Below are 55,404 nucleotides of genomic sequence, written 5' to 3' on the forward strand. Positions count from 1 at the left end.
GTTCCTGATGCTCCTCGTGATGACCGTCATCGGCCGTCGCGCGACGAAGGGTGACGAGGGATGACCGCCGAACCGCTCACGACGAGGTCGCTCGTCACCGGGGTCCACGAGGACTTCGTGCCGAAGCCTGCCGGACGTCGCCGGAACCGTCGATGGATCGGACGGCTCGTCCTCAACCTGGCCCTCACGCTCGGCGCGCTCACCATGGTGGTGCCGTTCATCTGGATGATCGCGACGTCGTTGAAGTCCCCGGCCGAACTCGCCGAGTTCCCGCCGACGTTCCTCCCCAAGGTCTGGGAGTGGAGCAACTATCCCGAGGCCCTCCAGGCGGCTCCGTTCGCCACCTACTTCCGGAACAGCTTCATCATCTCGGCGTCGCACACGATCATCACGCTGATCTTCGCCGCGATGGCCGGCTACTCGCTGGCCCGCATCCGGTTCCGCGGTCGCGAACTCGTCTTCCTCGGCTTCGTCGCGATGCTCATGATCCCGACCTACACGAAGATCGTGCCGCAGTTCCTGCTCGTGAAGTTCATGCCCCTCTTCGGTGGGAACGACATCCTCGGCCAGGGCGGGTCCGGGTGGCTCAACACCTGGTGGGCGCTCATCATCCCCGGAGGCCTGAGCGCGACCGCGATCTTCCTGTTCCGCCAGTTCTACCTCTCCCTCCCGACGGAGCTCGCGGAGGCCGCGCGGATCGACGGACTCAGCGAGTTCCGCATCTTCTCCCGGATCTACACGCCGCTCATCAAGCCGGCGATCGCGACGGTCGCGCTCCTGACCTTCCAGGAGAGCTGGAACAACTTCCTCTGGCCGCTCCTCGTCACGACGAGGGACGACCTCAGGGTGATCCAGGTCGGGCTCGCCGTGTTCCAGCAGCTCGACGGGACGCAGTGGCAATACCTGATGGCCGGCACCACGATGGCGACCGTCCCGATGGTCCTCCTCTTCCTGTTCTGCCAGAAGTACTTCATCCAGGGGTTCACGAACGCCGGCATCAAGTAGTCGGCGACCCCGCCCACCGCTCACCCCGAGCGGACCGAACACCAGCAAAGGAATCACCATGCAGATCGACCTCACCGGCCGCCGCGCCCTCGTCACCGGCGGAGGCGCCGGCATCGGAGCCGCGATCGCCCGGGCCCTCGGAGCCAGCGGAGCGGACGTCGCCGTGCACTACGCGTCGAGCGCCGACGGTGCCGCCGCGATCGTGGACGAGCTCACCGCCGCCGGTCGGACGGCCGTCGCGATCCAGGGCGACCTGACCGACTCGGCCCAGGCGGACGCGGTGGTGCGGCAGGCGACCGAGGCGCTCGGCGGCCTCGACATCCTCGTCAACAACGCCGGTCACCTCGTCGGGCGGTCCACGATCGCCGAGATGACCGACGAGCACTGGCACCAGGTGCTCGATGTGAACCTCACCAGCAGCTTCGCCGTCACCCGCGCCGCACTCCCCGCGCTCACCGCCTCCGGTGCCGGCCGCGTGATCCTCATGTCGTCCCTCGCCAGCGAGAACGGCGGCGGAGCGGGCTCGGTGCCGTACGCGGCGGCGAAGGCCGGCGTCATCGGGTTCACCCGGGCGCTCGCCAAGGAGATCGCACCCGCCGGCGTGACGGTGAACGCGGTCGCCCCCGGGTTCATCGGCGACACGGCGTTCCACAACACCTTCACCCCCACCAAGGCGCAGGAGGGGATCGTCGCCGGCATCCCGCTCGGACGCGCCGGTACCGTCGACGACGTCGCCGGGGTCGCCCTGTTCCTCGCCTCCGAGCTGTCGTCCTTCGTGACCGGTCAGGTCGTCGACATCAACGGAGGGGCCAACTTCCGATGACCACCGTCACCCGGGCGCGAGGCGGGTGGTGGCACGACTTCGTCTGCCCCACCCACGGCACCGAGCTGCTCGAAGCGCGCGGCGACGCCTTCGTCTGCACCTACGGCTGCGAACTGCGCGGCGAGCCGTACGCCTCGGCCTGGTTGGTGCTCGAACATCAGGCGGCGGCTCGACTCGCGCGCACGGCGGCGCGCCGCTTCCGACGACACGGCGACCCCGCCGACCAGGCACAGGCGCTCGCCGTCGTGCGCGAGTTCGCCGACTACTGCGCCGAGATCACGGCCGAGTGGAACCGCGACAGTGAGAGCTGGATGCTCCAGGGCAAGCTCTTCAAGCAGGCGCTGACGGAGGCGATCTGGGCGACGCAGATCGCCGACGCGGTCGTCGTGCTCGCCGACGAGCCGGCGGCCAGGGAGACGATGGGTGCCCCCGTCGCGACGATGCTCGGCGCGCTCCTCGACACCATCGTCGAGTCCCGCCGGGTGCTCGTCGACGACCGCGACGACCTCACGAGCAATTACGTCGCCTGGCTCGACGCCGCCGGTGCCCTGATCACCCGCGCGCTCGCCGCCCTGGCCGCGCCCACCCCGCACGGCGATCAGGAGCGATGGATCGCGCAGGCCGTCGAACACTCGGCCGTCGCCCTCGGCCAGGACGGCTGGGAGTGGGAGGGGTCCACCTACTACCACCTGTTCGTGCTCCGCGCCTATCTCCTCACCTTCGCTGGAGCGGACCAGGCGGCGCTCGACCCCGCCCTTGTCCGGCGGCTGCGCCGGATGGTCGATGTGCTCGTCGGCTTCGCCGGACCGGACGGTCGGCTGCCGATGCTGCACGACGGCCCCTACGACCGACTCGGCGTCCACCTCGAGGTGCTGGAGATCTGCGTCCTCGCCGGGCAGCTCTGGGACCGGACCGGTCTCGACACCGTCGAGGCCTGGGCCCGGCGGCGGATCGGCGAGCGCCACGACGGGCTCGAGGACCTCCTCGACGGGTGGTTCTCCGGAACACCGCTCCCTGCCCCGAGCGACGCCCTCGACCGTGGCTCGGTGCTCTTCGCCGACGTCGGGTACGCGGTCGTGCGCTCCGAGGCGAGCTCCCTGCAGGCGGTGCTCGACGCCGGACCGCACGGCGGCTCGCACGGGCACCTCGACACGCTCGCCCTGTACCTCTACGGCGACGGCGTCGCGTGGCAGCCCGCTCCCGGCGTCCCGCCCTACGGCAGTGCGCTGCGGCGCGGCCACTACGCGAGGACGTCCGCGCACCCCACCGTCCGCGCGGACGACGCGGACCAGCTCGAGAGCTCCGCCCGCGTGGAGCGCTGGGAGGTCGACCCCGCCACCGACACGACGCTCGTCCAGGCGTCCTCCGACACGGCGATCGACGGCGTCCTCCTCGAACGGCGGGTCGAGTCCATCGGGGGGATCCTCGTGGACGTCGTCCGCGCGACGACCGAGGACGGCTCCGCCCGCAGCTTCACCGCCGCCTTCCGGCCAGCCGTGCCGTTCGAGGTCGTCCAGGACGGCGACGGTTGGCGCACCGGCTGGTCCGGCCCGTCAGGGCGCCGACTGCACGGGCACCATGTCGCGGACGTCGCCTCCGTGCTCGTCGACGCCCCTGGCAGAGGGCCGTCGGACGACCCGACCGTGCCCCTCGCCGTCGGTGACTGGACGGCGACGGCCCCGCGCGTCACCTTCGTGTCGGTCTTCGCCGAGGGCGAGGTCTCGCCGATCGCGTCCGTCGGGCTCGATGCCGGGCGTCTGGTCATCGCCCTTTCCGACGGGCGGACGCTCGAGCGGGAGCTGCTGCCGTGATCCCGGCACTGCTCCTCGATGGCCGGGAGGACCGCCTCCGCGCCGAGCTGACGGGCGTGCGGCGTCGCGAGTTCCGTCGCCTGCTCGACGAGTGCGAACGGCTGCGTGGGATCGAGCTCCCCTCGGAGCACCCGCTGGCCTCGATCACCTTCTTCGGTCCGGCCGCCGCGAACCTCGCGCTCGCCCACCGGCTGACCGGGCAGCCGCAGTACCTCGAGGAGCTGCGGCGCTGGCTCGCGCCGCCACTGGCCTTCGCGCACTGGGGTCGCGCCCACCTGCCGGACCACGACCTCGATGCCGGCTGGCTGCTCCACGGCCTGTCGCTGGCCCTCGCCTGGGCGGGCGATGCGCTCGACGAGGGGGAGCGGACCCGACTCCGGGACCGTCTGATCCTGCAGGGGACCCGCCTGTTCGACTTCGCTGTGGAGACCGAGGGCGACTGGTGGTCGTCCTCGTACTGGCAGAACCACAATTGGATCTGCTTCACCGGGCTCGCCACCGCCGGGTATGTCCTGGCTGACGAGCATCCCGGCGCGTTGGCGTGGACCGAGCGCGCGAAGGCGAACTTCGACGAGGTCCTCGACCTCCTGCCGACCGACGGCTCGAACCACGAGGGCGTCGTGTACTGGCGCTACGGCGAGCCGTGGCTGGCGAGCTATCTCGACGTGCTGCGCGCCGCCGAGGGGATCGACTGGTTCCCGCGCAGCGAGCACCTCCGGGAGACCTTCTGGTTCCGCCTCCACCAGGCCGCTCCGGACCTCGAACGCATCGTCGACCACGGCGACTGCCACGACCACCGCAGTGGACACTCGGTCGCGCTGTATCGGAAGCTGGCCGCCGAGTATCGGATCCCGCAGGCCCAGTGGTTGGCCGATCGTGTGTCGACCGACCTCCTCTGGCGCGAGGCGTCGCAGAGCGGTGTGCGTCCGGGCGTGCTGCCTGAGGCCTATCAGGAGCTGCTCTGGTTCGACCCCACGGTCGAGTCGGTCGGCCTGGAGGAGCTGCCCACGTCGAGGTACTTCCCCGATCTCGGCCTCGTGGCCGGCCGGACGTCGTGGGAGGCGGACGCGACGCTCGTCTCGGTCAAGGCGTCGCCCGGCGGTGGCTGGCGGGCGTGGCGGGAGTCGCATCGACTGCGGCGCGAACGGGGCTGGACGACGCTGAACACCGGTCATCACCACCCCGACGCTGGCGCGTTCGTCCTCCTCGGTGGCGGCGAATACCTCGCGATCGACGAGGGGTACTCCTCCCGGAAGCGGACCGAGCACCACAACGGCGTGCTCGTCGACGGGGCCGGGTACGGCCGGGAAGGGCACTACGACGTCCACGCCGGCCTCGCGGAGGACCGCGTCGGCGAGATGCTCGAGGTCACGCTCGCCGGAGGCTGGGTGCACACGGTCAGCGAGATCGGCGCCCTGTACGCGCCGGAACTCGGGGTCCGCAGGCTCCGGCGTCACCTCGTCCGGACACCGAACGGTGCGCTCGTCCTCATCGACGACCTGGAGGCGGACACCGAGCGGACGTGGACCTGGTTGCTGCAGACGACGCACCCGGCGGCGCTGCTCGACGACGGCCGACGGCTCGCACCCGCCGGCGGCGCTGGGCTCCTCGTGACGGTGCTCGACGACGTCGATTCGGTTGATGTCGTGCATCCGACGGCGGTCCAGGCGAACCCGACCTCGTCGACACCGGGGCTCGAGATCGAGCGGGTGCAGCACACCCTGCGCCGGACCTCGTCCCCCTCGAGCTCCTTGCGGTTCGTCTCCGTCCTGCAACCCGTCCCCTTCGGCGCGCCGGTGCCGCGCGCCGCGACGACGGCCGAGGACGACGGGGCGCTCGTGGTGACGGTGCCTGGACTCGTGGACGTGGAACAGGTGGTCGTGCGACTCGACGGCTCGCGACCACGGCTTCCCCGGATGGACGCGGTCGGCAACGGCTTCGCGGGACGGAGGCTGGAAGGATGAGCGGCATGGCAGTGAAGCGCAGCGGCTGGGAAGGTCGGCTGCTGGGCGCGCTCGTCCACCCGATGAACCTCGCCGCCGCGGGTCTGGCCGCAGCCGTCCTGTCGCTCGGCGTCGTGACCGCCGTGCCCGCCGTCATCGCCGCCGGTCGTTCGATGCGACGGTGGCTCGCGGGGGAGGACCAGGCGGTCTTCACCGGCGTCTTCCGGGAGTTCGCGGCGAGCTGGCGGCGGTCGCTCCCACTCGGTGTCGGGGCCGTCGCCGTGGTGGCGATGCTCGTCGTCGACGTCGCCTTCCTGACCGCCCAGCTCGACGAGGGCTCGGCGCTCGCGATCGCCCTGCTCGCCGCCACCGTACCCGTGGCGCTCGCCCTCGGGCTGCTGCTGCTCGCGCTCCCCGCGTCGGCGGCCCTGCAACCCGACGCCTCGGCCCGGGCGTGGCTCGTCGGGGCCGGCGCCCTCGTTGCGCGTCGGCCGTTCACGGCCCTGCTGCTCCTCCTCGGCGTGGCGACGTTCGCCCTGCTCTGCTACCTGTTCCCGACGCTCCTGCCGTTCTTCGGTCTCTCCCTCCCGGCGTACCTTGCCCTCCTCGTCTGGGGGCGGTCCGGTCTGCCCCGCTGACCCTGGCCGGTGCGGCAGAGGCGCTCACGACTGGCACCTCTTGTTCGCCAACCGTCAATCGGTCCCTCTCTGACCACGACCGGGCCCCTGAGCAACCCCGATCGGTCCCTGAGCTTGTCGAAGGGCGTGGTCCGTGCACCCTTCGACAACCTCAGGGACCGGGGGTGCGCCCCGCCTCTAGGGTCAGCGCAGGACGGAACTCAGCAGGAGGCTCGTCTCGCTGTTGACGACGCCCTCGATGCGGCGGATCCCGCCGAGCACGCGGTCGAAGTCGGTCAGCGTCTCGGTGCGGAGTTCCGCGACGAGGTCCCAGCCGCCGTTGGTCGTGTGGAGCGCGCTGATCTCGGGGAAGCCGCGCAACTGCCGGATGACGTGATCGGTGGTGCGGCCCTCCACCTCGATGAACGCGATCGCGCGGATGGTGCCCGGGTCGAGTTCGTCGCGCACCCGGACGGAGAACCCGACGACGGTGCCCGAGGAGACGAGTCGCTCCAGGCGGCTGTTCACGGTCGCCCTGGCGACGTCGAGCGATCTGGCCAGACTCGCGACCGATGCGCGGCCGTCGGCTCGGAGCGCGGCCAACAGCCGTCGGTCCAGATCGTCGAGTGCCGCCATGCACACAATGTACAACGACGTTACTCACATTGTGCATAACCTGTGCACAAATCGCGCAGAGGTGGCGTAGAGAGTGCAGATCGACGAAACCTAGGCTCGAAGCAGTCGGGAGCACTCCGCTCCGGCCGGCTCCGAGTCCGACTCCGTCTGGAAGGGAACGTCATGACGCGTTTCGTCGATGTCCGCAACATGGTCCGCTGGACCGCCGACCGAGGCCCCGAGCGCATCATCGCCGGCATGATCGGCTACCTCGAGGCCGACTTCCGTCGCTGGCCCTCGTTCGACAAGAGCCCTCGCGTCGCGAGCCACACGCCGTTCGGCGTCATCGAGCTCATGCCGACGAGCGACCACGAGACCTACGCGTTCAAGTACGTGAACGGCCACCCCTCGAACCCGGCGCGTGGCTACCAGACAGTGACCGCGTTCGGCGTCCTCGCGGACGTGCACAACGGCTACCCCACCTTCCTCGCTGAGATGACGCTCCTCACGGCCCTCCGCACCGCCGCGACGTCCGGCATGGTCGCGAAGCACCTCGCCCGGCCGGACTCCACCGTCCACGCGCTCATCGGCGCCGGCAGCCAGGCCGAGTTCCAGGCCCTCGGCATGCGGGCCGCGCTGGGCATCAGCACCGTGCGCATCTGGGACGTCGACCCGCTCGCGATGGACAAGTTCGCGCGCAACCTGGAGCCGCTCGGCTTCGAGGTCGTCATCGGGACGAGCGCCGCCGACGCCGTGGCCGGGGCGGACATCATCACGACCTGCACGGCCGACAAGGCCCTCGCGACGGTGCTCACGGACGACCTCGTCGAGCCCGGCGTGCACCTCAACGCCATCGGCGGAGACTGCCCCGGCAAGACGGAGCTCGAGGCGTCGATTCTCGACCGCGCTGACGTGTTCGTCGAGTTCCCGCCGCAGACCCGCATCGAGGGCGAGATCCAGCAGATGGCGCCCGACTTCCCGGTGATCGAGTTCTGGCAGGTGCTCACGGGCGCCGTCCCCGGCCGCACTTCGCGGGAGCAGATCACCCTGTTCGACTCCGTCGGCTTCGCGATCGAGGACTTCACGGCGCTGCGGTTCCTGAACGACGCCGTCGACGGCAGCGAGTACTTCGAGGAGATCGACCTCGTCGCAGCCCCCGACGACCCGAAGGACCTGTTCGGCCTCGTCGGCGCGCTCTCACCGGTCGGCTGAGTCCGACATGTCCGTGCAGGCGCCGTCGGCGGTCGTCCTCATCAGGCCGCATCGCTTCACGCCGAACCCGCTGACCGCGGCCGACAACGTGTTCCAGGTCGCGGAGGGCGTCCCCTCGGCTGCGGCCGTCGGGGTGGCGCACGCCGCGTTCGACGAGGTCACCCGGGTCGCGCATGCGCTCGACGCCGCGGGTGTGCGGGTGCACCTCTTCGACGACGACGACCCCGACCGACCCGACAGCGTGTTCCCCAACAACTGGCTGTCGACGCACGCCGGCGGGCACCTCGCCGTCTACCCGATGTACGCGGTCAATCGTCGTCGTGAGCGTCGCTGGGACATCGTCGAGATGTTGAAGCGCGAGTACCGGGTGCAGGACGTCATCGACTACTCGGGCCTCGAACTCGACGAGGTGTTCCTGGAGGGCACCGGTGCGATGGTGCTCGACCACGCTGCGCGGGTGGCGTTCGTCGCCCGCTCGCACCGGGCCGATCCGATCGCGCTCGAGCGCTTCTGCACCAACTTCGGCTACGAACCGCTCGTCTTCGACGCCGTCGACCCGCACGGGGTCCCGATCTACCACACCAACGTCATGATGGGCGTGGCGACCGAGTTCGCGCTCGTGGGACTCGACCTGATCGCCTCACCGGCGCGGCGCGATCAGGTCGTCGAACGCTTGACCGCCCACGGGCGCACGATCGTCGACCTCGACTACGGGCAGGTCTGCGATTTCGCGGGTAATGCGATCGAGTTGCGGTCGGCGTCGGGGGAGCGGCTCCTGGCGATCTCGAGCCGGGCCGTCCAGAGCCTCCGCGCGGACCAGCTGGCGGTCATCGAGCGCAGCTGCCGGATCCTCCCGCTGGACGTCCCGACGATCGAACTCGCAGGCGGTTCCGTCCGCTGCATGATCGCCGGGGTCCATCTGGACCGGCGACCAGCAGCGACGGTGTCCGAACCGGCGTCGGGCTCGCAGCTCGCCCGATCGTGACCGCTGCCGGTCAGTACTTGTAGGACTGACCGCCGTCGATAGGGACCACCGTGGCGTTGACGTAGCTCGCGTCGTCGCTCAGCAGGAAGGCCACGACCGAGGCGATCTCGGGGGCTTCGCCGTACCGCTTGGTGGGGTTCGTCTGGATGAACTCCTCGGCAGCGCCGCGCGGGTCGTCGGCGTTGAGCTGCTTCATCGAGTTCTCGACCATCGGCGTCCAGATCGCGCCGGGGGCGATGGCGTTGATGCGGATGCCGTACTGGCCGTACTCGATCGCGGAGTTGCGCGTGAGACCGACGACGCCGTGCTTCGCAGCCGCATAGCCGGACTGGTTGCCGATGCCGCGGATGCCGCCGACGCTCGCCGTGTTGACGACCATGCCGGAACCCTGCTCGCGCATGACCTTCAACACTTTCTCGAGTCCGAGGAAGACGCCGCGCAGGTTGATGGACACGACCTTGTCGAACTCGGCAGCGGTGAAGTCCTCGGTGAGGTTCTGCTTGCCCTCGATGCCGGCGTTGTTGAAGAAGCCGTCGATGCGGCCGAAGCGCGACGTCGTCTCGGTGACGTAGCGGTCGACGTCCTCCTCCTTCGAGACGTCGGCGATCGTCGTGATGACCTCGGCGTCGGGGGTCGCCTGGGTGACGGCCTCGACGGTCGCGGCGAGGCCGGCCTCGGAGATGTCAACGAGGGAGAGCTTGGCGCCTTCTGCTGCGAGTCGGACGGCTGCTGCACGTCCGAGGCCGGAGCCACCGCCGGTGATGAGGACGACGCGGTCGGAGAAGCGATTCATGGTGTGACCTTTCCAGGAGCCTGTCGCTCCGGCGGACACCGTGCCCGTCGCATCAGCGACAGTCCTTCAAACGTACATCTGTTGGATAGATGCACCCGCCGCAGGGCCCCGACGTTCGCGGAGGGCGATCAGTCCTCGCCGAGGAGCATCGGCCGTGCCGCCTCCAGACCGGTGACCGTCGCGGTCCAATCGGGGCGCACGAACTCCTCGCGGGTCACCCGGAGGCCCTGCGACTCGACGAGCTCGCCCGGACGCCCGACGAAGCGGAGCACACCGTTGTCGCGGTAGCCGAGTCGACGCGAGACGCCGAGCGAGGCACCGTTCCAGACGGCCGCGTCGGACACTGCGACGTGCGCGTCGAGGTGGTCGAACGCGAACTGGAGCATGCCCGCCCGCATCTCGACGCCGAGTCCCTTGCCCTGTTGCGACTGCGTGAGCCAGGAACCACTGCCGACTGAGCGGGTGACGGCGAAGTCGCGGGCACCGACGTCCTGCAGGCCGATCGGCACGCCGTCGAGGAGGATCGCGAGGTTGAGCGTCCAGGACGCCGGGGTCACGCCGGCCCGCTGCGTCCAGAGGTGCTTGGCGGTCTCACGCATGAGCTGCTCGCGCGGCTGGTCGGTCCAGGGCGTGGAGAACGGCATGACGTCCGGGTCGTGGATGCCGTCTAGGGCGGCGTCCACGAGGCCGGGGAGGTCCTCGTCGCGGACCTGGCGCAGCACGAGGCGGGGCGTGCGGATCTCGAGGCCGAACAGCGGCCAGACGTCGGTGAGGCTGAGCATCCGCCCACGCTACCCGTCGGATGCCGGATAGCGCTGTAGCCGGTCCGGGTCGGGCTGTCGAGCCGGTGTACGGCGGCCGGCGTCGGTGCGACACTCGTCGCGGCGCCGGTCAGCGGCCCCGTTCGACGATGAGAAGGGCTCACCCATGAAGTACACGCACCTCGGACGCACGGGGACGTCGGTCTCCCGGATCGTGCTCGGCACCATGAACTTCGGTGACCGCACGAGCGAGGAGGACTCGTTCGCGATCATGGACCGGGCGCTCGAGCTCGGCGTCAACTTCTTCGACACCGCCAACGCCTACGGCGGCAGCGCGGGCCGTGGGGCGACGGAGGAGATCATCGGCCGATGGTTCGCGGCCCGGCCGGGCGTGCGCGACGACATCGTCCTCGCCACGAAGGTCCACTCGCCGATGGTCGCCCCGAACGACGACGGCTCGGACGTCGTGAACGCCCGCGGTGCGTCGGCGTGGCAGGTGCGCCGGGAGGCCATCGGTTCCCTCGAGCGCCTGCAGACCGACCGGATCGACCTCTACCAGTTCCACCACATCGACCGGCACATCTCGTGGCAGGAGCTGTGGCAGGCGATGGAGGTGCTCGTCGCGCGCGGCGAGGTCGTCTACACGGGCAGCTCGAACTTCGCCGCGTGGAACATCGCGCAGGCGAACGAGGTCGCGCAGCAGCGGCACTTCCTCGGTCTCGTCAGCGAGCAGTCGCTCTACAACCTCGCGCAGCGCTCCATTGAACTCGAGGTCATCCCCGCGGCGCAGCACTACGGCCTCGGCATCCTGCCCTGGTCGCCGCTGTCCGGTGGTCTGCTGAGCGGTGGCTCGTCCGACAAGGGTGCACGATCCGGCGAGGCCCGCATCACGGAGGCTCGCGCCAAGCAGCAGGACCAGCTCGAACAGTACGACCGGTTCGCCGCCGAGCGTGGGTGGTCCTCGGCGTCGCTCGGGCTCGCGTGGCTCCTGCACCAGCCCGGGGTGACCGGCCCGATCATCGGACCGCGCACGGTCGAGCAGCTGGAGTCCGCGGTCGCCGCGGTCGACATCGAGCTCAGCGCGGACGACCTCACCGCCCTCGACGAGCTGTTCCCCGGCCCGGGCGGCCAGGCGCCGGAGGCCTACGCCTGGTAGGAGCGTGCGATGCGGCCGACCGCCTCGGTGACGGCGGTCGGCCCTTCGTTCAGTTCGAGGATCCGTCGGCTGATGGTCGGCTCGAGGACGAGCGCTTCGAGGACGGCCGCCACGTCGTCGCGGGTGATCTCGTCGTGGAGTTCGGCCGGCCCCAGGGCGACCGTCCCTCGACCCGGGTCGTCGGTCAGCAGGGATGGTCGCAGGATGATCCAGTCGATCGGTTCGCGGGTGAGCGCCACCTCGGCGCGCTTCTTGACCGCGAAATAGTGCTCCTCCTCGTCGCTCAGTGATCGCTCGCGCCACGCTTCGGGCAGGACGGAGAGCAGGATCAGGCGCGTCTGCGTGCCGCTGAGCGCCTCCGACACGCGGGCGAGGGCGGCGTCGTCGATGTCGTCTGTCACGTCCGGGTGCCCGGCGTTCGAGCCGGCGGCGAAGACGACGACGTCGAAGCCCGAGACCATCGCCGCGATCTCCTCCGTGCCGACGTGAGCGAGTTCGCCCGAGACCGTCGTCACGCCGTCGGCATGGAGGGCTTCGGCCTGCTGCGTCGACCTCGTGAGGCCCGAGACAGTCATCCCTCGCGTGCGGAGGCGGCTCGCGAGGAGCCGACCGACCCGGCCCGAGATCCCGAAGATGAAGACCCGCGGCAGCGGTTCTTCGCTCGCGGCGGTGGCTGGGGTGGTCGGTGACGTCATGGGTGGTCCTTCCGTTGTCGATCAACCTACCACTAGTAAGTTACCGTAGGTAGGTAGTATCGAGGGATGGAATCCACCTCGAACGATGGCGCGTCGACCACGAGGCGTCGTCTCTCCTGGGACGACCGTCATGCCCAGTTGCTCGACGCCTTCCGCGATCTCGTCCGCACGCATGACATGGACGACGTCACACTGGCGCGGGTGGCCGCGCGTGCGGGGGTGACGAAGCCGGTGGCCTACGACCACTTCGGCGACCGCTCGGGTCTGCTGTCGGAGGCCTACCGTTCGTTCGAGGCCCACCAGCGGGACGCCCTGCTGGAGGCGCTCGCCCAGGCGCCGCGCGATCTCGCCGCGGTGTCGGCCCTGGTCGCAGAGGCCTACATCGGCTGCTGCATCGCCGAGGGGATCGAGCTCGCGGCCGTGGTGTCGGCACTCAGCGGCTCGGCGACGTTGAATGCGCTCCGGTCGGAGGCGGAGCTGGCATACCTCGAGATCTGTCGTGAGGCGCTGGAGCCCTTCACCGGCCCGCTCGACCCGGCGCCGTTGAGCGCCATCGTCGGCGCGGGCGATGCCCTCGCCCGGAACGCCATGTCCGGATCGATGACGACGGCTCGTGCCTGCGAGACCCTCGCCGTGGTGATCCGAGCCATCGCCCTGGCCTCGGCCGTTCCGGGCGCTCGGCCGGGCCGCGCGACCTGAGCGACCGCTCCGACCATGCTGCCGGGTGCGTCGGAGCGCATCGGCGCCTAGCGTTGGGTCATGGCTTCGGACACCTTCGGCATCTTCCTGAACGGTTCGTGCTCCGGTCAGCGGCATATGGTGTGACTAGTCATGAGCCACTTCTCCACTGTTCCCGCGTCGTATGTCTTCCTGCGCCGCGATCGATCAGTCCTGCTGCAGCGACGGCAGAACACCGGGTACATGGACGATTGTTGGTCAGCGGGTGCCGCCGGTCATGTCGAGCTCGGTGAAACTGCGGCGTCTGCCGCAATCCGTGAGGCGAGGGAAGAGCTCGGCGTCGAGGTGGCACTCGAGGCGCTCTCGGCCGTGGCTGTCATGCAGCGCACCGATGGTACGGAGAACCCGCTGGAACAGCGCGTCGACTGGTTCTTCGTCTGCGACGTCTGGGGTGGCGAACCACTGATCCGAGAACCGATCAAGTGCGCAGAACTGGCGTGGTTCCGCCTCGACGATCTGCCGGTCGACCTGCCCGCTCACGAGCGGCTTGCATTGGACGCCCTGCGCGAGGGGCACAGGTCAGCGCTCCTCACGTTCGGGTTCTGACCAGCTGCCCTCATCGATCGCTGACATAGACGCCCGCCGACCACCCGGGCAGACTGTCTTCGATGAGGCTGCAACCCACATCCGAGGACGATTTCGACGCACTGCGTCATCTGTTCGATGATCCTTCCTTCCATGGTTGGGGAGGACCGGGACGGCTGTCCGACGAGCTCATCCGCGCCAAGTACCTTGGCGCACGACTTCCCGATGTCGAGTGCTTCCTCGTCCTGGTCGACGACGACGCGGTCGGACTCGTCCAGCTCCACACCGACGGAGCGGAGGGTGCCGGGATCGACCTCATCCCGCCGCTTTCCGCTCGAGGTCAGGACGCGGGTGCCGCAGCGATCGGCTGCTGCAGTTCGGTGACCCAGTCGGACTGATCCTCCGACACCGCCCGCACGTAGAGCTCGCGGCACGGCCCCGCCGGCACGAAGCCCCGGGCGAGGATCTCAGCGTGGATGGACTGCCAGCTCTCGGCGATGCGGTCCATCGACCCGAGGTGGATGCCACAGATCGCCAGGCTCTCGGCCGGCAACGTGATGATCTCGAAGCCCTCGCGGGGCGCGCCGTTGTAGGCGTAGCCGACGACGACCTCGGTGCCGTCCTCGCTCGCGTGGTACTGCGCGATCGGCGTGGTCAGCGAACCGCTCTCGTCGCCGATGATGGACGCGACCGCGTCGAACGAGGGACCGACGAAGTCCGCGATGTCCGGCTGTGAGGGGACGACGCCACGACGGGCGGCCAGGCGAACGGCGGGCAGGGGCTTCTCGATGATCTCGATCTCCGACATGTGATGCTTTCTTTCGATGAGGTGGAGCCGCCGTTCCACATCGATGAGTCGTGCGGCCGCGATGCGGTGCTCGCGTTCGACCTCGGCTCGACGCACCTGCAACAACCGGGCGATGCGCGCGGCATCCACCCCTTGGTCGAGGATCAGGGCGATGTCTTCGAGACCGAAGCCGAGATGGCGAAGCGCCACGATCCGGTGCAGTCGTTCCAACTGCGAAGGATCGTACGAGCGGTAGCCGCTGGACTCATCCACATGGGCAGGCACGAGCAGGCCAGCGGTGTCCCAATGCCGGAGCATCCGATGGGTCACCTGGCCGATCTGCGCGAACGCTCCGATGGACAACATGTCTCAGTTCTCCCTCCTCACACGGTGTCAGAGTCAAGCGTTCAGTTCTGAGCGCGTCGCGCGTGGGTGCGCGCCTTCATCCGGTTGCCGCAGACCGCCATCGAGCACCACTTCGCGGTGCCGGGGCGACTGTGGTCGACGAGGAACAGGCTGCATTCGTCGTTCGCGCACGGGCGAAGGCGCCCGGGGAACTCCGCGACGACGCTCGACCACGCCAACACGACGCCCGCCACGAGGCGGTCGTCTTCGGGGACCTGCAGCTCCCAGACCACGCCGCCGGGCGTGACGCGCGGCGTCCGAACCGCATCCCCGAGGATGCCTGCGAGCTCTCGGGTCGCCCCGCCGTCCTCGCCGCGGACGACGGCCTGGAGCGCCTGCCTCGCACGCCGAAGGCGGGCCACCTCGTCCGCGGACCCGGTGCCACCCCAGCTGCGCGCGAGGTCTCGCCCGGCTGCACCCTCGAGACGGTCCGTCGGGGCACCCTCGATGACCGGCGCGCTGTTCAGCACGTTCAGCAGCAGCTCCTCGTCGCGAAGCATCGTTCTCCGTTCTCGCGCCGTGTGGCGCCATGAATCCATGCTACCGTCTGGCTAACCAGTAAAACAATCTAAAGGGGTTAGCAATGGTCACCGTCCACCACCGCACCGTCTCCGTCGATGGGCTCGACGTCTTCTACCGGGAAGCCGGTCCGGCCGATGCTCCGGTGCTCCTGCTCCTGCACGGGTACCCGAGCAGCTCCCACATGTTCCGCCACCTCATCCCCGCCCTGGCCGACCGCTACCGCGTCATCGCTCCGGACCACATCGGCTTCGGTCGCTCCGCCGCCCCCTCGGTCGACGAGTTCGAGTACACCTTCGCGGCCCTCGCCGGCGTGACCGGCCGGTTCCTCTCGACCATCGGCGTGACGCAGTACACGATCTACGTGCAGGACTACGGCGCGCCGGTCGGCTGGCGCCTGGCGCTCGCCGACCCCGCTGCCGTCGTCGGCGTCATCTCCCAGAACGGCAACGCCTACGAAGAGGGCTTCGTGCCCGGGTTCTGGGACCCGATCTGGGCCGACGCCGCCGAACGCACCACCGAGACGCGCGACGCACTCCGTCCCGCCCTCGGCCGGGAAGCCGTCGAATGGCAGTACACCCACGGTGTGCCGGATCCGACGACCGTCGACCCCGACGCCTGGGAGCACGACCTCGCGCTCCTCGCCCGACCGGGCCAGGACGACGTGCAGCTGGCGCTGTTCCGCGACTACACGACCAACCGCGAGCTGTACCCGGCGGTGCACGAGTGGCTCCGCACCTCGCAGGTGCCGGTGCTCGCGATCTGGGGACGGAACGACGAGATCTTCGCCGCCGGCGGCGCCACGGCGTTCACGCGCGACGCCCCGCACGCTCGCGTCGAACTCGTCGACGGCGGACACTTCCTCCTCGAATCCGACCTCGACCTCGTCGCCGACGCCATCACGAGCTGGCTCGCGACGAACGACCGCAGCGCCTAGCCCGACGGATCGATCGATCCGTCTCCGGCCACCCCGGCGTGACCGGGCGGCCGTCCGCACGAGCGGTCGGCCGCCTGGCCGTCGGCTCGGGAGGCTGAGCGACGCAGCCCCTTCACGCCTCGATACCCGAGCCACAAGCCGAACGGGACGAGGAGCGCCAACCCGATGAGCTCCGAGCTCTGAGCCCGGGACGGTGTGTGTTCTGCCACCTGATGACTCCTTCGTGGAGCGGGCGCATCGATACACTCACTGCATGGGAGTGGTCGGCATCGGCGGGTTGTTCTTCCGCAGTCGTGATCCATCAGCGCGCGCGGCGTGGTACCGAGAGCATCTCGGCATCGAAGCCGGCGCCGAGGGCGAAGGTGCCGTCTGGATGCAGGAGGCCGGCGCGACCGTCTTTGCTCCGTTCTCGACAACGAGCGAGTACTTCGATGACGACCAGCCGTTCATGCTCAACCTCCGCGTCACAGGCTTGGACGCTCTGATTGCGCAGCTGGAAGGCGCCGGGATCGACGTCGAGCGTCGGACCGAATGGGAGTCGGACTACGGCCGGTTCGTCCGTCTACACGACCCGGAGGGGCTCCCCATCGAACTCTGGGAGCTCGGCGAGTAGCACGCGTCGCGGCGTTCATTGCCCCGAGCCGGGCCGCTTTCCGTCATGATGCCCGATAGCGGTTCGCTCCTCAGCCCGCGAGGACCCGCTGCAGCGCGTCGTAGGCGGGCGTCGGCTCGCCGTCGTCGAACAGGAGGTCGTGGCCCTGCTGCAGAGCGCCGTCGTCGTCGATGAACCAGTCGTAGGCGTCGTCCACGCCCCAGCTCGTGTACGACACGCAGGCGTCCGAGCCGAGGCACGCCGCGAGGACGGTGGCGTACTGCTCCGCCTGGACGTCCTCACCCTCGTCGTCCGGGACGTCGTTCTCCGAGATGCGGACGGTCAGTCCCGCAGCCGCGAAGGTGTCGAACGTCGTCGCGAGGTCCTCCGCTGAGAGCGCGTCGGTGGCGAGGTCGTAGACGTGGGCTTGCAGGCCGACGCCGTCGATATGGCCACCCTGCGCGTTCGTGCGGAGGGCGAGCTGCAGCAGAGCGTCCTGGCGGGGACCCGGCACATCGGCGCCGTTCTCGTTGATGAACTGCTCGACGTCCGGGTCCGCGTCGTAGACCGCGGTCGAGACCACCACCGGATACGACGGACCGAAGACGCGGTACCAGACGTTCTCCTGCAAGCTCGTGCCCTGATCGACGTCGAACGGTTCGTTCACGACGTCGAGCGAATCGAGCCGGCCGCGGAAGTGCGAGACCACGGTGTGCACGTAGTCGAGCAGGACCGCGGCGCTCGCCTGACGCTGCGACTCGGAGTCGGCGGGCAGGTCGCGCATCCAGCCGGGCATCGCCTCGGTGAACGCGATGGTGTGGCCGTGCACTGCGATTCCCTTGCTCGCAGCGAGGTCGAGGAGCGCGTCCGCCTCCTCGAAGTGGTACTCACCCTGCCTGGGGGAGAGTGCTTGCGGCTTCATCGCGTTCTCCGGGGTGATGAGGCCGACGTTCCCCGCGAGGTTCTCCGCGTACGCCGCGTCCGAGACGAGCGGACCGAGCGCCGCCGCCGCGCCGATCAGGAAGCCCGGTCGAGCGCGGGAGGCGAGCGCCTGCAAACCTTCAGGAGATCGTTCCGCCTCGCCCGCGACAGGACCTGCGGTGGCCAGTGAGGCACCGGCCGGCGCCGTGGCGGTCAGCGAACCGACCGTGAAGGACCCCTCCTCGCTCGAGAACCCCAACCAGAGTCCGCCGGAGTCGAAGACACCGCCGAGCGGGAACGAGGACAGCGTCTCCCCGTCGCTCGCGATCTCGAGTCGGTCGCCGGAACGATGCACGGAGAGTTCCGCCTCGGGATCGGCGAGCGTCACCTCCTCGTCCTCCACCGGCGCAGGGTCGGTCACGTCCTCCGGTGCGGAGCCGTCGAAGACCGCGATCCGGAGATCGTCGCCGCTGAGCGTGAGCGTGAGCCCCGCGGGCTGGATCAGGAATTCGTCGGCGATGACGGGTGGGCGGGCGAGGACGGCCAGGGTGGCGTCCGCGGTCACGTCCGTGAACGACGTCCTGAGGGTGAAGTCGTCCGGGGCATCGAGGTGCACGCCCGCGAGATTGACCGGCGGGTTCGGTTGGCCTCCACCGCCGTCCTGTTCGACGATGGTCCGTCCCGTCGCGGTCACCCGCAGCTCATCGCCGTCTGCGACGATGCCGGGCACGTGCTGCCAATCGTGCTCCAGGAGGTCGATGACCGTCTCCCGCTCAAAGGGGGAGCCGGTCGGCGTGCAGGCGACCAGGGCGAGGACGAGGGCGACCGCCGTTCCGCTCGCGAGGCTCCGTCTGCTGGCGATCGACATGTGAGGAGCGTAAGCGACGGCGGGGCGCGTGCCGGCTACCGGCCGCTTGCGAGGCTGACGGCTTGGAGGCCCACGACCACGGCGTTGACCGGCACAGCGATGACGAGCACGGAGATCGCGCCGATGGCGGCGATGATCGAGTACCGAGGCGTCCGCTTGTGGACCTTCGCCTGGAGGACGAGCGTGACGACGGGCGGAGCGATCGCGATCACCGCGCCGAGGATGAACCCGCCGAGCATCCCGCCACCGCTCAGTCGGTCCTCGGACGGCCCGAACTCGCCCTGCAGGGCGAACGACAGTTGGACGAACCAGCTCACCACCAGCAGCGCGAACAGGAGCAGGGTGATGCCGATGCCGGCCGCCCGGCCGGTGACCGGTCCCTCCTGCTCGGTGAGCCAGGAAGCATCATCCGGCTTGGCAGGCGTCTCGCCGGAGCTCGACCCCGACGGCGGTTGAACGGTCGGCCGCACGTCGTCGCCCGCGTGCTGGTCGTCGCTCACGGCTCACCCCTCGTCAGTCGGTCGGACGCCGGCGTCCCGGCATCCTCGTCAGCCTATGCCGCCTCACCCCGCGAGCGCCTTCCGCACCTGCGCGGAGAGCAGCGGCACCGTCTCCTCCTGGAACCAGGGGTTCTTCGTACGCCAGCCGCGTGCGAGCGGCGACGGGTGCACGATCGGGAAGAACGGGAGGTGCGACTCCGCCGCCCGGACGTTCTCCGTGAGGGTGCGCCCGGCCCGCGGACCGAGGTAGGCGCGCTGCGCGTAGGCGCCGATGAGGATTGTGAGGCGCACCTCGGTCAGCTGCTCGAGGATGCGCGGATGCCAGCGAGCGGCGAAGTCGCGGCGCGGCGGCAGGTCGCCACTCGTCCCCTTGCCCGGGAAGTAGAAGTCCATCGGCACGATCGCCACGTTCGCCGGGTCGTAGAACTCCTCGGGCGTCACACCCATCCATGAGCGGAGCAGGACACCGCTCGGGTCGTTCCAGGGGATGCCGGACTCCTGCGCCAGCCGTCCCGGCGCCTGACTGATGATGAGCACCCGCGCCTCGGGGGAGGCGACGACGAGCGGCTCCCACCCGAGTTCGCGCGCCCAGGCGTTCGACTCGTGGGCGGCGACCTCGGCACGGAGACGATCGATCGGATGCATCCCTGCAGTCTTCCACCGAGTGCGCAATAGGGTGAGAAGATGGACGACGACCAGCGGCGACGGCGCCTCATCCCCGAGCCCGTGGACCGGTTCGCGACCGGCGAGGAGTACCCGGAGTACCGGGTCGACCTCGAACGGATCCGCTTCTCCCCGTACTTCGCCCGGCTGTCGGCCGTCACGCAGGTCGTGTCGCCGTCCGGCGTCGGCCAGGTGGTGCACAACCGGCTCACGCACTCGATCAAGGTCACCGCCGTCGCCCGGGCCATCGCGATGCAACTGACGACGACGGACCCGGCGCAGGCCGCGATCGTCGAGCGCCTCGGCGGCTGCGACCCCGTCGTCGTGCAGGCAGCCGCCAGCGCCCACGACCTCGGCCACCCGCCGTTCGGCCACCTCGGCGAGCAGGTCCTCGACCGCCTCGCACGGGAGCGCCTCGGGCTCGCCGAGGGCTTCGAGGGCAACGCGCAGTCGTTCCGCATCCTCTCCGCACTCGACGTGTGCGAGACGGTGAAGGAGGGCCTCAACCTCACCGCCGCCTCCCGCGCCGCCGTGCTCAAGTACCCGTGGGGCCGCACCGTCCACCGCCCCGACCTCGACCCGGCGGACCCCACGCGCATGCCGCGCGGCTCGACCGCGAGTCGCTGGGAGACGGCGCCACCGAAGTTCTCCGCGTACACACTCGACCTCGACGACATGCTCGACGCCCGCGGCGCGTTCACGGCTATCGCGCCCTGGCAGCAGACCGTCGAGTGCTCCGTGATGGACGTCGCCGACGACATCGCCTACTCCCTGCACGACCTCGACGACTTCTACCGGGCCGGCGTGCTCCAGCAGGCGGCCGTCGCCGTCGAGTTCCGCACCTTCCTCCGGGATCAGCGCGCCCTCGCAGCACTCGACGCCGACGAGCTGTGGAACCGGGCACCCGGCCACTCGCTCGAACTGTTGCGACGGCGGATCGTCTCCCGCGATCCGTGGATCGCGAGCGACGAGCACTTCCGCGCCTCCGTGCAGCGGGTCGCGACCGAACTCGTCGAGGGGCTCCTCGCCGTCCCCTTCGACGGTTCGAGCCGCACCGAGCGCGCCATCGAGTCGTTCGTCTCCTCCTGGATCGGCCGCCTGCAACGGTCCGTCCTCGTCGTCGAGGAGCCCAACGTGCGCTCCGGTCACGTGGCGCTCCTGCCCGAGGCCTGGCACGACGTCACCGTGCTCAAGTTCGTCCACACGCGCTTCGTCATCGACCGACCCGACTTCGCCACCTATCAGCGAGGACAGTCGCGCGTCCTCGACGTCCTCGTCAGTGAACTCGACCGCTGGCTCGACGATCCCCGCGACGGCCCGCGTGCCCCGCAGAAGCTCCTCGACTTCGTCGAACTGGCCACCGACGGCTACTTCCGCCTGCGAGCCGACAACCCGGACTGGCTGCCCGACGACCCGGAGACCGGACGCCCACTGGCCGACCCGAGCGCCCTCGGACGCCTCGGCCGGGCCCGCGGCATCCTCGACTACGTCGCCTCACTCACCGATGAACAGGCGACGGCGCTCGCCGCCAGACTGCGCGGAGACCGCGAGGCCTGGGCCTTCGGCAGCTAGGTGTCGGCTGAGCGGCGGACGGCTATCCGAATGCCCCTGGCGCAATTCGGATAGTTCCGAGCGCGGGATTACTAGAACATCTAGCGTTATCCCCGGCACCGGGAATCACCTCGGTCCCGAAACAGAAGGGATGGCGCGCTCATGGGAAACCTCCTCTACGGAACCCCTCCGACTCCGCACGAGATCGAAGACCGGCTCCTCGCGCACCTGCAGACGGTGATCTTCACGAAGTTCCGCCGCAACGAGAGCTTCGCCTTCCACCTCGAAGCCGTCCCCGGTCGTGGGACGGGTCGTCAGTCGCTGTGGCTGAACCCGATGATCCCCCTCCAGTTCTCCTTCTACGGCAGCCGTGCACCGGAGCTCAACCGGGAATGGCTCGCCGCGCTCCTCGAGCAGGCCAACAGCGCGAAGGGCATGCGCGTCGTCCCCGAGCCGGCCGCCGGCGCCACCAAGCGCGTCGAGTCCGCAGCCTAGGCACGCGGCTCCGCGACCGCGGATCGAACACCGCCACGACGAGCTCCGGCCGTCGGGCGTCCATGACACACCAGTTGGGGGTGGGACCATGCCGATCTCGATCCCTGGCGCGCCCGACTTCTTTGAGTTGGACGATGCGCGCACCGTCGGGCGACTGCTCGACCGCACCGACGTCGTCTTCGAGACCTCCCACTCCGGCGCCGACGTCGCGGGTGGTCTGTCCCTCAGCCGGTCCGCCATCGCACTCGATGTCGGCGGCGACACCGTCCGCGTCCTGACGAGATACATCGTCGCCTGGTCACTCCGCGCCGAGGGTGGGTTGACGGTGCTGACGATCTGGTCGGAGCGCCCGACCGCCGTGCACGAGACGACGATGCTGCCACGCTTCGCGCCGATGGCGTCGTCCGCGCTGACCGGTGTCCTCGGGGCCGAACACGGCTTCCTGCAAGGGACCGCCTGACAAGCTGTGGACTGCTCTGCCCCCGAACGTTCCGTTGAAGGTGACAGTTCGAGATCGGCGTGAGATTCTATGAACGATGAGCGAACACGGTGGGCCCGCTGAGCGGTCCGAGGTCGCAGGTCGAGATGTCGATGAGGCTCGAGACCTGTTCTCCGACGCGTACAACGCCGGCGAGATGGTCATCGAACCCACGGCATCCGCCTTCACCTTCCGGTACACGGCGATCGGCGATGACGAGCTGACGCTGCGCGCCACCCAGTTCGCCGGTCGCGTCACCGGGACGGTGCTCACCCAGGGCGAGTACATCGTGTCGTGGCTGACGGCCGGGCAGGGTGCGACCGATCTCGCCGGCGCACCGGTCAAGCTCGAGTACGGTCGGCCGGCGATGTTCGCGAACGATCGGCTCGCCGAGTTCGACTTCACCGACTACCGCCAGAACCTCATGCACTTCGACGGGTCGTTCCTGGAACGGGTCGCGGGGGAGGTCGAGGGCACCAGCGGGCCGATCCTGTTCGACACGACGGCGCGACCGAGCGGCGAGCAGCTCCGACGCTGGGCGGCCTCGGTCACCACCGTCGCGAGCGTCGTGTACGACGACGCCAGCCCGGCGCTCCTCCGTGCGGAGGCGAACCGTGCTGCCGCGATCGCCCTCTTGGAGACGTTCCCGCACACCGCGCTGCACGCACCGGTCGAGATCGGGCTGCCGTCGGGCGGGAAGACCCGCGCCGCCGTCGAGTACATGATCGCCAACGCGCACCTGCCCATCCGCACCGAGGACGTGGCCGAGGCGGTCGGGATGAGCCAACGGAGCCTGCAGGCGGCGTTCCGCCGCGAACACGACATCACCGCGATCGACTACCTGCGACGGGTGCGGCTCGACCGCGTGCAGGAGGAACTCCGCAGGTCCGATCCCGGTCGTGCCACCGTCGCCGAGATCGCGCAGCGGTGGGGCTTCGCCCATCTCGGACGGTTCTCCGCCTCGTACACGAACCGCTTCGGCGAGTATCCGAGCACGACGCTCGGGTCCTGACCGCCGGCTCGCGCCGACTCAGAACTCGTCGAACTCGTCGTATTCGTCGAGACCCGACAGCGGCTCGGCTTCGAGGGACGGCACGATCTCGAGCGCCCGATGCGCGAACGACTCGACGCTGATGAGGAGGCCCGGGCTGACGAGGACGTTGACCGTGCGGTCGGAGGTGAGCGGAACCCGCACGAAGCGGCCGCCCGCCTGGACGGCGGATTCGATCTCGGTCATGAGCTCCTGCACGTCGACGGCAGGATCGATGTCGTATGAAGCGCGCCCGATGGCGATGCTGTACTGCAGGACCATCACCTCCGGGATCGGTTCGTCCTGGTAAGCGTAGGCAACGCACCCTGGGACGACGGTGGGTTGACCAACCCCGCGACTCGTGCAGGGGGTGTCCTGCACGAGCCACGGGCTATCGGGCGCGGTCGACCCGCGTCTCCTCCCAGACGGGCTCGTCGGAGGTCTGGACGCGACCGTCGGAGCCGAAGACGAGGAACCGGTCGAAGCCCCTCGCGAACCAGCGATCGTGGGTCACGGCGATCACGGTGCCCTCGAACCCTTCCAACCCCTGCTCGAGCGCCTCCGCCGAGACGAGGTCGAGGTTGTCGGTCGGTTCGTCGAGGAGGAGCAGCGTCGCGCCCGACAGCTCGAGGAGCAGGATCTGCAGTCGTGCCTGCTGGCCACCGGAGAGTGACTCGAACGACTGCTCCGCGGCGGCGGCGAGGCCGTAGCGGTCGAGCACCCGGCTGGCGGCCTCGCGCGGCAGGCCCGTCCGGTGCTCATCACCCCGATGCAGGATGTCGAGCAGCGTCCGGCCGAGGAGTTCCGGATGCCGATGCGACTGCGCGAACCACCCCGGCTGCACGCGGGCGCCCAGCTTCGCGACACCGTGGTGCAGCACCGGCTCGAGGGTGCCACCGGCCGCCGCCAGATGACCCGCGCCCGGATCCGGATCGGTCCCACCGCCGGCGAGCAGCCGGAGGAAATGGGACTTGCCCGAACCGTTCGACCCCAGCACGCCGATGCGCTCGCCGAACCAGATCTCCGCGTCGAAGGGCTGCATGAGTCCGGTGAGTTCGAGCGAGGAGCACACGAGCGCACGTCGGCCGGTGCGGGCGCCGCGCAGTCGCATCGTGACCTGCTGGTCCTTCGGGCGCTCCTCCGGCGGACCGACCTCCTCGAACTTCGCGAGTCGGGTCTGCGCGGCCCGGTAACGGGAGGCCATCGAGTCGTTGAACTTGGCCTGCTCGCGGAGCCGCAGGACGAGTGCGCGCAGCTTCACGCGATCCTCGTCCCAGCGTCGGCGGAGCTCGTCCAGCCGGTCGAGCCGTGCCTCGCGGGCCTCGTGATAGCTGCGGAAGCTCGCGCCGTGCGTCCACGTCGTGCTCCCCGCGGCACCGACCTCGAGCGTGATGATCCGGGTAGCGGCCTGCGCCAGGAGTTCGCGGTCGTGGGAGACGAGGAGGACGGTCTTGCGGGTCTCGGCGAGCATGCCCTCCAGCCAACGCTTCGTCGGGACGTCGAGGGAGTTGTCGGGCTCGTCGAGGAGCAGCACCTGTTCCGGACCGCGGAACAGCGCCTCGAGGACGAGCCGTTTCTGCTCGCCTCCCGAGAGCGTGCCGAGCGTCCGCCACTGCGCGCGGTCGTAGGGGACGCCGAGCGCGGCCTCGCTGCAGCTGTCCCAGAGCACCTCCTGGTCGTAGCCGCCGGCGTCGGCGTACTCGGCGAGCGTCGTGGCGTACGCCATCTGCGTGGCCTCGACGTCGTCCTCCATGAGCGCGAGCTCGGCGCGGTCCACCGCCTCGGCCGCCGCCCGGACCCGCGGCGGTGCGACCTGCACGAGGAGGTCGCGCACCGTGCGATCGTCGTCGCCCCGCCCGACGAACTGGTCCATGACCCCGAGCCCGCCGTCGATGGACACGACGCCGGAATCGGGCTGCAGTTCGCCGCGGATGATCCGGAGAAGGGTCGTCTTGCCGGCACCGTTCGCCCCGATGAGCGCGGCGATCGCGCCTTCACCGACGCGGAACGACACCTCGTCCAGCAGCGTCCGCCCGTCGCTCAGCGTGTAGCTGAGATCGCTGACGTCGATGTAGCCCATGGTGTGCACTCCCCGGGGAGCCGATCGCTCCCGAACGGACCCCGCACCGAAGCGAGAGGCCGCCCACCGCCTGGCGAGCCGACCAGTCTAGCCCGACGCCCGTCCGGCGGTCGAGTGGTTCAAGCGAGCGCAGCGGCGATGTCGGTGATCCAGGTGCGGACGGTCGCGTCGTGCTCGACGAACCAGTCGCCCTCGTAGCCGCGGGGAACGCCCTCCACCACCATGATCAACGCGAGGTACAGCGACCAGAGGCGGGCGCGGGTCCACGCCGACTCGTCGGCGAGGAGCTCGTGGCCGGACTCCTCCCGGTACGTGCGGAGCAGCTCGGCGTCGTCGGCGATCGTCGCGGGGACGTCGGTGAACAGGGCGAGTGAGACGAGGTCGGCGGTCGGGTCCGCCCAGTGCGCGCGCTCGTGGTCGATGACCCCGGTGAGCTGGGCGGCCTCAGCGCCGTGCTCGGGCATGATCAGGAGGTTGCCGTCCCAGAGGTCGAAGTGCACGAGGGTCGCCTCGGTCACGGCATCGAACGCCGGGAGTGCCTCGTCGACGAGCCCGATGAGCCGAGCGGCGTCGACCGGCAGATCCACCTCGAAGCGCACGGCGTCCGCGAGCACAGCGTCGAGGAGGACCCGGTACGCCTCGCCCGCCGTGGTCGCCTGCAGCTCAGGGCGGAACGGATACCCGAACCGGTTCCCGTCGTCGAGACCGGTGGCGGGGGAGAGCGCTGCGTCCTCGTCGTCGTCCGGTTCCACGTGGAACGGCGTGCGACCGGCAGCGTGGAGGCGCGCGAGGGTCCGTCCCATCACGTCGCGCGCGAGCGGGACGGTCTCGGTGCTGTTCGCCGGGCGGCCGGTGAGCTCGGTCATGATGAGGGCGTCGCGGCCGTCGAGGTCGGTTGCGAGGACGATCTCCGGTTGCGGGACATCAGCGCGGCCGAGGATGCGGAGCGCGAGGGCCTCCGTGTGCATGAGCTTCCGCTCGTAGGTGAGGCCCTCGGCCTCGGCGGGCGAGAGCTTCACGATGGCGCGCTCGCCGCCGTCGAGTTCCACGGCGGCCACCTCGTTCGCGGTGCCCTCCCCGAGCATCGTGATGGTGGGGCTGCCCGGCTGCATGGCCGGCCGCTCGGCCGCCCAGTGCTCTGCGAGGGCGACCAGGGTGGAACTGGGGGAGGGGGAACGGCTCATCCGCCCACGCTAGCGCCACAGAGCGTCGGCGGCTCGTGCCAAGCTGGGGCGTCCGACATGAGGGAGCACGATGAGCGCCGCAGCACCGACCACCCGCGTCACCGCGCTCGTCGCACCGGGATCCCGGAGGGTGCTGTTCGCCTACCTCGGCGCCGCGCTCATCTGGGGGTCCAGCTTCCTCTTCATGAAGACGGGGCTGACCGGCCTCTCGCCCTCGCAGGTCGCGTTGTCGCGGGTGCTGCTCGGCGCCATCACGCTCTGCATCATCATGACCGTCACCCGTCGGCGCTGGCCGCGCGAGCGACGACTGTGGGCGCACCTCGCGGTCGTCTCGGTGTTCCTCTGCGTCGCCCCCTTCCTCCTGTTCTCCTGGGCCGGGCAGTTCCTGCCGTCGGGGCTCTCGAGCATCCTCAACGCGACGACGCCCATCATGACGCTCGCCGTCGGCGCCCTGTTCCTCCCGAAGGAGCGGCTGAACGGCTTGCAGGTGTTCGGGATCTTCGTCGGAGCGCTCGGCGTCGCCATGGTCGTCGGCCCCTGGCGGGTGCTCGGCGACCCGGCGATCCTGGAGTCCGTGCCCGCGCAGCTCGCCTGCCTCGGGGCGACCCTCTGCTACGGCACCGCCTTCGTCTATCTGCGCAAGTTCGTCCTCGGCACCCACAGCTACGACGCCGTCGTCATCTCGGCGATGGAGATCTCGCTCGCCGCCGTCATCATGCTCGTCCTCTCGCCGTTCATCGCGATGCAGCCCGTGTCGCTCGACCTCCCGGTCGTCGCCAGCATGGTCGCGCTGGGCGCCCTCGGCACCGGTGTCGCATACATCTGGATGACGATGATCGTCGACTCCTGGGGCGCGACCGCGGCGTCGACCGTCACCTATCTCACGCCGCTCGTCGGCGTCGTGCTCGGCATCCTCGTCCTCGGGGAGGTCCTCCACTGGAACGAACCCGTCGGTGGCGTGATCGTCGTCCTCGGCATCCTCGTGAGCCAGGGCAGGCTCCGGTTCAGACGGCGTCCCGCACCGATCTCGGCATAGGGTGGCTGGACGGCCGCGCCCGCCGGGCGTCGCCCCCCACCACGGAACGAGGATTCACATGCGCATCGCATCCGGGCAGTTCTCCGCCGGAACGGACACCGACGAGAACCTCGCCAGCGTGGTCGCACTCCTCGGCGAAGCCGCCGCCGGTGGAGCCGAGCTGCTCGTGCTCCCGGAGATGAGCGGGTACGCGACCTCCGAGCCACCGAGCGCGCTCGCCGCGATCGCCCAACCCCTCGACGGGCCGTTCATCACGGGCGTCGCCGCGGCAGCCGCCGCGCGCTCGCTCCCGACCGTCGTCGGCACCATCGAGGCGAACCCGGACGGCCTGCCCTACAACACGCTCGTCGCCATCGACGCCGAGGGCGAGATCGTCGCGACGTACCGCAAGGTGCACCTCTACGACGCCTTCGGATACGCCGAGAGCGACGGCATCGCCGCCGGCGAGATCACCGAGCCGTTCGTCCTCGAGCTGGGCGGCCTCCGCTTCGGCGCCTTCACCTGCTACGACCTCCGCTTCCCCGAGAGCGCCAGACGCCTGGTCGACGCGGGGGCCGACGTCATCCTCCTGCCCGCCATGTGGATCGTCGGCCCGGGCAAGGAGGACACGTGGACCACGCTCGTCCGGGCGAGGGCGATCGAGAACACCGCCTACGTCGTCAGCGCCAACCAGACGGGGCCGCTCGCGACGGGCAACTCGATCGTCGTCGACCCCGCTGGCGTCGTCATCGCGTCCGCCGGCGAGGCACCCGGTGTGATCTTCGCCGAGCTCGACCCGGCCAGACTCGACGACGTCCGGGCGCGAGTGCCCTCGCTCGCCAACCGCCGGTTCACCGTGGTCCCGCGGACCGCGGAATGAGCCCGGACGTGCGCGTCGCCGACCCTGCCGCCCTGTCGGAGGTCGTGTCGATCACCCGCGACCTCATCAGGATCGACACCTCCAACTACGGTGGCGGGCGAGCGGTCGGCGAGTCCCGCGCCGCCGACCTCGTCGAACGCCTGCTCGGTGAGGTCGGGATCCTCTGCGAACGCTTCGAGGCGGAACCGGGCCGGACCAACCTCATCGCCCGCTGGCCAGGCCGGGACCGCAGCCTCCCCGGCCTGCTGCTCCACGGACACCTCGACGTGGTGCCCGTTGACGCGGCTGCATGGACCGTCGACCCGTTCGGCGGTGAGATCGCCGACGGCATGCTGTGGGGTCGAGGCGCCGTCGACATGAAGAACATGGTGGCGATGATCGTCGCCTCGGTGCGACGCCTGGTCACCGCCGGCGAACAGCCCGAACGGGACGTCGTCCTCGCGTTCTTCGCCGACGAGGAGGCCGGCTGCGTGCTCGGCTCCCAGTGGATGGTCGAGAACCACCCCGAGCAGTTCGCCGGGGTCGGTCACGCGATCAGCGAAGGCGGCGGGTACAGCGTCGCGCTCGGAGCGCGGGCCGACAGTCGCGCCTACCTCCTGAACACCGGCGAGAAGGGCGTGTTGTGGCTGCGGTTGACGGCGCACGGCGCTGCCGGTCACGCGTCCCTCGCGAGCCGCGACTCCGCGATCGTGAAGCTCGCCGCCGCGGTCGGACGCATCGGTGCGCTCGACTGGCCGGTGTCCTTCACCGAGACGACGTCGCACCTGTTCCAGCGACTCCGAGAACTGACCGGTGCCGCCCCCGAGCTGTCGCCGTTCGACCTCGCCGCGCTCGTCGGGCCCAGCGCGTCCCGGCTCCGGGCCGGCCTGCAGAACGTGGCGAACGTCACGATGATCTCCGGCGGCTACAAGGAGAACGTGATCCCCGAGTCCGCGACGGCGACGGTCGATGCACGGTTCCTGCCCGGGCAACGTGACGAGGTCCTCGCGCGTCTCCGGGAGGCCGCCGGCGCCGAGGTCGAGATCGAGGTCGAGTTGGAACTCATCGCGATGGAGTCGCCGAACGACGGGGAGCTCGTGTCCGTCATCGAGGCCGCCATCGAACGCCACGACCCCGGGGCGACCGTGCTCCCGCACCTCATCCCCGGCGGCACCGACGCGAAGGCGCTCAGTCGCCTCGGCATCATCGGATACGGGTTCATCCCACTCCGGCTGCCCGCGGACTTCGACTTCCCCGGGATGTTCCACGGGGTCGACGAGCGCGTGCCGCTCGACGCGCTGGACTTCGGCTGCGCGGTGCTCACGGACATCATCCGCTCGGCCTGACGGCTCGCGGCCCCTGAGGTCGGGTGCCGCCGTTCAGTCTTCGACGCGCGGGGCCGGCCCGGCGAAGGGCCCGGTCAGCCTCGCCCACTGGAGCAGCATGATCGTCTTGGCGTCGATGATGTCGACCCCGATCCGCGCGACGGCATCGTCGATGTCGAGTTCGAGGAGTTCGATCTCCTCTCCCTCCTCCGCGAGCCCACCCCAGTCACCTGAGCGGGCGGCCGGGTCGTACTCCGCGGCGTAGAAGTGGAGTCGTTCGGTGACGGAGCCCGGGCTCATGAAGGCGTCGAACACGTGCTCGACGGCCTCGACGGCGAACCCGGTCTCCTCCAGTGCCTCGCGGGCGACGGCGGTCTCGGGGTCGTCGTCGTCGAGGAGGCCGGCTGCGGTCTCGATGAGTTCGCCGGTCGGGTGGCCGTTGACGTACGCCGGGTACCGGAACTGCCTGGTGAGGAGGAGCTTCCGTGAGTCGCCGTGGTAGAGCAGGATGGTGGCGCCGTTGCCGCGGTCATAGGTCTCCCGCTGTTGGACGGACCAGGCGCCTGAGCGGTCCTGCACCCGGAGGGTGGTCCGGCGGAGCACGTGCCAGGCGGTGGCGAGCAGCTCGACATCGGTCACCTGGACCCGCGGGTTGCCGGTGAGGTCGAGGCCGGTGCGGTGCAGGCCGGTGCGCCCGCGGGCGTCGGGGAGCTCGGCTCCGGGTTGCGGCGGGCGGGGCGCGGAGGAGTCGGGCATGATCCGAGCCTAGGGCGGTTCCGCGAGCCGTTCCACGGGCGCTCGGCCCGAGTGTGCTGCGCCTATGGCAAGCCAATGATGAACACTCTTCGGTTTTCGCGGGTTCTGCAACATACTGGTGGGAGCACCGGTCGTGGTCCACGGAGGACCCCCGTCGAAAGGCACTCGATGACGAGCAGCAGCCCCGCCAACCCTGGAACCGCGGCCACTGACGCGCGGGCGGTCTCGTGGGTCGTCACCACCCAGGACGCGCCCTGGCAGGAGCAGCCGCCGCTCGCCTTCGGCCGGGTGACGGGCATGCCGAACGTCATCGTCGACACCGCCTCGCCCCAGCAGACGATCGACGGCATCGGCGGATGCTTCAACGAGCTCGGCTGGACGGCGCTCGGGCTGCTGTCCGAGGAGGACCGCGAAGGCATCCTGTCGGACCTCTTCACCCCTGGCGCCGGGCTCAACCTCTCGCTCTGCCGCATGCCCGTCGGCGCCAACGACTTCTCCACCGACTGGTACTCCTACGACGAGGTCGACGGCGACTTCGGGCTCGAGCACTTCAGCATCGACCACGACCGGGCGACGCTCGTGCCGTTCATCCAGGCGGCACAGCGGTACCGCGGCGACCTGCGGCTCTGGGCGTCGCCGTGGAGCCCGCCGACGTGGATGAAGACGAACGGTCACTACGCCGCCGCGCGCCCCTGGGACGGGTCCGACGTCGACAACGGCATCCGCGACGACCAGCTGGGTGCCGAGGGGACGGACATGTTCATTCTCGAAGACCGGTACCTCGAGGCCTACGCCCGCTACTTCGCCCGATTCGTCGAGGCCTACGGCGAGGAGGGCATCCGGGTGGAGATGGTGATGCCGCAGAACGAGTTCAACTCGGCACAGGTGTTCCCGAGCTGCGTCTGGACGGCCGAGGGACTCGCCCGCTTCATCGCCGTGCTCGGGCCGGAGATGGACCGGCAGGGGGTGCGTGTGTTCCTCGGCACCGAGGAGCGACCGCACGACGCGCAGATCGAGACCGTGCTCGCCGACCCCGCGGCAGGCCCGTGGGTGCAGGGGGTCGGATTCCAATGGGCCGGCAAGGGGGCGATCGCCGCCGTGCACCACGCCCATCCCGAGTTGGCGCTGTACCAGACCGAGCAGGAGTGCGGCGATGGTCGCAACGACTGGCGGTTCGCCCGGTACAGCTGGGGGCTCATGCGTCACTTCTTCACGCACGGAGCGGAGGCGTACACCTACTGGAACCTCGCGCTGACCGAGGGAGGCGTCAGCCGATGGGGGTGGGCGCAGAACTCACTCGTCGTCGTCGATCCCGAGCGGCGCACGTTCCGGTACACGCACGAGTACTTCCTCATGCGGCACCTGGGGCACTTCCTGCAGCCGGGCGCGCAGCGTCTCGCGACGATGAGTTGGACCGGGCACGAGAACCTGCTCGCGTTCCGCAACCCGGACGGCGGGGTCGTACTCGTGATGCAGAACGACCTCGGCGAGCCGCTGCCCGTCCAGATCGTGATCGGCGACGACGTCATCACCCCGACGCTGCCGGCCGACTCCTTCGCGACCCTCGTCATCCCGCCGGCCTGATCGGTCGGGGTGGGTGGCTCGCCGACTCATGGTGCGTAGTCGTGGAGAACACCTGGGTTGAGGAAGAGGTGCTTCTTGAGGAGTTCGATGTCTCGGAGCGGCACCCGCGCGAGGTCCGCCGCATCATCGAACTGATCCCGGATGGTCTCGATGATGTGGTTGATGATCGCGCGCGCATCTTCGGGGGAGAGGCCGTAGATCGCCGACGCCTTCACGAGCTCGGCGAAGTTCGAGCGTTTCTCCCCTGATCGCCCGTAGGCCATGGCCTGCGTCGCGGTGTCTCCGGATCGCGCATTCGGAGCCAGATCGTACGCGGGCGTGAGGGTGAGATGAGCGCCGTCCCAGAACGCGGCGTGATTCCGCGCATGGTCGTCGGAATTCGAGATCGCCATGTTGAAGGCGATGCGCTCGAACAGTTCCCGACCCGGTTCGAAGGTCGCCGACCCGTGCTTGCGGAGTGAGTCGAGGAGTTCGGGGTAGTTCGCGCGAGTCCCCGACCACTCGTCGCGCGCACTCATCGTCAGGGCCGACACGACATGCTTCCGCTTCAGGCCGTCACGGTCGAACCTTCGAACGAGCAGTACTTCCTTGGAATCCACCGTGATGACCTCGGTTATCGAGGTTCTGATGCCCGCGCGGCGAGCGAGTTCCATCGCCGTCCCTTCGGCGTTGACGACGCTGAAGACGCGGTCCGAACTGGAGGAGAACTTCGCGATGTACGCCACGCCGTCGTCGACGATGGTCGCCTTCGGTCTGGCCCCGCCGATGCTGGTGCCCCTGATGAGCACGTCCTCGAGTGATGGAGGGAGCTTCCGGCCAGCCTGGAGCGTCGCGGACGCCTCCTGAAGTTCGGCCAACGTCGCCGTGCTCTCGCGAGGCACGTACTCGGTCGGACTCTGCTGGAAGTCGATCGCGCCGAATCGGTTGCTTCCTGACGCCAACATGTAGTCGATCTCGGTGAGCTCGCGGTCACCAGGCGCCTGACGGTCGTCGATGACGGCTCGCCCCCACGCGTCCGGGCTGCCATCACGCAGAGCACCTGCGATCGTGAGGCCTGGGAGCGGTTCGATCGTTCCGGACCGTAAGGGAAGTTCCGGTGCGTAGAGACTGATCGCCTCGGGACGATTCCGATACGTCGCTGCGTAGACGAAGGGCATCGTGTCGCCCCTGATCTCGACCGCACCCGCGACGATGGGCACCTCGGAGCCGGGTAGCCAGGTCCACACGAACACGCGTTCAGAAGTCATCGCTCAGTTCTTCCTGCCGACCGTGGCGCACGCGGGCGGGGAGCAGCTCCAGCCGATCCTCCCCCCGTCTGCGCAGGCGGGCGAGTTCGACCCGGTCGTCGATTCCGAAGATGGGGACACCGACGAGATCGGCCACGTCGAACACGGTGCCGACAGCGGTGCTCGATGCACCGTTCTCGATGTTGGCGATCGTCGCGACGGAGATGCCGGCGCGTTGGGCGAGTTCGTTGCGGGTCCATCTCCGCCCGAGACGACCCTCCTTGACGAGCTGCCCCAAAATGATGAGCCCATCGCGGACCACCGGCCGCGGGGGTATGACACGTTTCGGCATCGGAACTCCATTTATGAGGTTTTAGAGATCTAAAACACATTTTATCGTACCCTTCCTCTGCTGTACACGCGAGGGCCTCTCGGGCCGTCCCTTGTGCTCGGTCGTGACGGCGGCCTAGCCTCTGGCGTACCGGCATCGGCGACGGAGGACTCATGGGCAGGCTCATCTACTCGGCGATCACCTCGCTCGACGGTTACCTCGCCGATGAGGAGGGTCGCTTCGACTGGAGCGCGCCCGACGCCGAGGTGCACGCCTTCGTCAACGAGCTCGCGCGACCGATCGGCACCTACCTCTTCGGTCGCCGCATGTACGAGATCATGACGTTCTGGGAGACCGCGGACGAGCTCCCGGACGAACCGGCGGAGATCACCGACTTCGCCGCGATGTGGCTGGCCGCGGACAAGATCGTCTACTCGACGACGCTCGACGCGGTCTCCACGAGCAGGACCCGCCTCGAGCGGTCGTTCGACCCCGAGGCCGTGCGTCGCTGGAAGGCGGAGTCGGACCGCGACCTCAGCGTCGGCGGCCCCAACCTCGCGGCGGAGGCGATGGCCGCCGGGCTCGTCGACGAGGTGCAGCTCTTCCTCACGCCGGTGATCGTCGGCGGCGGCCTGCATGCGCTGCCGGCCAACCTCCGGCGGCGTCTCGAGCTCGTCGACGAACGCCGGTTCGCGGCCGGTGTCGTCCACCTCCGCTACACCGTCACCGGCGAACCCGTCTGAGGAGACCGAGCCGGCCGCACGCTCCGGCTAGACGGCCTCGAGGACGATCGCGGAACCCTGGCCACCACCGCCGCAGATGCCGGCCGCACCCACGGCACCCGGCCCGACGGCCGCGAGACGGCGGGCGAGGTGACCGACGATCCGCGTGCCGGACGCCCCGATCGGGTGACCGAGGGCGATCGCGCCGCCGTTCGCGTTCACGATCGCCGGGTCCACGCCGAGCTCCGACGTGGAGTGCACCGACACGGCGGCGAACGCCTCGTTGATCTCCACCGCGGCGAGGTCCTCCGCCGTGAGCGAGGTCTTCGCGAGGGCCGCGAGGATCGCGTTGGACGGCTGGGCGTGCAGCCCCACGTCGGGACCGGCGACGAGCGCGTGCGCGACGACCCGGGCGATCGGGGTGAGCCCGCGGGCGGCGGCCGCCTCCTCGCTCATGAGGACGACCGCGGCGGCACCGTCGGTGATCTGCGAGGAGTTGCCCGCGGTGATGGTGCCTTCACCACCGAACGCCGGCCGGAGTCCAGCGAGCGATTCGGCGGTGGTGTCGGCACGGAGGCCGTCATCGGCGCTCACGACCGTCGGACCCTTCCGGCCAGGCACGGAGAACGGTTCGATCTCCTCGGCCTGGATGTCCGCGGCGGCCGCCAAGCGCTGGTGCGACCCCGCCGCCCACGCGTCCTGCTCGGCGCGCGCGATACCGAGCGAGCCATTGCGCTCCTCGGTCGACGACCCCATGGAGCGGTGCTCGAAGGCGTCGGTCAGTCCGTCGTGGTCGAGGGTGTCGATGAGCTCGATGGCGCCGTACCGCTTGCCGGCGCGCGACCCCGACCAGGCGTGTGGGGCGAGGCTCATGGACTCCTGGCCGAGGGCGACGACGACGTCGACCTCGCCGGCGTCGATGAGGCGCGTGCCCGTGACGATCGCCTCCATACCGGAGAGGCACACGGCGTTGACGGTGATGGCGGGAACGGTGAAGGGGATGTCCGCGCCGACGGCGGACTGCCGTGCGGGGTTCTGGCCCGCGGCGCCCTGGAGGACCTGCCCGCCGATGACCTGCTGCACCTCGGCGGCGTCGACCCCCGCGCGGGACAGCGCGGCACGGATCGCGTGGGCACCGAGCTCGGTGGCGGGGACGGAGGCGAACGCTCCGTTGAACTTCACGAACGGGGTGCGGGCGTACCCGACGATGACGGTGCTCATGCGCGTGCCTCCTGAGGCGTGGCGGGTGCGGTCGGCACGCCGCCGGTGGTGGTCGGATCGAGCTCGACGGTGAACTCCGCACCCGTCAGTGAGCGCAGTTCGTCGACGCTCGTGTCGGGGGCGAACGCTCGCAGCACGAGCGCCCCCTCGACGATATCGAACACGGCACGGTCGCTGATGATCCGGTCGACGACGCCGACGCCGGTCAGGGGCAGGTCGCACGCCGCGACGATCTTCGGACTGCCGTCCTTCGCGACGTGCTCGGTCACGACGACGACCCGCGGCGTCCCGGCGACGAGGTCCATCGCGCCGCCCATGCCCTTGACGAGCTTGCCCGGGATGGTCCAGTTCGCGAGGTCGCCGGCGCCGGAGACCTGCAGTGCTCCGAGGATCGCCAGCTGCACGTGCCCGCCGCGGATCATGCCGAACGAGGTCGCCGAGTCGAAGTAGCTGCCGCCGTCGAGGAGCGTGACGGTCTGCTTCCCGGCGTTGATGAGATCGGCGTCCTCCTCGCCCTCGATCGGGAACGGACCCATGCCGAGCAGGCCGTTCTCGCTCTGCAGGGTGACGTGCACCCCGGGCGGGACATGGTTCGCGACGAGCGTCGGGATGCCGATGCCGAGGTTGACGTACTCGCCGTCGTGGAGTTCGGTCGCCGCGATCGCGGCCATGTCGTCTCTCGTCCACATGATGATCAGCTCCTCGCTGCTTCGCTCGCCGCGACGGCGGGTCGCACGGTCCGTTGTTCGATGTCCTTCACCCGTGGGGTCGCCGTCACGAGGCGCTGGACGTAGATGCCGGGGGTGACGACGGTGTTCGGGTCGAGGTAGCCGTCCTCGAGCACCTCCTCCGCCTCCGCGATCGTCAGGCGGCCGGCGGTCGCGACGATGGGGTTGAAGTTCCGCGCCGTGTGCCGGAAGACGAGGTTGCCCTCGCGATCGGCCCGGAAGGCGTGCACGAGTGCCACGTCGGCGACGATGCCCCGTTCGAGCACGTAGGTCTCACCGTCGAACACCTCCGTCGGCTTGCCCTCCGCGACGGGGGTGCCGACACCGGTCTTCGTGTAGAACCCGGCGATCCCCGCGCCGCCCGCGCGCAGCCGTTCGGCGAGGGTGCCCTGCGGGGTGAACTCGACCTCCAGCTCGCCGTCGAGGAACTGCTTGGCGAAGAGCTTGTTCTCGCCGACGTACGAGGCGACGACCTTCCGCACCTGACGGTTCTCCAGCAGGATGCCGAGGCCCTTGCCGTCGACCCCCATGTTGTTGGAGACGATCGTGAGGTCGGTGGCGCCGGTGTCCCGGAGCGCTTCGATGAGGTCGCTCGGGTTACCGCTCAGGCCGAACCCGCCGACGGCGATGGTGGCGCCGTCCTGGACGACCTCGTGCAGCGCTTCGGCGGCGCTCGACCAACGTTTCGTCATGTCACTCCTTCGTGGATACGGCGATCGGCGGGTGCCCACATGGTGGTACGACGATCCCGCCTGCACAGTAGTCACGCACACCTCATCCGGGGCGTCAATGCGGGGGTCGTCTCGACCGACCGATCCGCTCATGACGTGGTCGAGGCCACGGCGTATGCTCACCATGTGGACAATCCGGTGGTGCGAGGTGGCTGAGGCGATGCGCGGTGCGCAGGTCGTCTCGCGCGTGAGCCGCATCCTGAAGATCGTGTCCGAGCACCCCGGTGGTGCGTCGTCCTTGGCCGTGGCTGCGGCCGCAGGCCTGACGAGGCCGACGGCGCACCGCCTGCTCGCCTCGCTCGCGGCCGAAGGGTTCCTCGACCACGACGCCCGGGCGGCCCGCTGGCACCTCGGACCCGAACTGTTCCTCCTCGGCTCGCTCGCCGCGGAACGCTACGACGTGGCCGAACTCGCCTGCGAGAGCGTCCGCATCCTCGCCCACGAGAGCGGGGAGAGTGCGTTCCTGTCGGTGCGCCGCGGCTTCGAGACCGTGTGCCTGCTACGCGAGGAGGGCAGCTTCCCGGTCCGCTCCTTCGTGCTCACGGAGGGGGTCCGGTTCCCGCTGGGCGTTGCCTCGGCGGGGCTCGCGATCCTCGCGTTCTCGACCGACTCGGAGATCGACGACTACCTCGCGCGCGCCGACCTCGTCGAGCGGTGGGGCGAGGCCCATGCCGCCGAGCGGGTCCGGGAGCGCATCCAGGAGACGCGGGAGCGCGGGTACGCGGTGAACCCGGCACTCATCCTCGAGGGGAGTTGGGGCATGGGCGCCGCGGTCTTCGACGCCGCCGGGAAGCCCGCCTGGGCGCTCAGTCTCACCGGGATCGAATCCCGGTTCCGGCCTGAGCGCCAGGCGTTCCTCGGCGGGCTGCTCCTCGAACAGGCGCACGAGCTGTCGAAGCGGCTCCGCTGACCCCTGCCCCTGAGCCTGTCGACGGGCGGAGCGCTACTCCGAGACGGCGGAGAGCTCCTCGAACTCGTCGTCGGTCAGCTCGATCGTCGCGCCCTGCAGGTTGTCCTCCAGGTGCTCGACACTCGAGGTGCCGGGGATCGGGAGCATCACGGGCGAACGCTTCAGCAGCCAGGCCAGCGCGAGCTGCGAGGGCGTCGCGTCGTGACGCTCGGCGAGCTGCGTGAGCGGGCCGTCCTGCTTGCTCAGGGCGCCGGTCGCCAGCGGGAACCACGGGATGAAGGCCACGCCGTGCTCGGTCGACCAGTCGAGGAGGTCCTCCGAAGAGCGGTCCGTCAGGTTGTAGAGGTTCTGGACGGACGCGATCGGGGCGATCTGCTGGGCGGCCTCGACCTCGGCCACGCTCACCTGGCTGAGCCCGATGTGCCGGATCTTGCCCTCGTCCTGGAGCTTGCGGAGTTCGCCGATCTGGTCCTCGAACGGCACGGTCGGGTCGATGCGGTGCAGCTGCAGGAGGTCGATGCGGTCGACCGCGAGGCGGCGGAGGCCGAGCTCGACCTGCTGGCGGAGGTACGCGGGGACGCCGGTGGGCGTCCATTCGCCGGGGCCCTGACGCGTCTGGCCGACCTTCGTGGCGATGACGATGTCGTCGTAGGGGTGCAGTGCCTCGCGGAGGAGGGTGTCGGTGACGTCGGGGCCGTACGCGTCGGCGCTGTCGAAGAAGTTCACGCCGAGCTCAGCGGCTCGCTTGATGAGACGGATGGCGCCGTCGCGGTCGTCGGGTTCGCCCCAGACGCCCTCGCCGGTGAGCTGCATCGTGCCGTAGCCGAGGCGGTTGACCGTGAGGTCGCCGCCCAGGTCGAAGGTGCCGGCGGCGGTTGCGGGACGAGCGGTGGTGTCGGTCATGCGTGTGCTCCTTCGGAGAATGCGGGAGTTCCAGCGAAGCACTGCACGCTGGGAGTTGCACCCCCCTTGCGTGCCGGGTCCTGTCCGGTCCCTGAGCCTGTCGAAGGGCGCACTTCGACAAGCTCAGTGACCGGGGTAGGGCTCCGGTTCCTGGGGCTCAGCTCCTCGCCGCAGCCTCGAGGGCCTCGCGGAAGGCGACGATCGCCGGCCTCGCGACGCCCGATTCGCGCGCCGAGGTGAAGATGGTGCGCTCGGGGAGGTCGGGCAGGTCGACGAGGCGGCAGCTCGCGTCGCGCCCGGCCCACTGGAGGTCGGGGATGAGGGCGACGGCGTTGCCCGATTCGATGAGCCGGATCTGCGCCTGCAGGTCGGCGGTCTGGTAGCGGACGTCGGGCTCGAACCCGGCGCGACGGCACAGCTGCTCCGCGAAGTGGCGAGACGCGGCACCGTGCGGCTCCATCACCCAGGGCAGGTCGGCGGCGTCCTCGATGCGCAGCACCGGGTGGATCTCGTTCGCGGCCGGTGGGCAGGCGAGGCGGATCGGGTCCGTCGCGAGCTGCCGGCGGTCGAGTCCGGGGTGTCGCGGGGCGGCGTGCGCGGGGTACTGTTCCGCGACGACCACGTCGAAGTCGCGCGCCCAGGTCTCCGCGAGAGCCGTCTCGGGTTCGTGCTGCACCATCTCGACCCGCACCTGCGGGTGGTCCCGCCGCATCGAGCTGAGGGCCACCGGCATGAGGGCGAGCGCCGCCGATTGGAACACGGCCACGCGGATGGTGCCCGACACGGTCGTGAGCGACGCGCCGAGGTCGGCTTCGGCCCGTTCGAGGGTGTCGAGGAGGGCGTCGGTGTGTCCGACGAGGATCTCGGCCTGCGGCGTGAGCTGCACGCGGCGACCGACCTTGCGGAGCAGTTCGACGCCCGTCTCCTGCTCCAGGACCGACAGCTGCTGCGACACCGAGGAGGGGCTGAAGTTCAGGGCTGCGGCCACTTCGGCGATGGTGCCTCGGATCCGCAGTTCGCGGAGGAGCCGGAGGCGGCGGACGTCCAGCACGGCGGACTCCAATCCATCGGCTCAGCCGATGTGTATCGTTCGAGAACCTTCGCTGTATCTTATGCGTCCCGCCACTGATACTGGCACCATGACCGACACTCTTGCATCGACGCAGCAGCTCGACCGCGACGCCCTCGCAACCGAGGCCATCGCCCTCGTCCGCCGCTGGCTCCAGACCGCCTCGACGATCCCCGCCGACGCGTCCGCCCAGCAGCTCGCCGGTGTGCTGAAGGACCCGACCGGTCTCGAGTTCACCGTCGGGTTCGTCGACGGCGTCGTCCGCCCCGAGGACCTCCGCGTCGCCGCCCGCACCCTGCAGACCATCGCGCCGAAGGTGCCCGCCTTCCTGCCCTGGTACCTCAAGGCAGCCGTCCGGTGCGGTGGCGCGTTCGCCCCCATCCTCCCGGGCGTCGTCATCCCCATCTCCCGCAAGGTGCTCCGCAACATGGTCGGCCACCTCGTCGTCGACGCGACGGACAAGAAGCTCGGCCCGGCGATCGCGAAGATCAAGACCCCCGGCACCCGCCTGAACGTCAACCTGCTCGGCGAGGCCGTCCTCGGCACCGGTGAGGCGGCGCGTCGCCTCGAGGGCACCCACAAGCTCCTCGCCCGCCCCGACGTCGACTACGTGTCCATCAAGGTCTCCTCCACGGTCAGCCCCCACTCGGTGTGGGCGTTCGACGAAGCCGTCGAGCACGTCGTCACGAGCCTCACACCCCTCTTCGAGCGTGCCGCCAAGGCCAGCCCGAACAAGTTCATCAACCTCGACATGGAGGAGTACAAGGACCTCGACCTCACCATCGCGGTCTTCACGAAGCTCCTCGACCTCCCGCAGTTCCACGACCTCGAGGCCGGCATCGTGCTCCAGGCCTACCTGCCCGACGCCCTGTCGGCGATGATCCGCCTGCAGGAGTGGTCGGCCGGTCGTCGTGCCGCCGGCGGCGCGGGCATCAAGGTGCGCGTCGTCAAGGGCGCCAACCTGCCGATGGAGCAGGTCGAGGCCTCCCTCCACGACTGGCCGCTCGCCACCTGGTCGACGAAGCAGGACTCCGACACCAACTACAAGCGCGTCGTCGAGTACGCCCTGCACCCCGATCGCATCGACAACGTGCGCATCGGTGTCGCGGGCCACAACCTGTTCGACATCGCGTTCGCCTGGCTGCTCGCGAAGCAGCGTGGCGTCGAGCGCGGGGTCGAGTTCGAGATGCTCCTCGGCATGGCGCAGGGCCAGGCCGAGGCCGTGAAGCGCGACGTCGGCGAACTGCTGCTCTACACGCCCGTCGTGCACCCGCAGGAGTTCGACGTCGCGATCGCCTACCTGATCCGCCGCCTGGAGGAAGGCGCGAGCCAGGACAACTTCATGTCCGCCGTGTTCGAGCTGAGCGAGAACGAGACCCTCTTCGCCCGCGAGCAGGAGCGCTTCCTCGCCTCCCTCGCCGAGCTCGACACCACCGTCCCCGCGCCCAACCGCCAGCAGGACCGCACGAAGCCGGCCGAGGCCTCGCCCGTCGACGCGTTCGAGAACACCCCCGACACCGACCCCTCGCTCCCCGCCAACCGGGTGTGGGGACGCGACATCCTCACCCGCGTCGCCGACTCGCGGCTCGGGAACGACACCGTCGCAGCCTCCATCCTCGACAGCACTGAGGCCCTCGACGCCGTCATCGACGGTGCGACGGCCGCCGGCGCCGCGTGGGGCTCGCTCTCCGGAGCCGAGCGCGCGGTCATCCTGCACCGCGCCGGCGACGTGCTCGAGCAGCGCCGCGCCGACCTCATGGAGGTCATGGCCGCAGAGACCGGCAAGACCCTCGACCAGTCCGACCCCGAGGTGTCCGAGGCGATCGACTTCGCCCACTACTACGCCGAGCGGGCGCGCGAACTCGACCACGTCGACGGCGCGACCTTCACCCCCGCGAAGCTCACCGTCGTCACCCCGCCGTGGAACTTCCCCGTCGCAATCCCGGCCGGCTCGACCCTCGCGGCGCTCGCCGCAGGTTCGCCCGTCATCATCAAGCCCGCCCGCCAGGCCCGCCGCAGCGGTGCCGTCATGATCGAGGCGCTGTGGGAGGCCGGGGTGCCGCGTGAGGTCCTCCGCTTTGCGCAGCTGGCCGACAACTCGCTCGGTGAGCGCCTCATCGCCCACCCCGCCGTGGAGCGCGTCATCCTCACCGGTGGCTACGAGACGGCGGAGCTGTTCCGCTCCTTCCGTCCCGAGCTGCCGCTCCTCGCGGAGACCTCGGGCAAGAACGCCATCATCGTCACGCCGAGCGCCGACCTCGACCTCGCCGTCAAGGACGTCGTCGCCTCGGCCTTCGGTCACGCCGGCCAGAAGTGCTCGGCCGCATCGCTCGTGATCCTCGTCGGATCCGTCGCCTCCTCGCGCCGGTTCCGTCACCAGCTCGTCGACGCGGTCACCTCGCTGAAGGTCGGCTACCCGGTCGACCCGACCACGCAGATGGGCCCGATCATCGAGCCCGCGAAGGGCAAGCTGCTCGGCGGCCTGACGACGCTCGGTGTCGGTGAGTCCTGGCTCGTCGAGCCGAAGCAGCTCGACGACAGCGGCAAGCTGTGGAGCCCCGGCGTCCGTGCGGGCGTCGCGCGCGGCTCCGAGTACCACCTCACCGAGTACTTCGGCCCGATCCTCGGCGTCATGACGGCCGAGACGCTCGAGGAGGCCATCGCGATCCAGAACGAGATCGACTACGGCCTCACGGCCGGCCTGCACTCGCTCAACCCGGCGGAGCTGCGCGTGTGGCTCGACGGCATCCAGGCCGGCAACTTGTACGTGAACCGCGGCATCACCGGCGCGATCGTGCAGCGGCAGCCGTTCGGCGGATGGAAGAAGTCGGCCGTCGGTGCCGGGACCAAGGCCGGTGGGCCGAACTACCTCATCGGACTCGGCTCGTGGTCGAGCGCCGAGAGCACGGCCGAGCGCACCGTCGGTCGCTCGGCGGAGCGTCGTGGCCCGAAGCCCGTCGTCGCCTCGCTGCTGCGCGCCGCCGACGCGGTGCTGCCCGCCGAGGAGTTCGCGTTCCTGCGTCGCTCGGTCGTGAGTGACACGGCGGCGTGGGCCGAGGAGTTCGGTGTCGCGAAGGACGTCTCGAAGCTGACGGCGGAGCGCAACGTGTTCCGGTACGTCCCGCGTGAGGTCCACGTGCGCCTGGTCGACGGCGGGTCCGTCGCCGAGCTGCTCCGCGTCGTCGCCGCCGGTGCGACCGCGGGTGCGACCGTGCACGTGTCCTCCGCTGTGGCCCTGGCGCCGAAGCTCGTGCCGGCCGTCGAGGCGATCACCGGCACGATCACCGTCGAGAGCGAGGACCGCTGGTACGTGACGGCCTCGTCCCTCGTCGGGACGAAGGCGGGTGCGCGGGTGCGGATCATCGGTGGCACCACGGAGGGTGTCGCCCACGCGACCTCCGGCAGCCCCGACGTCGCGATCTACGCGGGCGACGTCACCGAGGCCGGCCGCATCGAGCTGCTGCCGTTCCTCCAGGAGCAGGCGGTCTCGATCACGGCGCACCGCTTCGGCACCCCGAACCACCTCTCGGACGAGCTCATCTGATCCGACTCCGCGCGGTTCGCAATTCAGGAACGCCCCGGCGTGTCATCCCGACACCCGGGGCGTTCCGCGTTCCCACGCCGCAACCGTCCTGCGTTGTGGACCGTTCTCAGGAGACCTCCGGCGCGCCGGGCGTGCGCGGCGGTGACGCGCCGGGAGTCTCCTGAGTTGGGGATCCACGGGTGGGGGAGTTCACAATTCAGGACCGGTGCGGCATGTCGGCACCGGCGGGCCACGGAAACGGGCGGCGCGCCGGAGGCGTCCTGAATTGCGAACCAGGGAGGAGGGGCCGGGGCGGTCTAGCGGAGGGTGCCGTGGACGGCGAACTCGTCGATGCGGGCGAGCTCGGCGTCGTCGAAGTCGAGACGGTGGATCGCCGCGTAGTTGCCTTCGAGCTGCTCGACCGAGCTGGCACCGATGATCGCGGACGTCACCGTGTTCCGACGCAGCACCCACGACAGCGCGAGCTGCGCGAGGGTCTGACCGCGCTCCTCGGCGATCGCCTGCAGGCCGCGGGCGCGCTCGAGGTAGGTGTCGGTGATCGACTCCTCGTTGAGGAAGTGGCTCGTCGCCGCACGCGAGTCCGACGGCACCGAGCCACCGAGGTAGCGGTCGGTCAGCATGCCCTGCGCGAGCGGGCTGAACACGACGGCACCGAGACCGAGGTCGTCGAGGGTGTCGAGGAGGCCGTCCTCGACCTCGCGGGAGAACATCGAGTACCGGGGCTGGTGCACGAGCAACGGCACGCCGAACTCGCGGATCGCGGCCGCTGCGGCGACGGTCTGCTCGGGCGAGTAGTTCGAGATACCCGCGTACAGGGCCTTGCCCGACTGCACGGCCGAGGCGAGCGCGCCCATGGTCTCCTCGATCGGCGTCTCCGGGTCGGGACGGTGCGAGTAGAACACGTCGACGTACTCGACGCCGATACGCGTGAGGCTCTGGTCGAGCGACGACAGCATGGTCTTGCGGGAGCCCCACTCGCCGTAGGGACCCTGCCACATGTAATAGCCGGCCTTCGAGGTGATGATGATCTCGTCGCGGTGCGCGGCCAGGTCGTCGGCGAAGATCTTGCCGAAGGCGGTCTCGGCGGAACCGGCAGGCGGGCCGTAGTTGTTGGCGAGGTCGAAGTGGGTGATCCCGAGGTCGAAGGCGCGACGCACGATCGCGCGCTGCACCTCGATGCTGCGGCTCTCGCCGAAGTTGTGCCAGAGGCCGAGGGACAGCGCGGGGAGGCGCAGTCCACTGCGGCCGACGCGGCGGTAGGTCATGTCGTCGTAACGGGTTTCGGCTGCTTCGTAGGGCATGGTCTGCGCTTTCATCATCGAATCGTCGTGGTGCCGGTGTCAGCGTACCGTGACCGTTCACGGTGACGACAGTGGCGACGTGGACTACCGTGAGCTGGTGCCGTCCACCTCGTCGACAGACCCGACCACGCCCGCGCCCCAGCCGCGGTCCGGATGCGGTGCGGCCATCGTCCGCGACGGTCGGATCCTGCTGCTCGAACGCCTCCGGGAGCCCGAGGCCGGGTCCTGGGGCATCCCCGGCGGCAAGGTCGACTGGATGGAACGCCTCGAGGACGCGGTCCGCCGCGAGACCCGGGAGGAGACCGGCCTGGAACTCGGACCCGTCGAGCTGCTCTGCGTCGTCGACCACTTCGAAGAACGGCTGCAGCAGCACTGGATCTCGCCCGTGTTCCTCGCGGAGACGTCGCAGGGGGAGCCGGTGCTCCGTGAACCGGAAAAACATGGCGGTGTGCGTTGGTTCCCGCTCGACCACCTGCCCGAGCGCGTGACGGTCTCCACCCGGGCGGCGGTCGAGGCGATCGGTCGGCGTCGGGGACCCGGCCGGTAGAGCGACGCCGACTCGTAGACTCGGGCGCGTGACCGATTCGCGATCGTCCAACGCCCACCACGAGTTCGTGACGTTCGACGCGCTCCGAGCGGAAGCGGTCGAACGACCCGTGCGGCGCGGCGCGGGAGCGTGGGGCTTCTTCGGCACCGTCGCGATCCTGATCGGTGCGCTGCTCGTCCCCGTCGCCATCATGAGCACCTGGGCCGACACCCTCCTCCGGGACACCGACGCCTTCGTGGACACCCTCGCCCCACTCGCCACGGAGCCCGCAGTGCAGGCCTTCGTCGGTGAACAGGCGCTCGCCGCGCTCGAAAGCCAGGTCGACCTCGATGCGGCCGCGGCGAGTTCGTCGGACCTCGCTGCAGCGCTCGGTCTCCCGCCCGCGATCTCGGAGGTGCTCGGCGCGATCGGAGGCGACACCGCCGACGCGTTGCGCGAGGTGCTGCGGCGGAACGTGGCCGAGTTCGCGGCGTCACCCGCCTTCGCGACCGCCTGGACGGACGCCCTGCGGGTCACCCACCAGCAGCTCGTCGCGGGGGTGTCCGGAGCAGACGGCGCGGTGATCGACGTCTCCGCCGAGCAGGGGCTCGGCATCCAGCTCGGTCCGATCGTCTCCGCCACGCGCGGCTGGCTCGTCGACGCGGGGTTCGGGTTCGCCGCGCAGATCCCGGACGTCGACCGCGTGGTCGACGTCGTCCCGGCCGATCAGGTCGCGCCGGTGCTCGGCGTGGTCCGGGCGATCGAGACGACCGCGGGATGGTCGCCATGGCTCGCCCCCGGGCTGCTCGTGCTCGGGGTGGTACTCCTGCTGCTCGGACGCCGTGATCCGAGCCGGACCGTGGCAGCGGGGGCCATGGGTGCGGTCGTCGGCGCCGGCGTGGCCCTCGTCCTGCTCGGCGCGGCCCGACTCGCGTTCATCGTCGCGATCGCGACGGTCATCTCCGGCGGGGTCGGTGAGGCCGCGGCGTCGTTGCTCCTCGGCCCGCCGACCGACTCGGCGTGGATCGTGCTGTGGGTGTCGCTCGGGGTCGCCGTGCTCGCGTTCGTCAGTGCCGCGCTCCGTCTCCCTCAGCGAGTCGCCGGTGGCGTCCGGGCTGCGAGGCGTCCGCTCCCTCGTCCGAACGCCTGACCGACCGCTGCCCGCCGGACGGGCGCTCGAGGTTGCCCTCGTGGTCTCGCCGGGGCGCCGCGAGCTTCCGATGGGCCGGTGCCTCCACGAGGGTGTGGAGGAGCCATGACGCGCCGAGGATCGACCCGAACCAGGCCAGGAGGACGAGCGCACGGAGGGGGAGGGGGAACGCGCCGACCGCTGCCGGCGTGATCGTCTTCGCCAGCAGGATGAGCACGAACACGTGCACGAGGTAGGTGCTGAACGACAACCGCCCGAGCACCTGCGCCGGTCGGCTCCGCAACGCGACGGTCGTCCGGGGGCTCGCGACCGCCAGGCCGCCGACGACGACCGCAGCGAAGGTGATCGCCGCCCACGCGCGCGGGGCGCCGGGTTCGAGGACGACGGCGGCGATCAGGAGCCCGAGGCCGCCACCCGCCGCAACCCACGCCGCGTGGCCGGTGACCGGGAGCCGTGAGGTCAGCTGCGCCACGCAGACGCCGAGCGCGAAGCCGCACAGCACGCGCACGACCGGGGGCGCCATGCCGTTCATGGCCGACGGCGCGAGCCCGGCCGCGAGGGTCGACACCGCGATCGTCAGGACGGCGACGACGAGCAGGGTCGTGGTCGACCTGCGCCGGGACCGACCGCGGATCGCCAGGGCCATCACCGGGAACAGGAGGAACGCGAGGAACTGGGCGGACAGCGACCAGGCCGGCGGGTTCCACCAAAGTGCATCGCCGAACCAGGCACGGGTCAGCGTGAGCTCGGCGAGGAGGCCGACGGGCGGGAACGCGCCGGGTTCGGAATCGATCCCCACGATTGCCCCGCCGAGGCAGAGCGCCAGGAAGGCGAGGAGGACCGCCACGTGAGCCGGGTAGAGGCGGGCCAGGCGGTTCCGGAGGTAGCGACCGTAGCCGCGCAAGGTCCAGCGCCTCGCGCCGTACGCCTGGGCGATCGAGTACCCGCTGAGGACGAAGAAGACGTCCACCGCGAGGCCGGTGTGCGCCAGCGGGGCGAGCCAGGAGAGTTCCGGCAGCACGCTGAACAGCCAGTCTGCCGAGTGGGAGAAGACCACCCACCAGGCGGCGAGGGCCCGGGCGCCCGCGAACGCGGTGAGGTCCGCGCGCGGCGTTGCGACCTCGAAGCTCGGGTCGGGTGGGGGCTCGCGGTCCGCGGTCGAGGTCATGGTGCTCCTGGTCGGTCGTGACGCGACGTTCATCGCCGGAATGTCAGTCTAGAGTGCTTCTGTACCTCATGTTTCTGTACTCTGTGATCTGTGAAGACGATCTCGACGAGCGGCCGCGCGGATCGGCGGATGGACGCGGTACCTCCCGAACCGACCCCCGAACCGACGAACACCCCCGAGCCTCCGGACACCCCGGAGCCTCCGGACACCCCGGAACCAGCGGATCCGCTGCCGAACCCTCCCGGCGAGGATCCGTCGCCCGAGCCGGCTCCGGCGCCCGCAGGCACCGACGCGGCTCCCACCTCGACGCCAGCCGAGCTGGTCCTCGAAGGGCCGGGGATCGACCCGACCGGCGCGACGGTGAGTACGGCGGCGGTCCTCGCGTGGTTCGCCGCGGTCCCCGCCGGAAGCGCCGTCGTCGTGCGCGGTGGCGACGTCATCGCCCTCGACGCGACGCTCCGGATCGCGCGTCGCATCCATCTCCGCGGACACGGCGAGCTGCGGTTCGTCGGTGGCGTCAGCGCCGCGCCGGCACTGAAACTCGTCGGCGACGGCAGCACGGTCACCGGCATCCGGATCACCTACACCGGGCCGGCCGCTCCAGCCACCGGCGGCCGCAGCACCGGCATCGGCATCTGGGCCGACGACGTGACCGTCAGCGGGGTCACCGTCGACGGCTTCCAGAACGGGGTCGCCGTCCAGCCGACCGGTGAGTTCGAAGGGGTGATCGTCTCCGGGTGCCACATCCTGAACGTCACCGGCTCGGGCGGGGGCCGTGGTTCCGCCTCATCGGCGGGCGAGGACCGCGGCGACGGCATCACCGTCTGGGGAGCTCGAGCCACCGTGGTCGGCAACATCGTCTCGGCGGCGGCCGGGACGGACGCCCGCGTCGGCATCCACGCCGAGAGCCTGCCCGCGTATGCGGCCGAGCCTGGTGACTGGGCCGACTCGCTGGTCACGATCGAGGGGAACGTCGTGACGGGGCCGTTCCGGCGGTCCATCGCCGTGGAGGGCATGGCCCACACGGTGGTCACCGGCAACACCGTCTCCGACGCGACCTGGTGGGGCATCGCCGCCATCGACAGCCGCTCCGTCGCCCTGGTCGCGAACACGGTGCGCTGGACCCGCACGGCCGCCGACGACCAGGGGTCGGCCTGGACGCCGAAACGCGGCCCCATCATGATCTACCGGAACGCCCGGGGGACGGTGGTCGCGAACAACGTCATCGACGTCTGTGGGGTCGCGAGCGCCGCGATCATGGCACAGGCGGCGGGGGCGCCCGGGTCGGCCACCGTCGTCGGGGCCAGCGACGCCCTCATCACCGACAACATGGTCCGAATCGCCGACGGCACCTGCCCCGTCGGGATCTCCCTCGATCGGGCGATGCAGCCGGTCGTCACGGGCAATCGCATCACCGTCACCCGCGGGTCAGGCTCCGTGGGTGGCATCGTCGCCTACTTCGCCGAGGACGCCGTCATCGCCGACAACTCCATCACCGGCTCCGCGACCTCGCACGGGTTCGGCGTGCTGCATGAGGGGCCCGGCTCCGTCGTGATCACCGGGAACCGGATCGACCACATCCGGGTCGCCGTCTCCGTGGCCAACTGCAGCGGAGGTGCCACCATAGCCACCAACACCGGTCGCGACTGCGAGTACGGACTCGACACCTTCGGATCGACCGGGCGCTCGGTGGTGTACGGCAACCGCTGGGAGGTGACGAACACCGCGCACGCCAACGCGCAACCGAACACGAGCTACCTGTCGACGCGGCACATGGGGCTCGCCCGCCCGTACGGCGGTGCGTCGGGCGACCTCCTCGTCGGGAACGGCCGTCTGTGGGTGAACGACCAGGGCACCTGGCGCTCGGCCACCCTGAGCTGAACCGACGGGCGGGCCCTCGGTGTCCGAGAGCCCGCCCGCTGGTGGTCGTGGTGGGGAGGTGCGGCGTCAGCTGCGCGGTGCGTGCGACGCGTCGGGTCCGCCCGTGGGCACGGCCCCGTCGGTCGCCGCCGCCTGCTCGCCACCACGGAACTGCGTGCGGTAGAGCTCCGCGTACGCGCCGTCGACCTCGAGCAGCTGCGCATGCGAGCCCTGCTCGACGATGCGGCCGTTCTCCATCACGAGGATCGTGTCGGCGTCGCGGATAGTCGAGAGCCGGTGGGCGATCACGAACGACGTCCGGTCGCTCCGCAGCGCCGCCATGGCGTGCTGCACGAGGAGCTCCGTGCGGGTGTCGACGGACGAGGTCGCCTCGTCGAGGATGAGGAGCTTCGGCTTCGCGATGAAGGCACGGGCGATCGTGATGAGCTGTCGCTCACCGGCCGACACGCTGCCGCCGTCGGCGTCGAGGACGGTGTCGTATCCGTCGGGCAGCTGCCGTACGAAGCGGTCGACCATCGTCGCCTCAGCAGCTTCGACGACCTCCTCGTCACTCGCATCGAGTCGGCCGTACCGGATGTTCTCGCGGATGGTTCCCTCGAACAGCCAGGCGTCCTGCAGGACCATGCCGACCTGCGACCGCAGCTCGGCACGCGTCAGTGCCGTGACGTCGACGCCGTCGAGCAGGATGCGCCCGCCGGTCAGCTCGTAGAACCGCATCACCAGGTTGACGAGGGTCGTCTTGCCGGCGCCGGTCGGGCCGACGATGGCGACCGTCTGGCCCGGCTGGGCGGAGAAGGAGAGGTCCTCGATGAGGGGCTTCTCGGCGTCGTAGCTGAAGGAGACCCCGTCGAACTCGACGTGGCCGTCGGTGTGCTCGGGCAGGTGTGCTGTCGCCGTCTCGGGGTCCTGCTCCTCGGCGTCGAGCAGCTCGAAGGTGCGCTCGGCGGAGGCGACACCCGACTGCAGCTGGTTCGCCATGCCGGCGATCTGGCCGAGCGGCTGCGAGAACTCGCGCGAGTACTGGATGAACGCGGTCGCGTCGCCGAGCGTCATCTGCCCGGAGGCGACGCGCAGCCCGCCGACCACGGCGATGAGCACGTACGACAGGTAGGAGACGAAGGTCATCGCGGGCATGATCATGCCGGAGACGAACTGCGCACCGAACGCTGCGGTGAAGAGCTTCTCGTTGCGCTCGTCGAACTCGGCGAGCATCTCCTTGTCGCGACCGAACACGCGAACGAGCTCGAGGCCGGAGAACGACTCCTCGATGTGCCCGTTGAGCGAACCGGTGTTCTTCCACTGCGCGGTGAACAGCTTCTGCGAGCGGGAGCCGATGACCCCGGCGATCAGCGCCGACAGTGGCAGGGCGATGAGTGCGATGAGGGCGAGCTGCCACGACACGATGAACATCATCGCCGTGATGCCGAGGACGGTGAGCGCCGACTGGACGAGCTGCGAGAACGCCTGCTGGAGCGCGGTCTGGATGTTGTCGACGTCGTTTGTGACGCGAGACATGAGGTCGCCGCGCTGGCGGGTGTCGAAGTAGCTGAGCGGGAGGCGGTTGAGCTTCTGCTCGATGTCCTGGCGGAGGTTGTAGACGACCCGCATGACGAGGCCGTTGAGGACGTACCCCTGCGCCCAGTTGAGGATCGAGGCGATCACGTACATGGCGAGCACGATGATGATGAGCCGGCCGAGCAGGGTGAAGTCGATGCCCTGACCGGGCGTGATGTCGGACTTCACGAGCATGTCGGCGTACTGGTCGTTGCCGGACGCCCGCGCTTCGTCGACGATCTGGTCGAGCGGCACACCCGTCGGCAGCTGCGAACCGATGACACCGTTGAAGATCGCGTCCATCGCGAGCCCGAGGATCTTCGGTGCGATGACGGTGAGGACGACCGACAGGACGACGAGCCCCACGACGAGGCTCATCTTCAGCTTCTCCGGGGCGAGGAGCCCGACGAGTCGCTTCGCGGACGGCCAGAACTGCTCGGCCTTCTTGGACGGGGTGCCGCCGAACATGTCGCCGTCGGCCTCGCTCGGCGTGAACTCCGGCGAGAGGGCCTCCTCCTCGACGGCGTTCAGCTCGGGAGCCTGAGCGGCGTCCTTCGATGCTCCGGCTGAGCGCTTGTCTCGTGGTGAACGGGCCATGATCACGCCACCCCTTCCACAGCGAGCTGCGATTGGACGATCTCGCGATACGTCTCGTTGGATTCGATGAGGTCGTCGTGGGTGCCGCGGCCGACGATGCCGCCGTCGTCCATGACGATGATGTGGTCGGCCTCGCGGATCGTGGCGATCCGCTGGGCGACGATGATGACGGTCGCGTCGGCGGTGCTCTCCCCGAGGGCCGCGCGGAGGCGGGCATCGGTCGAGACGTCGAGGGCCGAGAAGGAGTCGTCGAACAGGTACACGCGGGGCTTCGCGACGAGCGCGCGGGCGATGCAGAGGCGCTGTCGCTGACCACCGGACACGTTCGTGCCGCCCTGCGCGACGCCGTCGTTCAGCATCTTCGGCTTGGCGCGGACGAAGTCCTCGGCCTGCGCGACGTCGAGTGCGCTCCACAGCTCTTCGTCGGTGGCGTCGGGGCGGCCGAAGCGGAGGTTCGACGCGATCGTGCCCGAGAAGAGGTAGGGCTTCTGCGGGACGATGCCGACCACGCCGGCGATCTGCTGCCGGGTGAGCTGCGAGACGGGCACGCCGTCGATCGTGACGTGTCCCTGCTGCGGGTCGTAGAGGCGGGGGATGAGCGAGAGCAGGGTCGTCTTGCCGGAACCGGTGGAGCCGACGATCGCCGTGGTCTTGCCGGGCTCCGCCGTGAAGGTGATGTTCGACAGCACGGGACGCTCGGCCCCCGGGTACCCGAAGGTGACGCCGGTGAACTCGACGCGACCGACGGACGGCACGCGGATGTCAGTGCTCGTCGGGACGGCGAGGCTCGGCTCGGTGTCGAGGACGCTCTGGATGCGCTCGGCGCAGACGACGGCGCGCGGGATCATCATCACCATGAAGACGCCCATCATCACCGAGGTGAGGATCTGGAGCAGGTACTGGAGGAAGGCGGTGAGCGAGCCGACCTGCATCTGCCCGGCGTCCACCCGGTGGCCGCCGAACCAGAGCACGGCCGCGGTGGCGAGGTGCAGGACCATCATGATGACGGGGAACATGAGCACGAAGATGTTGCCGACCTTGACGGACACCCGGGTGAGGGACTCGTTGGCCCGGTTGTAGCGCTCCGACTCGAACGGCTCGCGGACGAAGGCGCGGACGACGCGGATGCCGATGATCTGCTCGCGCAGCACGCTGTTGATGCCGTCGATGCGGTCCTGCATCTGCCGGAACAGGGGCATGAGCAGGTAGACGAGGAACCCGACGATGATGAACAGCACGGGCACCGACACCCACACGAGCCAGGAGAGCCCGGCGTCCTCGCGGAGGGCCATGATGATGCCGCCGACGCACATGATCGGCGCGGACACCATGAAGTTGAGGGTCATGAGCACGAGCATCTGGACCTGCTGCACGTCGTTCGTGCCGCGGGTGATGAGCGTCGCGCTGCCGAACCCGCTGATCTCGAGCGCGCCGAGCGAGTCGACCTTGCGGTAGAACTCGCGGCGCAGGTCGCGGCCGATCGCCATCGCGGTGCGTGCGCCGAAGTAGACGCCGCCGATGGCCGCGGCCACCTGGACCAGGCAGACGATCAACATCGTCATGCCCGTGGACCAGATGAAGTCGGTGTCGCCCCGCGAGACGCCCTGATCGATGATCTGCGCGTTCAGGCTGGGGAGGTAGAGGGCCGCGATCGTGGAGACGAGCTGCAGCACGAAGACCGCGACGACCCACGCCGCGTACGGCTTGGCGTGTCGGAGCGCGAGGGCGAGGAGGGCCATGTGAGGTCCTTTGACGATTCGTGTCCGGTGCGCGGGAGGGCGCGCGGACGGAGGAGAGGTGGAGCCGGCCTGGCGAGGACGCCAGTGCTCCCGGCGATGCTCGGTCGGCGGGAGAGGGTGGTGCCCGTGTGACGATACTCCGCGCCGGTGACACCGGGGTGTCCTGGTTCGGAATCGTGATCAACGCCGACGCGATCACCGATCAGCGAGCGACGGTCCAGCATATATTCCAGATGCCCAGTCTGCCAATCGACCGGGTTCGAGCGGCTCGGCTCAGTCCACGCCCACCGTGATGGTGTGCCAGCCTTCGGCTCCGTTCGGGACCACGTCGACGGGGGTCTCGCTCTGGGTCTTCCCGCTCGCGTCGGTGGCCCGCACGGCGATGGTGTGGTCGCCGGCCGGGGCGTCCCAGTCGAGGACCCACTGCACCCAGGTGTCGTCGGAGATGGCCGACGCGAGGGTCGTGTCGAGCCAGTCGCCGTCGTCGATCCGCACCTGGACGCGTTCGACGCCCGTGTGCGGTGCCCACGCGACGCCCGCGACGGCGACGGTGCCGGCCGCGACCCGCCCGCCGTTGCGGGGGACGTCGATGCGCGACTCCGTCTTGATCGGCCCACGCTCGGACCAGCCGCGGTCGGTCCAGTAGGCGCGGGCGTCGGCGTAGCGGGTGACCTCGAGCTCGACGACCCACTTCGTGGCGGAGACGTAGCCGTAGAGGCCGGGGACGACCATGCGCACGGGGAATCCGTGCTGCAGCGGCAGCGGTTCGCCGTTCATCCCGACGGCGAGGAGGCTGTCGCGGTTCACATCCTGCAACACCTCGAGCGGGGTCCCGGCGGTGAAACCGTCGATGCTCCGGGACAGGACCATGTCGGCCCCGGCCAGCGGTTTGGCGCGGGCGAGCAGCTCGCGGATGGGGTGGCCGAGCCACAGGGCGTTCCCGATGAGGTCGCCGCCGACGGGGTTGGAGACGCAGGTCAGCGTGATGATCGACTCCTGCAGGGGGAGGGCCAGCAGCTCGGCGAAGTCGATCTCGAGCTCCTGCTCGACCATGCCGGTGATCTTGAGGCTCCACGTCGAGGGGTCGACGTTCGGCACCTGCAGGGCGGTGTCGATCCGGTAGAAGGAGTCGTTGGCCGACATGACGGGGGTGAGGCCGTCGATGCCGAGTTCCGCTCCGGCCGGGACCGGCGGTGCGACGACGGCGGCCTTCGGGAGCTTCAGGGCCTTCCGGATGGTCTCCACGGCGACGGCTCCGGCCGACGCCACGCGTGCACCGACTCCCACGACGAGAGCGCCCACGGCCGTGCCGCCGAGCAGCACGAGGAACGAACGTCGGGGGAGTTCGGCGCGGGAGGCGCCCACGACCGGGCGGGCGGCGTCGGTGAGGGTCGCGTCGTCCCAGGTGCGGAGGCGGGCCACGAGGAGGCGCAGGATCAAAATGCCGACCGCCGTGCCGACGATGCTCGGGAACGCCCAGTCGAGCCCGGCGTCGGCGCGGGTGATCGCCGCGACGACCGCGACCCCGCCGACCAGGGCGAGTGCGAGGCAGCCGACGACCGGGCGGCGCTCCTCGAGGACACCGATGCCGACCGCGAGTGCCGCGACCAGGACACCGAGCACGATGAGCAGCACGAGCTTGTCGTTCGTGCCGAACAGAGCGATGACGAGGTCCTTCACCCAGCTGGGCACGAGGTCGATGACGAGGGAGCCGACCGCGAGGAGCGGCGAACTCGCCGGTGCGACGAACGCTGCGACGGCCTCGGCCGACCCGAGGGTGGCGACGGCTGCGACGATGCCGGACGCGCCGGCGAGCAGGGTACGACGGCGAGGCTCCATGCCCGTCATGCTACGCGCGCCCGCTGGACATTCCTC

General features: G+C 70.0%; 54 protein-coding genes (1 of these 54 only partly in view). 28 read left to right on the top strand and 26 right to left on the bottom strand.

Annotated features, from left to right (window positions below; translation table 11 throughout):
• The 6 genes in view from QRN26_RS03605 to QRN26_RS03630 are tightly spaced (at most 58 nt apart) and all read left to right on the top strand, a layout consistent with a single transcriptional unit that may run on beyond the window.
• On the top strand, positions 1-64 hold the 3' portion of the coding sequence (locus tag QRN26_RS03605; RefSeq protein ID WP_079706135.1) for a carbohydrate ABC transporter permease. 887 nt of this gene lie to the left of the window's left edge; the window shows 64 of its 951 coding nt (coding positions 888-951); the start codon falls outside the window, past its left edge; it ends in the stop codon at positions 62-64.
• Positions 61-1,005, top strand: coding sequence for a carbohydrate ABC transporter permease (locus tag QRN26_RS03610; RefSeq protein ID WP_082455997.1), 945 nt, complete (start codon positions 61-63; stop codon positions 1,003-1,005). Before QRN26_RS03605 ends, QRN26_RS03610 begins: the two co-directional genes overlap by 4 nt.
• A 58-nt stretch (positions 1,006-1,063) precedes the next feature.
• Positions 1,064-1,828, top strand: coding sequence for a 3-oxoacyl-ACP reductase FabG (fabG, locus tag QRN26_RS03615; RefSeq protein ID WP_056010087.1), 765 nt, complete (start codon positions 1,064-1,066; stop codon positions 1,826-1,828).
• A complete protein-coding gene (locus QRN26_RS03620; RefSeq protein ID WP_285035292.1) occupies positions 1,825-3,639 on the top strand; it encodes a heparinase II/III domain-containing protein in 1,815 nt (604 codons plus the stop codon). The genes fabG and QRN26_RS03620 overlap by 4 nt, the downstream gene beginning before the upstream one ends.
• Positions 3,636-5,603, top strand: a complete 1,968-nt coding sequence (locus tag QRN26_RS03625) for a DUF4962 domain-containing protein (RefSeq protein WP_285035293.1) — start codon at positions 3,636-3,638, stop codon at positions 5,601-5,603. The genes QRN26_RS03620 and QRN26_RS03625 overlap by 4 nt, the downstream gene beginning before the upstream one ends.
• Before the next feature lie 5 nt (positions 5,604-5,608).
• Complete coding sequence (locus QRN26_RS03630; protein ID WP_285035294.1) at positions 5,609-6,220, top strand: DUF624 domain-containing protein; 612 nt, start codon at positions 5,609-5,611, stop codon at positions 6,218-6,220.
• Between the two features lie 183 nt (positions 6,221-6,403).
• On the opposite strand, the gene QRN26_RS03635 is transcribed toward QRN26_RS03630, so the two are convergent.
• Positions 6,404-6,835: an Lrp/AsnC family transcriptional regulator gene (locus tag QRN26_RS03635; RefSeq protein ID WP_056010076.1), complete on the bottom strand. Its 432-nt coding sequence runs from the start codon at positions 6,833-6,835 to the stop codon at positions 6,404-6,406.
• A 162-nt stretch (positions 6,836-6,997) separates the two neighbouring features.
• Between QRN26_RS03635 and ocd the strand changes: the two genes are divergently transcribed.
• On the top strand, positions 6,998-8,026 hold the full coding sequence (ocd, locus tag QRN26_RS03640; protein ID WP_285035295.1) for an ornithine cyclodeaminase: 1,029 nt from the start codon (positions 6,998-7,000) through the stop codon (positions 8,024-8,026).
• Between the two features lie 7 nt (positions 8,027-8,033).
• Positions 8,034-9,011 carry a citrulline utilization hydrolase CtlX gene (gene ctlX / locus QRN26_RS03645; protein WP_285035296.1) on the top strand — a complete coding sequence of 326 codons (978 nt, stop codon included), beginning with the start codon at positions 8,034-8,036 and terminating at the stop codon, positions 9,009-9,011.
• Positions 9,012-9,021: 10 nt separating this feature from the next.
• On the opposite strand, the gene QRN26_RS03650 is transcribed toward ctlX, so the two are convergent.
• Together QRN26_RS03650 and QRN26_RS03655 are read right to left on the bottom strand one after the other, a co-directional pair.
• Complete coding sequence (locus tag QRN26_RS03650; RefSeq protein WP_285035297.1) at positions 9,022-9,804, bottom strand: glucose 1-dehydrogenase; 783 nt, start codon at positions 9,802-9,804, stop codon at positions 9,022-9,024.
• A gap of 128 nt (positions 9,805-9,932) precedes the next feature.
• Positions 9,933-10,586 (bottom strand): GNAT family N-acetyltransferase, encoded by a 654-nt coding sequence (locus QRN26_RS03655; protein ID WP_285035298.1) that lies wholly within the window; start codon positions 10,584-10,586, stop codon positions 9,933-9,935.
• 145 nt (positions 10,587-10,731) lie between these two features.
• Here QRN26_RS03655 and QRN26_RS03660 point away from each other — a divergent pair, with 145 nt between their 5' ends.
• A complete protein-coding gene (locus QRN26_RS03660) occupies positions 10,732-11,721 on the top strand; it encodes an aldo/keto reductase (protein ID WP_285035299.1) in 990 nt (329 codons plus the stop codon).
• On the opposite strand, the gene QRN26_RS03665 is transcribed toward QRN26_RS03660, so the two are convergent.
• Positions 11,709-12,416: an NAD(P)H-binding protein gene (locus QRN26_RS03665; RefSeq protein WP_285035300.1), complete on the bottom strand. Its 708-nt coding sequence runs from the start codon at positions 12,414-12,416 to the stop codon at positions 11,709-11,711. The two genes, QRN26_RS03660 and QRN26_RS03665, sit on opposite strands and share 13 nt — an antisense overlap.
• A gap of 66 nt (positions 12,417-12,482) precedes the next feature.
• Between QRN26_RS03665 and QRN26_RS03670 the strand changes: the two genes are divergently transcribed.
• From QRN26_RS03670 to QRN26_RS03680, 3 genes are all read left to right on the top strand, one after another.
• The gene (locus QRN26_RS03670; RefSeq protein ID WP_285035301.1) at positions 12,483-13,115 is read left to right on the top strand and encodes a TetR/AcrR family transcriptional regulator; all 633 of its coding nucleotides are present in this window, start codon (positions 12,483-12,485) and stop codon (positions 13,113-13,115) included.
• Positions 13,116-13,247: 132 nt separating this feature from the next.
• The gene (locus QRN26_RS03675) at positions 13,248-13,700 is read left to right on the top strand and encodes an NUDIX hydrolase (protein WP_285035302.1); all 453 of its coding nucleotides are present in this window, start codon (positions 13,248-13,250) and stop codon (positions 13,698-13,700) included.
• Between the two features lie 62 nt (positions 13,701-13,762).
• Positions 13,763-14,077: a GNAT family protein gene (locus tag QRN26_RS03680; RefSeq protein ID WP_285035304.1), complete on the top strand. Its 315-nt coding sequence runs from the start codon at positions 13,763-13,765 to the stop codon at positions 14,075-14,077.
• Here QRN26_RS03680 and QRN26_RS03685 read toward each other — a convergent pair.
• Both QRN26_RS03685 and QRN26_RS03690 read right to left on the bottom strand, forming a co-directional pair.
• Positions 14,020-14,832, bottom strand: coding sequence for a MerR family transcriptional regulator (locus tag QRN26_RS03685; protein ID WP_285035305.1), 813 nt, complete (start codon positions 14,830-14,832; stop codon positions 14,020-14,022). The two genes, QRN26_RS03680 and QRN26_RS03685, sit on opposite strands and share 58 nt — an antisense overlap.
• 41 nt (positions 14,833-14,873) lie before the next feature.
• The gene (locus QRN26_RS03690; RefSeq protein WP_056780354.1) at positions 14,874-15,371 is read right to left on the bottom strand and encodes a CGNR zinc finger domain-containing protein; all 498 of its coding nucleotides are present in this window, start codon (positions 15,369-15,371) and stop codon (positions 14,874-14,876) included.
• Positions 15,372-15,454: 83 nt separating this feature from the next.
• On the opposite strand from QRN26_RS03690, the gene QRN26_RS03695 reads away from it, so the two are divergent.
• On the top strand, positions 15,455-16,327 hold the full coding sequence (locus tag QRN26_RS03695; RefSeq protein ID WP_285035308.1) for an alpha/beta fold hydrolase: 873 nt from the start codon (positions 15,455-15,457) through the stop codon (positions 16,325-16,327).
• Here QRN26_RS03695 and QRN26_RS03700 read toward each other — a convergent pair.
• Positions 16,324-16,536: a hypothetical protein gene (locus tag QRN26_RS03700; RefSeq protein WP_285035309.1), complete on the bottom strand. Its 213-nt coding sequence runs from the start codon at positions 16,534-16,536 to the stop codon at positions 16,324-16,326. The genes QRN26_RS03695 and QRN26_RS03700 overlap by 4 nt on opposite strands.
• 44 nt (positions 16,537-16,580) lie before the next feature.
• Between QRN26_RS03700 and QRN26_RS03705 the strand changes: the two genes are divergently transcribed.
• Positions 16,581-16,940 (top strand): VOC family protein, encoded by a 360-nt coding sequence (locus QRN26_RS03705; protein WP_056010052.1) that lies wholly within the window; start codon positions 16,581-16,583, stop codon positions 16,938-16,940.
• A 70-nt stretch (positions 16,941-17,010) separates the two neighbouring features.
• Here the strand turns inward: QRN26_RS03705 and QRN26_RS03710 are convergent, their stop codons facing one another.
• The 3 genes from QRN26_RS03710 to QRN26_RS03720 form a co-directional block, all read right to left on the bottom strand.
• Positions 17,011-18,708: an endo-1,4-beta-xylanase gene (locus QRN26_RS03710; protein WP_285035310.1), complete on the bottom strand. Its 1,698-nt coding sequence runs from the start codon at positions 18,706-18,708 to the stop codon at positions 17,011-17,013.
• 35 nt (positions 18,709-18,743) lie between these two features.
• A complete protein-coding gene (locus QRN26_RS03715; RefSeq protein WP_285035311.1) occupies positions 18,744-19,208 on the bottom strand; it encodes a hypothetical protein in 465 nt (154 codons plus the stop codon).
• Between the two features lie 63 nt (positions 19,209-19,271).
• Positions 19,272-19,853 carry a uracil-DNA glycosylase family protein gene (locus QRN26_RS03720; protein WP_285035312.1) on the bottom strand — a complete coding sequence of 194 codons (582 nt, stop codon included), beginning with the start codon at positions 19,851-19,853 and terminating at the stop codon, positions 19,272-19,274.
• Positions 19,854-19,892: 39 nt separating this feature from the next.
• Between QRN26_RS03720 and QRN26_RS03725 the strand changes: the two genes are divergently transcribed.
• The 4 genes from QRN26_RS03725 to QRN26_RS03740 all read left to right on the top strand — a co-directional run bounded on the left by QRN26_RS03725 (position 19,893) and on the right by QRN26_RS03740 (position 23,407).
• Entirely contained in the window at positions 19,893-21,443 is a 1,551-nt protein-coding gene (locus QRN26_RS03725; RefSeq protein WP_285035314.1) for a deoxyguanosinetriphosphate triphosphohydrolase family protein, read from the top strand.
• A gap of 141 nt (positions 21,444-21,584) precedes the next feature.
• Complete coding sequence (locus QRN26_RS03730) at positions 21,585-21,917, top strand: DUF7882 family protein (protein ID WP_056010042.1); 333 nt, start codon at positions 21,585-21,587, stop codon at positions 21,915-21,917.
• An 88-nt stretch (positions 21,918-22,005) separates the two neighbouring features.
• Positions 22,006-22,377 carry a hypothetical protein gene (locus tag QRN26_RS03735; RefSeq protein WP_056010040.1) on the top strand — a complete coding sequence of 124 codons (372 nt, stop codon included), beginning with the start codon at positions 22,006-22,008 and terminating at the stop codon, positions 22,375-22,377.
• A 76-nt stretch (positions 22,378-22,453) separates the two neighbouring features.
• Positions 22,454-23,407, top strand: a complete 954-nt coding sequence (locus QRN26_RS03740; RefSeq protein WP_056010038.1) for a helix-turn-helix transcriptional regulator — start codon at positions 22,454-22,456, stop codon at positions 23,405-23,407.
• Between the two features lie 18 nt (positions 23,408-23,425).
• On the opposite strand, the gene QRN26_RS03745 is transcribed toward QRN26_RS03740, so the two are convergent.
• From QRN26_RS03745 to QRN26_RS03755, 3 genes are all read right to left on the bottom strand, one after another.
• Entirely contained in the window at positions 23,426-23,710 is a 285-nt protein-coding gene (locus tag QRN26_RS03745; RefSeq protein WP_285035315.1) for a hypothetical protein, read from the bottom strand.
• Positions 23,711-23,816: 106 nt separating this feature from the next.
• Positions 23,817-25,505 carry an ABC-F family ATP-binding cassette domain-containing protein gene (locus tag QRN26_RS03750; RefSeq protein ID WP_056780330.1) on the bottom strand — a complete coding sequence of 563 codons (1,689 nt, stop codon included), beginning with the start codon at positions 25,503-25,505 and terminating at the stop codon, positions 23,817-23,819.
• Between the two features lie 119 nt (positions 25,506-25,624).
• Positions 25,625-26,689 (bottom strand): phosphotransferase family protein, encoded by a 1,065-nt coding sequence (locus tag QRN26_RS03755; protein WP_285035316.1) that lies wholly within the window; start codon positions 26,687-26,689, stop codon positions 25,625-25,627.
• 70 nt (positions 26,690-26,759) lie between these two features.
• Between QRN26_RS03755 and QRN26_RS03760 the strand changes: the two genes are divergently transcribed.
• The 3 genes from QRN26_RS03760 to QRN26_RS03770 are packed head-to-tail and all read left to right on the top strand — an operon-like array spanning position 26,760 to position 29,909.
• Complete coding sequence (locus QRN26_RS03760) at positions 26,760-27,725, top strand: DMT family transporter (protein ID WP_082498575.1); 966 nt, start codon at positions 26,760-26,762, stop codon at positions 27,723-27,725.
• Between the two features lie 58 nt (positions 27,726-27,783).
• On the top strand, positions 27,784-28,584 hold the full coding sequence (locus QRN26_RS03765) for a carbon-nitrogen hydrolase family protein (protein WP_285035317.1): 801 nt from the start codon (positions 27,784-27,786) through the stop codon (positions 28,582-28,584).
• Positions 28,581-29,909, top strand: a complete 1,329-nt coding sequence (locus tag QRN26_RS03770) for a M20/M25/M40 family metallo-hydrolase (RefSeq protein ID WP_285035318.1) — start codon at positions 28,581-28,583, stop codon at positions 29,907-29,909. The genes QRN26_RS03765 and QRN26_RS03770 overlap by 4 nt, the downstream gene beginning before the upstream one ends.
• 33 nt (positions 29,910-29,942) lie before the next feature.
• Here the strand turns inward: QRN26_RS03770 and QRN26_RS03775 are convergent, their stop codons facing one another.
• Entirely contained in the window at positions 29,943-30,644 is a 702-nt protein-coding gene (locus QRN26_RS03775; RefSeq protein WP_285035319.1) for an NUDIX domain-containing protein, read from the bottom strand.
• Between the two features lie 168 nt (positions 30,645-30,812).
• On the opposite strand from QRN26_RS03775, the gene QRN26_RS03780 reads away from it, so the two are divergent.
• Positions 30,813-32,228, top strand: a complete 1,416-nt coding sequence (locus QRN26_RS03780) for a glycoside hydrolase family 30 protein (protein ID WP_285035320.1) — start codon at positions 30,813-30,815, stop codon at positions 32,226-32,228.
• Positions 32,229-32,254: 26 nt separating this feature from the next.
• Here QRN26_RS03780 and QRN26_RS03785 read toward each other — a convergent pair whose 3' ends face one another.
• Positions 32,255-33,475 (bottom strand): type II toxin-antitoxin system HipA family toxin, encoded by a 1,221-nt coding sequence (locus tag QRN26_RS03785; RefSeq protein ID WP_285035321.1) that lies wholly within the window; start codon positions 33,473-33,475, stop codon positions 32,255-32,257.
• The gene (locus QRN26_RS03790) at positions 33,465-33,806 is read right to left on the bottom strand and encodes a helix-turn-helix transcriptional regulator (RefSeq protein WP_056010021.1); all 342 of its coding nucleotides are present in this window, start codon (positions 33,804-33,806) and stop codon (positions 33,465-33,467) included. The genes QRN26_RS03785 and QRN26_RS03790 overlap by 11 nt, the downstream gene beginning before the upstream one ends.
• 152 nt (positions 33,807-33,958) lie before the next feature.
• Here QRN26_RS03790 and QRN26_RS03795 point away from each other — a divergent pair, with 152 nt between their 5' ends.
• Positions 33,959-34,528, top strand: coding sequence for a dihydrofolate reductase family protein (locus tag QRN26_RS03795; RefSeq protein WP_285035322.1), 570 nt, complete (start codon positions 33,959-33,961; stop codon positions 34,526-34,528).
• A gap of 27 nt (positions 34,529-34,555) precedes the next feature.
• Here QRN26_RS03795 and QRN26_RS03800 read toward each other — a convergent pair whose 3' ends face one another.
• Genes QRN26_RS03800 through QRN26_RS03810 form a run of 3 tightly spaced genes read right to left on the bottom strand, consistent with a single transcriptional unit; the run spans position 34,556 to position 37,148 of the window.
• On the bottom strand, positions 34,556-35,728 hold the full coding sequence (locus QRN26_RS03800; protein ID WP_285035323.1) for an acetyl-CoA C-acyltransferase: 1,173 nt from the start codon (positions 35,726-35,728) through the stop codon (positions 34,556-34,558).
• Positions 35,725-36,417 (bottom strand): CoA transferase subunit B, encoded by a 693-nt coding sequence (locus tag QRN26_RS03805; protein ID WP_056780312.1) that lies wholly within the window; start codon positions 36,415-36,417, stop codon positions 35,725-35,727. The genes QRN26_RS03800 and QRN26_RS03805 overlap by 4 nt, the downstream gene beginning before the upstream one ends.
• Positions 36,418-36,422: 5 nt before the next feature.
• Positions 36,423-37,148: a CoA transferase subunit A gene (locus QRN26_RS03810; protein WP_285035325.1), complete on the bottom strand. Its 726-nt coding sequence runs from the start codon at positions 37,146-37,148 to the stop codon at positions 36,423-36,425.
• Positions 37,149-37,347: 199 nt separating this feature from the next.
• Here QRN26_RS03810 and QRN26_RS03815 point away from each other — a divergent pair, with 199 nt between their 5' ends.
• Positions 37,348-38,097: an IclR family transcriptional regulator gene (locus tag QRN26_RS03815; RefSeq protein WP_285035326.1), complete on the top strand. Its 750-nt coding sequence runs from the start codon at positions 37,348-37,350 to the stop codon at positions 38,095-38,097.
• A 33-nt stretch (positions 38,098-38,130) separates the two neighbouring features.
• Here QRN26_RS03815 and QRN26_RS03820 read toward each other — a convergent pair whose 3' ends face one another.
• Both QRN26_RS03820 and QRN26_RS03825 read right to left on the bottom strand, forming a co-directional pair.
• The gene (locus tag QRN26_RS03820; protein ID WP_056780308.1) at positions 38,131-39,000 is read right to left on the bottom strand and encodes an aldo/keto reductase; all 870 of its coding nucleotides are present in this window, start codon (positions 38,998-39,000) and stop codon (positions 38,131-38,133) included.
• Positions 39,001-39,157: 157 nt separating this feature from the next.
• The gene (locus QRN26_RS03825) at positions 39,158-40,051 is read right to left on the bottom strand and encodes a LysR substrate-binding domain-containing protein (protein ID WP_285035327.1); all 894 of its coding nucleotides are present in this window, start codon (positions 40,049-40,051) and stop codon (positions 39,158-39,160) included.
• An 88-nt stretch (positions 40,052-40,139) separates the two neighbouring features.
• On the opposite strand from QRN26_RS03825, the gene QRN26_RS03830 reads away from it, so the two are divergent.
• Positions 40,140-43,613 (top strand): bifunctional proline dehydrogenase/L-glutamate gamma-semialdehyde dehydrogenase, encoded by a 3,474-nt coding sequence (locus tag QRN26_RS03830; protein ID WP_285035329.1) that lies wholly within the window; start codon positions 40,140-40,142, stop codon positions 43,611-43,613.
• 296 nt (positions 43,614-43,909) lie between these two features.
• Here QRN26_RS03830 and QRN26_RS03835 read toward each other — a convergent pair whose 3' ends face one another.
• Positions 43,910-44,914 carry an aldo/keto reductase gene (locus QRN26_RS03835; protein ID WP_056011794.1) on the bottom strand — a complete coding sequence of 335 codons (1,005 nt, stop codon included), beginning with the start codon at positions 44,912-44,914 and terminating at the stop codon, positions 43,910-43,912.
• 79 nt (positions 44,915-44,993) lie between these two features.
• Between QRN26_RS03835 and QRN26_RS03840 the strand changes: the two genes are divergently transcribed.
• On the top strand, positions 44,994-45,461 hold the full coding sequence (locus QRN26_RS03840; protein WP_200921067.1) for an NUDIX hydrolase: 468 nt from the start codon (positions 44,994-44,996) through the stop codon (positions 45,459-45,461).
• 28 nt (positions 45,462-45,489) lie between these two features.
• Positions 45,490-46,590, top strand: a complete 1,101-nt coding sequence (locus tag QRN26_RS03845) for a hypothetical protein (RefSeq protein WP_056780303.1) — start codon at positions 45,490-45,492, stop codon at positions 46,588-46,590.
• Here QRN26_RS03845 and QRN26_RS03850 read toward each other — a convergent pair.
• Complete coding sequence (locus QRN26_RS03850; RefSeq protein ID WP_162235752.1) at positions 46,508-47,758, bottom strand: acyltransferase family protein; 1,251 nt, start codon at positions 47,756-47,758, stop codon at positions 46,508-46,510. The genes QRN26_RS03845 and QRN26_RS03850 overlap by 83 nt on opposite strands.
• Positions 47,759-47,887: 129 nt before the next feature.
• On the opposite strand from QRN26_RS03850, the gene QRN26_RS03855 reads away from it, so the two are divergent.
• On the top strand, positions 47,888-49,639 hold the full coding sequence (locus tag QRN26_RS03855; RefSeq protein ID WP_056780298.1) for a NosD domain-containing protein: 1,752 nt from the start codon (positions 47,888-47,890) through the stop codon (positions 49,637-49,639).
• A 66-nt stretch (positions 49,640-49,705) separates the two neighbouring features.
• On the opposite strand, the gene QRN26_RS03860 is transcribed toward QRN26_RS03855, so the two are convergent.
• The 3 genes from QRN26_RS03860 to QRN26_RS03870 form a co-directional block, all read right to left on the bottom strand.
• A complete protein-coding gene (locus QRN26_RS03860; protein WP_502927367.1) occupies positions 49,706-51,790 on the bottom strand; it encodes an ABC transporter ATP-binding protein in 2,085 nt (694 codons plus the stop codon).
• A 2-nt stretch (positions 51,791-51,792) separates the two neighbouring features.
• Entirely contained in the window at positions 51,793-53,529 is a 1,737-nt protein-coding gene (locus QRN26_RS03865) for an ABC transporter ATP-binding protein (RefSeq protein WP_056010000.1), read from the bottom strand.
• Positions 53,530-53,802: 273 nt separating this feature from the next.
• On the bottom strand, positions 53,803-55,368 hold the full coding sequence (locus tag QRN26_RS03870; RefSeq protein WP_285035330.1) for a molybdopterin-dependent oxidoreductase: 1,566 nt from the start codon (positions 55,366-55,368) through the stop codon (positions 53,803-53,805).
• Between the last annotated feature and the right edge of the window lie 36 nt (positions 55,369-55,404).

This window comes from Plantibacter sp. ME-Dv--P-095, from assembly GCF_030209365.1.
In the GTDB taxonomy this organism is placed as follows: Bacteria; Actinomycetota; Actinomycetes; order Actinomycetales; family Microbacteriaceae; genus Plantibacter.

Coding starts and splice junctions, on each gene's coding strand:
- QRN26_RS03680 (WP_285035304.1), top strand. CDS start 13,763: ATGAGGCTGCAACCCACATCCGAGGACGATTTCGACGCACTGCGTCAT.
- ctlX (WP_285035296.1), top strand. CDS start 8,034: ATGTCCGTGCAGGCGCCGTCGGCGGTCGTCCTCATCAGGCCGCATCGC.
- fabG (WP_056010087.1), top strand. CDS start 1,064: ATGCAGATCGACCTCACCGGCCGCCGCGCCCTCGTCACCGGCGGAGGC.
- QRN26_RS03690 (WP_056780354.1), bottom strand. CDS start 15,371: ATGCTTCGCGACGAGGAGCTGCTGCTGAACGTGCTGAACAGCGCGCCG.
- QRN26_RS03755 (WP_285035316.1), bottom strand. CDS start 26,689: ATGAGCCGTTCCCCCTCCCCCAGTTCCACCCTGGTCGCCCTCGCAGAG.
- QRN26_RS03835 (WP_056011794.1), bottom strand. CDS start 44,914: ATGCCCTACGAAGCAGCCGAAACCCGTTACGACGACATGACCTACCGC.
- QRN26_RS03795 (WP_285035322.1), top strand. CDS start 33,959: ATGGGCAGGCTCATCTACTCGGCGATCACCTCGCTCGACGGTTACCTC.
- QRN26_RS03800 (WP_285035323.1), bottom strand. CDS start 35,728: ATGAGCACCGTCATCGTCGGGTACGCCCGCACCCCGTTCGTGAAGTTC.
- QRN26_RS03730 (WP_056010042.1), top strand. CDS start 21,585: ATGGGAAACCTCCTCTACGGAACCCCTCCGACTCCGCACGAGATCGAA.
- QRN26_RS03685 (WP_285035305.1), bottom strand. CDS start 14,832: ATGTTGTCCATCGGAGCGTTCGCGCAGATCGGCCAGGTGACCCATCGG.
- QRN26_RS03780 (WP_285035320.1), top strand. CDS start 30,813: ATGACGAGCAGCAGCCCCGCCAACCCTGGAACCGCGGCCACTGACGCG.
- QRN26_RS03860 (WP_502927367.1), bottom strand. CDS start 51,790: ATGGCCCGTTCACCACGAGACAAGCGCTCAGCCGGAGCATCGAAGGAC.
- QRN26_RS03810 (WP_285035325.1), bottom strand. CDS start 37,148: ATGACGAAACGTTGGTCGAGCGCCGCCGAAGCGCTGCACGAGGTCGTC.
- QRN26_RS03710 (WP_285035310.1), bottom strand. CDS start 18,708: ATGTCGATCGCCAGCAGACGGAGCCTCGCGAGCGGAACGGCGGTCGCC.
- QRN26_RS03725 (WP_285035314.1), top strand. CDS start 19,893: ATGGACGACGACCAGCGGCGACGGCGCCTCATCCCCGAGCCCGTGGAC.
- QRN26_RS03760 (WP_082498575.1), top strand. CDS start 26,760: ATGAGCGCCGCAGCACCGACCACCCGCGTCACCGCGCTCGTCGCACCG.
- QRN26_RS03655 (WP_285035298.1), bottom strand. CDS start 10,586: ATGCTCAGCCTCACCGACGTCTGGCCGCTGTTCGGCCTCGAGATCCGC.
- QRN26_RS03850 (WP_162235752.1), bottom strand. CDS start 47,758: ATGACCTCGACCGCGGACCGCGAGCCCCCACCCGACCCGAGCTTCGAG.
- QRN26_RS03635 (WP_056010076.1), bottom strand. CDS start 6,835: ATGGCGGCACTCGACGATCTGGACCGACGGCTGTTGGCCGCGCTCCGA.
- QRN26_RS03675 (WP_285035302.1), top strand. CDS start 13,248: ATGAGCCACTTCTCCACTGTTCCCGCGTCGTATGTCTTCCTGCGCCGC.
- QRN26_RS03620 (WP_285035292.1), top strand. CDS start 1,825: ATGACCACCGTCACCCGGGCGCGAGGCGGGTGGTGGCACGACTTCGTC.
- QRN26_RS03870 (WP_285035330.1), bottom strand. CDS start 55,368: ATGGAGCCTCGCCGTCGTACCCTGCTCGCCGGCGCGTCCGGCATCGTC.
- QRN26_RS03775 (WP_285035319.1), bottom strand. CDS start 30,644: ATGCCCGACTCCTCCGCGCCCCGCCCGCCGCAACCCGGAGCCGAGCTC.
- QRN26_RS03815 (WP_285035326.1), top strand. CDS start 37,348: ATGCGCGGTGCGCAGGTCGTCTCGCGCGTGAGCCGCATCCTGAAGATC.
- QRN26_RS03665 (WP_285035300.1), bottom strand. CDS start 12,416: ATGACGTCACCGACCACCCCAGCCACCGCCGCGAGCGAAGAACCGCTG.
- QRN26_RS03720 (WP_285035312.1), bottom strand. CDS start 19,853: ATGCATCCGATCGATCGTCTCCGTGCCGAGGTCGCCGCCCACGAGTCG.
- QRN26_RS03670 (WP_285035301.1), top strand. CDS start 12,483: ATGGAATCCACCTCGAACGATGGCGCGTCGACCACGAGGCGTCGTCTC.
- QRN26_RS03855 (WP_056780298.1), top strand. CDS start 47,888: ATGGACGCGGTACCTCCCGAACCGACCCCCGAACCGACGAACACCCCC.
- QRN26_RS03790 (WP_056010021.1), bottom strand. CDS start 33,806: ATGCCGAAACGTGTCATACCCCCGCGGCCGGTGGTCCGCGATGGGCTC.
- QRN26_RS03750 (WP_056780330.1), bottom strand. CDS start 25,505: ATGGGCTACATCGACGTCAGCGATCTCAGCTACACGCTGAGCGACGGG.
- QRN26_RS03785 (WP_285035321.1), bottom strand. CDS start 33,475: ATGACTTCTGAACGCGTGTTCGTGTGGACCTGGCTACCCGGCTCCGAG.
- QRN26_RS03740 (WP_056010038.1), top strand. CDS start 22,454: ATGAGCGAACACGGTGGGCCCGCTGAGCGGTCCGAGGTCGCAGGTCGA.
- QRN26_RS03735 (WP_056010040.1), top strand. CDS start 22,006: ATGCCGATCTCGATCCCTGGCGCGCCCGACTTCTTTGAGTTGGACGAT.
- QRN26_RS03610 (WP_082455997.1), top strand. CDS start 61: ATGACCGCCGAACCGCTCACGACGAGGTCGCTCGTCACCGGGGTCCAC.
- QRN26_RS03805 (WP_056780312.1), bottom strand. CDS start 36,417: ATGTGGACGAGAGACGACATGGCCGCGATCGCGGCGACCGAACTCCAC.
- QRN26_RS03765 (WP_285035317.1), top strand. CDS start 27,784: ATGCGCATCGCATCCGGGCAGTTCTCCGCCGGAACGGACACCGACGAG.
- ocd (WP_285035295.1), top strand. CDS start 6,998: ATGACGCGTTTCGTCGATGTCCGCAACATGGTCCGCTGGACCGCCGAC.
- QRN26_RS03650 (WP_285035297.1), bottom strand. CDS start 9,804: ATGAATCGCTTCTCCGACCGCGTCGTCCTCATCACCGGCGGTGGCTCC.
- QRN26_RS03820 (WP_056780308.1), bottom strand. CDS start 39,000: ATGACCGACACCACCGCTCGTCCCGCAACCGCCGCCGGCACCTTCGAC.
- QRN26_RS03830 (WP_285035329.1), top strand. CDS start 40,140: ATGACCGACACTCTTGCATCGACGCAGCAGCTCGACCGCGACGCCCTC.
- QRN26_RS03695 (WP_285035308.1), top strand. CDS start 15,455: ATGGTCACCGTCCACCACCGCACCGTCTCCGTCGATGGGCTCGACGTC.
- QRN26_RS03865 (WP_056010000.1), bottom strand. CDS start 53,529: ATGGCCCTCCTCGCCCTCGCGCTCCGACACGCCAAGCCGTACGCGGCG.
- QRN26_RS03630 (WP_285035294.1), top strand. CDS start 5,609: ATGGCAGTGAAGCGCAGCGGCTGGGAAGGTCGGCTGCTGGGCGCGCTC.
- QRN26_RS03770 (WP_285035318.1), top strand. CDS start 28,581: ATGAGCCCGGACGTGCGCGTCGCCGACCCTGCCGCCCTGTCGGAGGTC.
- QRN26_RS03660 (WP_285035299.1), top strand. CDS start 10,732: ATGAAGTACACGCACCTCGGACGCACGGGGACGTCGGTCTCCCGGATC.
- QRN26_RS03705 (WP_056010052.1), top strand. CDS start 16,581: ATGGGAGTGGTCGGCATCGGCGGGTTGTTCTTCCGCAGTCGTGATCCA.